Source organism: Streptomyces sp. NPDC056296, assembly GCF_042268605.1.
Lineage (GTDB): Bacteria > Actinomycetota > Actinomycetes > Streptomycetales > Streptomycetaceae > Streptomyces.
The window spans coordinates 54760-110893 of sequence record NZ_JBHJRX010000006.1; the positions used below are offsets into that span (position 1 = coordinate 54760).

53 protein-coding genes (2 of these 53 running past the window's edge) are annotated in these 56134 nt (G+C 72.8%); 28 read left to right on the forward strand and 25 right to left on the reverse strand.

The window, feature by feature from the left end:
• From ACFCZF_RS06110 to ACFCZF_RS06130, 5 genes are all read left to right on the forward strand, one after another.
• On the forward strand, positions 1-465 hold the 3' portion of the coding sequence (locus ACFCZF_RS06110; RefSeq protein ID WP_376670642.1) for a DNA alkylation response protein. The gene continues 1218 nt to the left of window position 1, outside the view; the window shows 465 of its 1683 coding nt (coding positions 1219-1683); the start codon falls outside the window, past its left edge; the stop codon is at positions 463-465.
• Between the two features lie 82 nt (positions 466-547).
• Entirely contained in the window at positions 548-1702 is a 1155-nt protein-coding gene (locus ACFCZF_RS06115) for a WD40/YVTN/BNR-like repeat-containing protein (RefSeq protein ID WP_376670643.1), read from the forward strand.
• Positions 1703-1771: 69 nt separating this feature from the next.
• The gene (locus ACFCZF_RS06120) at positions 1772-2449 is read left to right on the forward strand and encodes a uracil-DNA glycosylase (RefSeq protein WP_376670644.1); all 678 of its coding nucleotides are present in this window, start codon (positions 1772-1774) and stop codon (positions 2447-2449) included.
• The gene (locus tag ACFCZF_RS06125; protein ID WP_376670645.1) at positions 2446-3447 is read left to right on the forward strand and encodes an N-acetylglucosamine kinase; all 1002 of its coding nucleotides are present in this window, start codon (positions 2446-2448) and stop codon (positions 3445-3447) included. The genes ACFCZF_RS06120 and ACFCZF_RS06125 overlap by 4 nt, the downstream gene beginning before the upstream one ends.
• A gap of 135 nt (positions 3448-3582) precedes the next feature.
• Positions 3583-4506, forward strand: coding sequence for a sirohydrochlorin chelatase (locus tag ACFCZF_RS06130; protein ID WP_376670646.1), 924 nt, complete (start codon positions 3583-3585; stop codon positions 4504-4506).
• 544 nt (positions 4507-5050) lie between these two features.
• Here the strand turns inward: ACFCZF_RS06130 and ACFCZF_RS06135 are convergent.
• Together ACFCZF_RS06135 and ACFCZF_RS06140 are read right to left on the reverse strand one after the other, a co-directional pair.
• Positions 5051-6085: a lactonase family protein gene (locus ACFCZF_RS06135; protein WP_376670647.1), complete on the reverse strand. Its 1035-nt coding sequence runs from the start codon at positions 6083-6085 to the stop codon at positions 5051-5053.
• 138 nt (positions 6086-6223) lie between these two features.
• A complete protein-coding gene (locus ACFCZF_RS06140; protein WP_376670648.1) occupies positions 6224-7714 on the reverse strand; it encodes an FUSC family protein in 1491 nt (496 codons plus the stop codon).
• A gap of 238 nt (positions 7715-7952) precedes the next feature.
• Between ACFCZF_RS06140 and ACFCZF_RS06145 the strand changes: the two genes are divergently transcribed.
• The 4 genes from ACFCZF_RS06145 (at position 7953) to ACFCZF_RS06160 (ending at position 12955) form a co-directional block, all read left to right on the forward strand.
• Entirely contained in the window at positions 7953-8429 is a 477-nt protein-coding gene (locus ACFCZF_RS06145; protein WP_376670649.1) for an Lrp/AsnC family transcriptional regulator, read from the forward strand.
• A 46-nt stretch (positions 8430-8475) separates the two neighbouring features.
• Positions 8476-9201 (forward strand): HAD family hydrolase, encoded by a 726-nt coding sequence (locus ACFCZF_RS06150; RefSeq protein ID WP_376670650.1) that lies wholly within the window; start codon positions 8476-8478, stop codon positions 9199-9201.
• Between the two features lie 82 nt (positions 9202-9283).
• Positions 9284-12112: a beta-L-arabinofuranosidase domain-containing protein gene (locus ACFCZF_RS06155; protein ID WP_376670651.1), complete on the forward strand. Its 2829-nt coding sequence runs from the start codon at positions 9284-9286 to the stop codon at positions 12110-12112.
• Between the two features lie 102 nt (positions 12113-12214).
• Positions 12215-12955, forward strand: a complete 741-nt coding sequence (locus tag ACFCZF_RS06160) for a DUF4142 domain-containing protein (protein WP_375907691.1) — start codon at positions 12215-12217, stop codon at positions 12953-12955.
• Between the two features lie 21 nt (positions 12956-12976).
• On the opposite strand, the gene ACFCZF_RS06165 is transcribed toward ACFCZF_RS06160, so the two are convergent.
• Positions 12977-13801 (reverse strand): LysR substrate-binding domain-containing protein, encoded by an 825-nt coding sequence (locus tag ACFCZF_RS06165; protein WP_376670652.1) that lies wholly within the window; start codon positions 13799-13801, stop codon positions 12977-12979.
• 83 nt (positions 13802-13884) lie between these two features.
• Here ACFCZF_RS06165 and ACFCZF_RS06170 point away from each other — a divergent pair, with 83 nt between their 5' ends.
• Positions 13885-14292, forward strand: coding sequence for a DUF5997 family protein (locus ACFCZF_RS06170; RefSeq protein ID WP_375907696.1), 408 nt, complete (start codon positions 13885-13887; stop codon positions 14290-14292).
• Positions 14293-14338: 46 nt separating this feature from the next.
• Here the strand turns inward: ACFCZF_RS06170 and ACFCZF_RS06175 are convergent, their stop codons facing one another.
• The 3 genes from ACFCZF_RS06175 to ACFCZF_RS06185 all read right to left on the reverse strand — a co-directional run bounded on the left by ACFCZF_RS06175 (position 14339) and on the right by ACFCZF_RS06185 (position 16579).
• Complete coding sequence (locus tag ACFCZF_RS06175) at positions 14339-14878, reverse strand: DUF1360 domain-containing protein (protein ID WP_376670653.1); 540 nt, start codon at positions 14876-14878, stop codon at positions 14339-14341.
• 97 nt (positions 14879-14975) lie between these two features.
• On the reverse strand, positions 14976-15362 hold the full coding sequence (locus ACFCZF_RS06180) for a DUF2267 domain-containing protein (protein WP_375907702.1): 387 nt from the start codon (positions 15360-15362) through the stop codon (positions 14976-14978).
• Between the two features lie 110 nt (positions 15363-15472).
• Complete coding sequence (locus tag ACFCZF_RS06185; RefSeq protein ID WP_376670750.1) at positions 15473-16579, reverse strand: galactosyldiacylglycerol synthase; 1107 nt, start codon at positions 16577-16579, stop codon at positions 15473-15475.
• Between the two features lie 274 nt (positions 16580-16853).
• Here ACFCZF_RS06185 and ACFCZF_RS06190 point away from each other — a divergent pair, with 274 nt between their 5' ends.
• The 4 genes from ACFCZF_RS06190 (at position 16854) to ACFCZF_RS06205 (ending at position 21462) form a co-directional block, all read left to right on the forward strand.
• A complete protein-coding gene (locus ACFCZF_RS06190) occupies positions 16854-17708 on the forward strand; it encodes an SDR family NAD(P)-dependent oxidoreductase (protein ID WP_376670654.1) in 855 nt (284 codons plus the stop codon).
• A gap of 27 nt (positions 17709-17735) precedes the next feature.
• Complete coding sequence (locus tag ACFCZF_RS06195; RefSeq protein WP_376670655.1) at positions 17736-18662, forward strand: DMT family transporter; 927 nt, start codon at positions 17736-17738, stop codon at positions 18660-18662.
• A 51-nt stretch (positions 18663-18713) separates the two neighbouring features.
• The gene (locus ACFCZF_RS06200) at positions 18714-19532 is read left to right on the forward strand and encodes a polysaccharide deacetylase family protein (RefSeq protein ID WP_376670656.1); all 819 of its coding nucleotides are present in this window, start codon (positions 18714-18716) and stop codon (positions 19530-19532) included.
• Positions 19533-19686: 154 nt separating this feature from the next.
• Complete coding sequence (locus tag ACFCZF_RS06205) at positions 19687-21462, forward strand: glycoside hydrolase family 15 protein (protein WP_376670657.1); 1776 nt, start codon at positions 19687-19689, stop codon at positions 21460-21462.
• Positions 21463-21839: 377 nt separating this feature from the next.
• Here the strand turns inward: ACFCZF_RS06205 and ACFCZF_RS06210 are convergent, their stop codons facing one another.
• Genes ACFCZF_RS06210 through ACFCZF_RS06225 form a run of 4 tightly spaced genes read right to left on the reverse strand, consistent with a single transcriptional unit; the run spans position 21840 to position 26686 of the window.
• Positions 21840-22970 carry an XdhC family protein gene (locus ACFCZF_RS06210; RefSeq protein WP_376670658.1) on the reverse strand — a complete coding sequence of 377 codons (1131 nt, stop codon included), beginning with the start codon at positions 22968-22970 and terminating at the stop codon, positions 21840-21842.
• The gene (locus tag ACFCZF_RS06215) at positions 22963-25101 is read right to left on the reverse strand and encodes a xanthine dehydrogenase family protein molybdopterin-binding subunit (RefSeq protein ID WP_376670659.1); all 2139 of its coding nucleotides are present in this window, start codon (positions 25099-25101) and stop codon (positions 22963-22965) included. Before ACFCZF_RS06215 ends, ACFCZF_RS06210 begins: the two co-directional genes overlap by 8 nt.
• Positions 25098-26090 carry an FAD binding domain-containing protein gene (locus ACFCZF_RS06220; RefSeq protein ID WP_376670660.1) on the reverse strand — a complete coding sequence of 331 codons (993 nt, stop codon included), beginning with the start codon at positions 26088-26090 and terminating at the stop codon, positions 25098-25100. The genes ACFCZF_RS06215 and ACFCZF_RS06220 overlap by 4 nt, the downstream gene beginning before the upstream one ends.
• On the reverse strand, positions 26087-26686 hold the full coding sequence (locus tag ACFCZF_RS06225; RefSeq protein WP_376670661.1) for a 2Fe-2S iron-sulfur cluster-binding protein: 600 nt from the start codon (positions 26684-26686) through the stop codon (positions 26087-26089). Before ACFCZF_RS06225 ends, ACFCZF_RS06220 begins: the two co-directional genes overlap by 4 nt.
• A 245-nt stretch (positions 26687-26931) precedes the next feature.
• Between ACFCZF_RS06225 and ACFCZF_RS06230 the strand changes: the two genes are divergently transcribed.
• Positions 26932-27522, forward strand: coding sequence for a TetR/AcrR family transcriptional regulator (locus tag ACFCZF_RS06230; protein ID WP_376670662.1), 591 nt, complete (start codon positions 26932-26934; stop codon positions 27520-27522).
• Here ACFCZF_RS06230 and ACFCZF_RS06235 read toward each other — a convergent pair.
• Positions 27485-28312 carry a response regulator gene (locus ACFCZF_RS06235; protein WP_376670663.1) on the reverse strand — a complete coding sequence of 276 codons (828 nt, stop codon included), beginning with the start codon at positions 28310-28312 and terminating at the stop codon, positions 27485-27487. The two genes, ACFCZF_RS06230 and ACFCZF_RS06235, sit on opposite strands and share 38 nt — an antisense overlap.
• Entirely contained in the window at positions 28309-29955 is a 1647-nt protein-coding gene (locus tag ACFCZF_RS06240) for an ATP-binding protein (protein WP_376670664.1), read from the reverse strand. The genes ACFCZF_RS06235 and ACFCZF_RS06240 overlap by 4 nt, the downstream gene beginning before the upstream one ends.
• 320 nt (positions 29956-30275) lie before the next feature.
• Here ACFCZF_RS06240 and ACFCZF_RS06245 point away from each other — a divergent pair, with 320 nt between their 5' ends.
• Genes ACFCZF_RS06245 through ACFCZF_RS06255 form a run of 3 tightly spaced genes read left to right on the forward strand, consistent with a single transcriptional unit; the run spans position 30276 to position 33320 of the window.
• A complete protein-coding gene (locus ACFCZF_RS06245) occupies positions 30276-31262 on the forward strand; it encodes a Bug family tripartite tricarboxylate transporter substrate binding protein (protein ID WP_376670665.1) in 987 nt (328 codons plus the stop codon).
• The gene (locus tag ACFCZF_RS06250; protein ID WP_376670666.1) at positions 31259-31819 is read left to right on the forward strand and encodes a tripartite tricarboxylate transporter TctB family protein; all 561 of its coding nucleotides are present in this window, start codon (positions 31259-31261) and stop codon (positions 31817-31819) included. Before ACFCZF_RS06245 ends, ACFCZF_RS06250 begins: the two co-directional genes overlap by 4 nt.
• Before the next feature lies 1 nt (position 31820).
• Complete coding sequence (locus ACFCZF_RS06255; RefSeq protein WP_376670667.1) at positions 31821-33320, forward strand: tripartite tricarboxylate transporter permease; 1500 nt, start codon at positions 31821-31823, stop codon at positions 33318-33320.
• Positions 33321-33590: 270 nt separating this feature from the next.
• On the opposite strand, the gene ACFCZF_RS06260 is transcribed toward ACFCZF_RS06255, so the two are convergent.
• Together ACFCZF_RS06260 and ACFCZF_RS06265 are read right to left on the reverse strand one after the other, a co-directional pair.
• Entirely contained in the window at positions 33591-34388 is a 798-nt protein-coding gene (locus tag ACFCZF_RS06260; RefSeq protein WP_376670668.1) for an ABC transporter permease, read from the reverse strand.
• Positions 34381-35370: an ABC transporter ATP-binding protein gene (locus ACFCZF_RS06265; protein ID WP_376670669.1), complete on the reverse strand. Its 990-nt coding sequence runs from the start codon at positions 35368-35370 to the stop codon at positions 34381-34383. Before ACFCZF_RS06265 ends, ACFCZF_RS06260 begins: the two co-directional genes overlap by 8 nt.
• Positions 35371-35493: 123 nt before the next feature.
• Here ACFCZF_RS06265 and ACFCZF_RS06270 point away from each other — a divergent pair, with 123 nt between their 5' ends.
• Positions 35494-36219, forward strand: coding sequence for a TetR/AcrR family transcriptional regulator (locus tag ACFCZF_RS06270; RefSeq protein ID WP_376670670.1), 726 nt, complete (start codon positions 35494-35496; stop codon positions 36217-36219).
• 237 nt (positions 36220-36456) lie between these two features.
• Here ACFCZF_RS06270 and ACFCZF_RS06275 read toward each other — a convergent pair whose 3' ends face one another.
• Entirely contained in the window at positions 36457-36879 is a 423-nt protein-coding gene (locus ACFCZF_RS06275) for a YjbQ family protein (protein ID WP_376670671.1), read from the reverse strand.
• 109 nt (positions 36880-36988) lie between these two features.
• On the opposite strand from ACFCZF_RS06275, the gene ACFCZF_RS06280 reads away from it, so the two are divergent.
• Positions 36989-38068 (forward strand): NAD(P)-binding domain-containing protein, encoded by a 1080-nt coding sequence (locus ACFCZF_RS06280; protein WP_376670672.1) that lies wholly within the window; start codon positions 36989-36991, stop codon positions 38066-38068.
• A gap of 12 nt (positions 38069-38080) precedes the next feature.
• On the opposite strand, the gene mltG is transcribed toward ACFCZF_RS06280, so the two are convergent.
• Together mltG and ACFCZF_RS06290 are read right to left on the reverse strand one after the other, a co-directional pair.
• Positions 38081-38947 (reverse strand): endolytic transglycosylase MltG, encoded by an 867-nt coding sequence (gene mltG, locus ACFCZF_RS06285; protein ID WP_376670673.1) that lies wholly within the window; start codon positions 38945-38947, stop codon positions 38081-38083.
• Between the two features lie 43 nt (positions 38948-38990).
• Entirely contained in the window at positions 38991-40793 is a 1803-nt protein-coding gene (locus ACFCZF_RS06290) for an ABC transporter ATP-binding protein (RefSeq protein ID WP_376670674.1), read from the reverse strand.
• A 144-nt stretch (positions 40794-40937) separates the two neighbouring features.
• Between ACFCZF_RS06290 and ACFCZF_RS06295 the strand changes: the two genes are divergently transcribed.
• Positions 40938-41399 (forward strand): MarR family winged helix-turn-helix transcriptional regulator, encoded by a 462-nt coding sequence (locus tag ACFCZF_RS06295; protein ID WP_376670675.1) that lies wholly within the window; start codon positions 40938-40940, stop codon positions 41397-41399.
• A gap of 59 nt (positions 41400-41458) precedes the next feature.
• On the opposite strand, the gene ACFCZF_RS06300 is transcribed toward ACFCZF_RS06295, so the two are convergent.
• The gene (locus tag ACFCZF_RS06300) at positions 41459-42223 is read right to left on the reverse strand and encodes a hypothetical protein (RefSeq protein WP_376670676.1); all 765 of its coding nucleotides are present in this window, start codon (positions 42221-42223) and stop codon (positions 41459-41461) included.
• 183 nt (positions 42224-42406) lie between these two features.
• On the opposite strand from ACFCZF_RS06300, the gene ACFCZF_RS06305 reads away from it, so the two are divergent.
• From ACFCZF_RS06305 to ACFCZF_RS06320, 4 genes are all read left to right on the forward strand, one after another.
• Entirely contained in the window at positions 42407-44296 is a 1890-nt protein-coding gene (locus ACFCZF_RS06305; RefSeq protein ID WP_376670677.1) for an ABC transporter transmembrane domain-containing protein, read from the forward strand.
• Positions 44293-46074 (forward strand): ABC transporter ATP-binding protein, encoded by a 1782-nt coding sequence (locus tag ACFCZF_RS06310; RefSeq protein WP_376670678.1) that lies wholly within the window; start codon positions 44293-44295, stop codon positions 46072-46074. Before ACFCZF_RS06305 ends, ACFCZF_RS06310 begins: the two co-directional genes overlap by 4 nt.
• A gap of 913 nt (positions 46075-46987) precedes the next feature.
• Complete coding sequence (locus tag ACFCZF_RS06315) at positions 46988-47458, forward strand: DUF5709 domain-containing protein (protein ID WP_376670679.1); 471 nt, start codon at positions 46988-46990, stop codon at positions 47456-47458.
• A 63-nt stretch (positions 47459-47521) separates the two neighbouring features.
• Positions 47522-47794 carry a type B 50S ribosomal protein L31 gene (locus ACFCZF_RS06320; RefSeq protein WP_345627388.1) on the forward strand — a complete coding sequence of 91 codons (273 nt, stop codon included), beginning with the start codon at positions 47522-47524 and terminating at the stop codon, positions 47792-47794.
• Between the two features lie 35 nt (positions 47795-47829).
• Here the strand turns inward: ACFCZF_RS06320 and ACFCZF_RS06325 are convergent, their stop codons facing one another.
• Entirely contained in the window at positions 47830-48624 is a 795-nt protein-coding gene (locus ACFCZF_RS06325) for a metal-dependent hydrolase (protein WP_375916079.1), read from the reverse strand.
• Between the two features lie 145 nt (positions 48625-48769).
• Between ACFCZF_RS06325 and ACFCZF_RS06330 the strand changes: the two genes are divergently transcribed.
• Both ACFCZF_RS06330 and ACFCZF_RS06335 read left to right on the forward strand, forming a co-directional pair.
• Complete coding sequence (locus ACFCZF_RS06330) at positions 48770-51283, forward strand: DEAD/DEAH box helicase (RefSeq protein ID WP_376670680.1); 2514 nt, start codon at positions 48770-48772, stop codon at positions 51281-51283.
• A 19-nt stretch (positions 51284-51302) separates the two neighbouring features.
• Positions 51303-52169, forward strand: a complete 867-nt coding sequence (locus ACFCZF_RS06335; RefSeq protein ID WP_376670681.1) for an acyl-CoA thioesterase — start codon at positions 51303-51305, stop codon at positions 52167-52169.
• A gap of 1 nt (position 52170) precedes the next feature.
• Here the strand turns inward: ACFCZF_RS06335 and ACFCZF_RS06340 are convergent, their stop codons facing one another.
• Positions 52171-53121, reverse strand: a complete 951-nt coding sequence (locus tag ACFCZF_RS06340) for a DUF6397 family protein (protein ID WP_376670682.1) — start codon at positions 53119-53121, stop codon at positions 52171-52173.
• Between the two features lie 137 nt (positions 53122-53258).
• Positions 53259-53672 (reverse strand): roadblock/LC7 domain-containing protein, encoded by a 414-nt coding sequence (locus ACFCZF_RS06345; RefSeq protein WP_376670683.1) that lies wholly within the window; start codon positions 53670-53672, stop codon positions 53259-53261.
• Positions 53673-53778: 106 nt separating this feature from the next.
• Between ACFCZF_RS06345 and ACFCZF_RS06350 the strand changes: the two genes are divergently transcribed.
• Positions 53779-54207: a PPOX class F420-dependent oxidoreductase gene (locus ACFCZF_RS06350; RefSeq protein WP_121750410.1), complete on the forward strand. Its 429-nt coding sequence runs from the start codon at positions 53779-53781 to the stop codon at positions 54205-54207.
• Positions 54208-54261: 54 nt separating this feature from the next.
• Here ACFCZF_RS06350 and ACFCZF_RS06355 read toward each other — a convergent pair whose 3' ends face one another.
• The 4 genes from ACFCZF_RS06355 to ACFCZF_RS06370 all read right to left on the reverse strand — a co-directional run.
• Positions 54262-54867 carry an ATP/GTP-binding protein gene (locus tag ACFCZF_RS06355; protein ID WP_376670684.1) on the reverse strand — a complete coding sequence of 202 codons (606 nt, stop codon included), beginning with the start codon at positions 54865-54867 and terminating at the stop codon, positions 54262-54264.
• Positions 54868-54931: 64 nt separating this feature from the next.
• Positions 54932-55345 carry a DUF742 domain-containing protein gene (locus ACFCZF_RS06360; RefSeq protein WP_375916061.1) on the reverse strand — a complete coding sequence of 138 codons (414 nt, stop codon included), beginning with the start codon at positions 55343-55345 and terminating at the stop codon, positions 54932-54934.
• Positions 55346-55363: 18 nt separating this feature from the next.
• Positions 55364-55801 carry a roadblock/LC7 domain-containing protein gene (locus ACFCZF_RS06365; protein ID WP_375916058.1) on the reverse strand — a complete coding sequence of 146 codons (438 nt, stop codon included), beginning with the start codon at positions 55799-55801 and terminating at the stop codon, positions 55364-55366.
• Positions 55798-56134, reverse strand: partial view of a nitrate- and nitrite sensing domain-containing protein gene (locus tag ACFCZF_RS06370; protein WP_376670685.1) — the end only. It continues 2477 nt past the right edge of the window; 337 of the gene's 2814 nt are visible here — the last part of the coding sequence; the start codon falls outside the window, past its right edge; its stop codon occupies positions 55798-55800. The genes ACFCZF_RS06365 and ACFCZF_RS06370 overlap by 4 nt, the downstream gene beginning before the upstream one ends.

Sequence of the window (56134 nt, forward strand, 5' to 3'; positions counted from 1 at the left end):
GCGTTCACCGCGGAGGCCCTGGAGTGCCTAGGCGGCAACGGCTACGTGGAGGAGTCGGGCATGCCCCGGCACTACCGCGAGGCTCCCCTGCTGTCGATCTGGGAGGGCTCGGGGAACGTCAACGCCCTCGACGTGCTGCGGGCGCTCGGCCGCTCACCCGCCACCGCGCACGCCCTCTTCGACGAACTCGCCCTCGCGCGCGGGGCGGACGCCCGGCTGGACGCCGCCGTGGCCCGGCTGGAGTCGGGGCTGACGGAGGCGTCCGAGACCGGCGCCCGCCGCCTGGTGGAGCTGATGGCCCTCACCCTCCAGGCCTCGCTCCTGGTACGGCACGCCCCACCCGCCGTCGCCGACGCCTTCTGCGCGACCCGGCTCGGCGGCGACTGGGGGCACTCCTTCGGCACGCTGCCCGCCGGGGCCGACCTGGACGGCATCCTGGCCCGGGCGCTGCCCGGCGAGGGCTGAGCGGCTCGCGCGGGGGACCTCGCGCCGGACCCGACGCCACCGTCCTGACCTGCGGCGACACCCATTCCAGAGGTGACTGTCAGTGCCGGGGTGCAGACTGGCCCGTGTCCGAGACAAAGGCGTCGACGACGACGCCGCGGAGGTGATCGGCATGACCGAGGTACTGCTCGCCGTGGGCACCCGAAAAGGCCTGTTCATCGGGCGCCGACGGGGTGGCACCTGGGAGTTCGACGAGAGTCCCTACTTCAACGCACAGGCCGTCTACTCGGTGGCCCTCGACACCCGCGGCGACACCCCGCGGCTGCTGGCCGGCGGGGACAGCGCGCACTGGGGTCCGTCGGTGTTCCACTCCGACGACCTGGGCCGGACCTGGACGGAACCGGCGCGGCCGGCCGTCAAGTTCCCGAAGGAGACCGGCGCTTCGCTGGAGCGGGTGTGGCAGCTGCACCCGGCCGCCGCGGAACCGGACGTGGTCTACGCGGGCACGGAACCGGCCGCGCTGTACCGCTCGGAGGACCGCGGCGAGAGCTTCGAGCTGGTCCGGCCCCTGTGGGAGCACCCCACGCGGTCCCAGTGGGTGCCGGGCGGCGGCGGCGAGGGGCTGCACACCGTGCTCACCGACAAGCGGGACCCGAAGTCGGTGACGGTCGCCGTCTCGACCGCCGGTGTGTTCCGCACGGTGGACGGCGGCGCGAGCTGGGCACCGTCCAACTCCGGTGTCTCCGCGGTCTTCCTGCCGGACCCGGACCCGGAGTTCGGCCAGTGCGTGCACAAGGTCGCGCGGGACGCGGCGACCCCGGACCGGCTGTATCTGCAGAACCACTGGGGTGTGTACCGCAGCGACGACGCCGGCGCGCACTGGACGGACATCGGCGAGGGGCTGCCGTCCACGTTCGGTTTCGCCGTGGCGGCCCATCCGCACCGCGGTGACACGGCGTACGTCTTCCCGATCAACGCCGACGCGGACCGGGTCCCGGCGGACCGCCGCTGCCGGGTCTACCGCACGGCGGACGCGGGCAAGAGCTGGGAGCCGCTCACGGCGGGGCTTCCTCAGGAGGACCATTACGGCACCGTGCTGCGCGACGCGCTGTGCACCGACGACGCGGAACAGGCGGGCGTGTACTTCGGCAACCGCAACGGCGAGGTGTTCGCGTCGGCCGACGACGGCGACAGCTGGCGGCAGTTGGCCTCGCACCTGCCGGACGTGCTGTGCGTACGGGCCGCGACCGTCGGATGAACGGGACCGGGGGGACGGGTCTTGGCCACCGGTTGATCGGCGTCACCCGTACGGCAGTAGGGTGACGCCGTGGCACCACGACCCTTGCATGAAATCGTCGAAGCGGGCTGGGCGCAGGCCCTGGAACCCGTCGCCGGGCGGATCACCTCGATGGGTGAGTTCCTGCGCGCGGAGATCGCCGCCGGACGCACCTATCTCCCGGCCGGATCGAATGTCCTACGGGCCTTCCAGCAGCCCTTCGACGACGTGCGGGTCCTGATCGTCGGACAGGACCCGTATCCGACCCCGGGGCACGCGGTGGGGTTGTCGTTCTCGGTCGCGCCCGAGGTGCGTCCGCTGCCCGGCAGCCTCGTCAACATCTTCCGGGAGCTGAACACCGACCTCGGTCTGCCGCAGCCTTCCGGCGGGGACCTGACCCCGTGGACCCGGCAGGGGGTGCTGCTGCTCAACAGGGCGCTCACCACGGCCCCGCGCAAGCCCGCCGCCCACCGCGGCAAGGGCTGGGAAGAGGTCACCGAGCAGGCGATCCGCGCGCTGGCGGCGCGCGGCAAGCCGATGGTGTCCATCCTGTGGGGCCGCGACGCCCGCAATCTGCGGCCGCTGCTCGGCGACCTGCCGTCCGTGGAGTCCGCGCACCCGTCCCCGATGTCGGCCGACCGGGGTTTCTTCGGCTCCCGTCCGTTCAGCCGGGCCAACGACCTGCTGGTCCGACTCGGAGGTCAGCCGGTCGACTGGCGCCTGCCGTGAGCGGCGGCTTCCTGGCCGTGGACTCCGGTGGCTCGGGTCTGCGTGTCGTGGTGGGTACGACCGGGGACGGCGCGGGGGGTGACGGAGGCGGTCCGAACGGGCTCGGGCGGCGTGCGTCGCGGGAGCCCGTCCGCACCGGTGCGCGCGGCATCGACCCCGGGCACCTGATGACGCAACTGGTACCCATGGCCAGGGCGTTGACCGCCGAGACCGGTGTGACCGGGCTCGGCACCGTGGTCGTCGGGGCCGCCGGCCTGGCCACCTTGGGCGACGCCCTGCGCGCCGAACTGCCGGGCGCGCTGGCCCGGGAGCTGGGTGCGGGGACGGTCGCGCTGGTCGCCGACGCCGTCACCGCGTACGTCGGCGCGATCGGCCCCCGGGCCGGAGCGGTGGTCGCGGCCGGCACCGGCCTGATCGCCACCGGCACGGACCTGACCCGCTGGCACCGGGCGGACGGCTGGGGTCATCTGCTGGGCGACTGCGGCGGCGGCGCCTGGATCGGACGGGCCGGGCTGGAGGCGGCGCTGCGCGCCCACGACGGGCGCCATGGCGGCTCCGCGCCGCTGCTCGCCCGGGCCGAGGAACGGTTCGGGCCGGCGGCGGGGCTGCCCGGTCAGCTGTACCCGCGTACGGACCGTCCCGCCGTCCTCGCCTCCTTCGCGCCCGAGGTGGCCGCCTGCGCCGCCGACGACCCCGTCGCCGCGGACATCCTGCGGGCCGCCGCCCGGCACATGGCCGACTCGGCCGCCGCGGTCTGCCCGACCGTCGGCGCGCCCCGTGTCGCGGTCACCGGTGGCCTGCTGAAGATGGGCGACCCCCTCGTCGTACCGCTGGAGGAGGAGCTGGCGAAGCGGCTGCCGCATGCGCGGCGGACGGCCGCGGAGGGTGATCCACTGCACGGTTCGGTCCGGATCGCGACCGACCTGGCGACCGGCTCGCTCACTCTGCCGAGTGACGACAGCATGCTGTGGGTGACGACCGTGCCGGGCGGCCGATAATCGATCCGCCGGTGAGGTGAATCGTGCCGATGTCGGCCGATCCGTACATCACTCATCAGACAAAACCGGACGGATACCGCTCACCTGCACCCTCCCCGAACAGGGAAACCCAGGAAACCAGTAACATGCGGCGCCATGAGCTCCCCCACTGGGCCCGCGTCCGGCCTGCCAGTACGAATGCCGCGCCCCCGCCAGCCCGGACGGCACCGCCGTCCCGAACCCCTGGTGGCTCCCGAGGGCGCGCCGGCGCTCGTCCTCGCGGTGCCGGGGACGCCCAGTAGCGCCACCCGTGGCCTCGCCGACGAGGTCATCAGCATCGCCCGCTCCGAGCTGCCCGGTCTCGACGCCCGGATCGGCCACCTCGACGGGGACGACGAGGAGTTCCCCTCTCTGTCGACCGTCCTCGTGCGTGCCGCCGAGGAGCGCACCGCCCGCTACGAGCAGGCGCGCGCCGCCGGTATGGAGGTGAGGGAGCCCGACGGCCCCGTCGCCGTCGTCGTGCCGCTGCTCGCCGGGCCGGACAACGCGCTGCTGCGCCGGATCCGGCAGGCCGTCATGGACAGCCGGATCGCGGCCGAGCTGACCGACGTGCTCGGCCCGCACCCGCTGCTGGCCGAGGCGCTGCACGTGCGGCTCTCCGAGGCAGGTCTGGCCCGCGCCGACCGTGCCCGCCTGTTCACCGTGGCCACCGCCGCGGACGGCATCATCCTGGCCTCCGTGGGCGGTGACGAGGCCGTTCAGGCGGCCGGGATCACCGGCATGCTGCTCGCCGCGCGCCTCGCCGTGCCGGTGATGGCGGCGGCCCTGGACGAGGACGGTTCGATCGCGTCCGTGGCCGAGCAGCTGCGTTCCTCGGGCTCGCAGCAGCTGGCGCTCGCGCCGTACCTGATCGGCCCGGAGATCGAGGCCTCCCTGCTGGAGGAGGCGGCCAAGGAGGTCGGCTGCTCCACCGCCGAGCCGCTCGGCCCGTACCCGGCGATCGGCAAGCTGGCGCTGGCCAAGTACACGACGGCGCTCGGCATCTCGCCGCAGCAGCCGCAGGGCACGCCGGTCCGCTGACACACGGGCGCCCGCGCCCCGGACGCATGGCCGAAAGGGCCCGCTCACGAGCTGAAGCGGGCCCTTCGTCATGCCGCGCGGGCCGCCGCCCGGCAGGCTGCCGCAAAAAGCGAGCAAGGGGCTCGCTCACCTGCCCGCGCCGGCGCGGAGCCACCCGACCCGCGCCACACGCCGGCCCGGGCCCGCCCCGCACGGTTGCGCAGGCCCACGCCGGCTCGCTCCTGTGCCGGCGCGGGTTTTCGGCCGCAGGCGTGCTGCGCCGACGCGGGCGGGCGTGGAGTGCTGGCCTGGGTCACCGTGCGCGGTGGGCCGGGCAGGTGTGTGGCGCGGGCGGGTGTGTGGCGCGGGCCGGGCAGCTGTGCGGGTGGGCCGCCTTAGTCGCGCCGTACCGGCGGACGCGGGCGAGTCGTGCGGCACGTACGCGAGCCGCGGGTGCGAGTCGGGCGAGGCGAGGCGGCCCGCGGGCGAGTCGTGCGGCACGTCCGCGAGCCCCGGGTGCGGGTGCGAGTCGGCCGTCGCGAGGCGGCGCCGGACCGTCGCCCGGTCAGCCGAAGACCACGCAGGACGCCGCCGGTACCGCGAGTGAGCCCGCGAGCCTCGGCGCGCCGGTCTCCTGGTCGAGCGCGAACCAGGTCACGTCACCGGAACGCTCGTTGGCCGCGTACAGGAAACCGTCCGACTCGGCGATCTCCCGCGGCCAGTGCCCGCCGCACGGCACGGTGCCGAACAGCCGGAGCCCGTCCGGCTCGACGACAAACACGGACAGGACGTCCTCACCGCGGGTCGCCGTCCACACGAAGCGGCCGTCGGGCGAGACCACGATGCCGGACGGGAAGGCGTCGCCGGACGGCGCACCGGGCAGCACCGGCACCTCGGTGAGGGGCCGCAGTACGCCGTCGGCGGCGTCCCAGCGGCAGACGGTGACGGTGGGCGCCAGTTCGTTGACCACGTAGGCGCGGGTGCCGTCCGGGTGGAAGGCCAGGTGCCGCGGGCCCGAGCCGGGGCGCAGCGCGATCTCCCGGTGCACGGCGAGGGCGCCGTCCGTCAGGGTGCAGACCCGCACCGAGTCGGTGCCGAGGTCCACGCTGACGGCCCACCGCCCGCTCGGGTCGGGCCGCACCTGGTGGGCGTGCGGTCCCTGCTGGCGCTGGGCGTGCGGGCCCGAGCCGGTGTGCTGGAGGACGCCCGACACGGCCCGGGCGAGGGCGCCGTCGGGGCGGACCGGCACGGCGGTGACGCTGCCGGAGCCGTAGTTGGCGGTCAGGACGTGCCCGTCGTACAGGCTGAGGTGGGTGGGCCCGTCGCCTCCCACGGGTACCGGACGCCCGGCGGGCTCGGGCTTGTCCCCGGCCACGCGGTAGGCGGCCACCGCGCCCTCGGCCGTCTCACTGACGGCGTAGAGCATGTCCCCGTCGGGCGCCAGGGCCAGGTAGGAGGGGTCGGGCACGCGGTCCGTGCCGCTCAGGACCGTGAGCGCGCCGCTGTCGGGCGCGACGGCCGCCGTCAGGATGCCGGGGCCGCCGGCCGCCGTGAACGACCCGATGAATGCCCGCCGCTGCCGCCTGCCAACGTCCGCCACCGTTGCTCCCTCTCGTCCCGCGTCGTCCCGCGTCGTCCCGCGCCTCGGCGTGTGCCGACTGATCGTCTGCCCCCGGGGCGACGGTAGCAGTCGATCACTTGCGGTCTAGACCAAACGGGTGGCGCGGTGCCGGGCGGCTCAGGCGCCGACGAGCGGCGAGCCGGAGGGGGTCCGCAGGGGTGCGGCGAGTTCGGCCAGGGCGCGTTCCAGGCCGTGGAGGTGGGCCAACGCGGGCTCGGTGGCGCGCGGACCGTCCGCGTGGGCGGGGACGGCCCGCCCGCCGGTGAGTGCCTCGACCGCGGTCTCGACACGCCAGCACGCGGCGGCCAGCCGGGCGTCGTGCGAGGCCTCCGGGTCGGCTGCGACGGCGACCAGGCCGCGGATCTCCCGGGCGCAGTCGTCGAGCAGGGCGAGTACGCGGCGGGCGCGCCGCTTGCGGCCGTACATCGGGTTCAGCGGGTGCACGAGCGGGGCGACCGACATCCGTACCCGGCCGAGCAGCTGCTCCAGTTCGGCCACGCGCGGCGCCGGGTCGGCGCCCTCGGTGCCGGCGAGGCGGGCGGCGGCCTCGGCGGTGCAGGCGTGGACGCAGCGCAGGGCGCGCTGGATCCAGACGTCGGTGACGGCGTGCGTGGTGACGGGCAGGACGACGAGCACCGCGAGTACGGCGCCGAGCGCGCCCACACCGGTCTCGACGAGCCGCAGGGCGAGCAGGCCGGGGCTGAGGAAGTCCAGGAGGCCGTAGAGCAGCTCGGCGAGCAGGGTCACGCAGAGCATCATCCAGGTGTAGGAGACCGCGGCGGTGTAGAAGATGCCGAAGACACAGGCCGCGACCAGCACGGCCGTGGGCACCGCCGATCCGGCCAGCGGAACGGCGATCAGGAAGCCCAGACCGATACCGACGACGGTGCCGAGGACCCGGCGGAAGCCGCGGACCAGGGTCTCGCCGCGCGAGGTGGTGTTGACGAACACCCACCAGGTGGCGCCGACGGCCCAGTACCAGCGTTCGTCGGACACCAGCTGGCCCACGACCAGGGCGAAGCCGGCACCGACGGTGGCCTGGACGGCCTGGCGGGTGGTGATCCGGGCGAGTCCGGTGCCGGCCGGCGGTGCGGGGACGGCGGATGGCGGCAGGCGGCGCTCATAGCACCACAGGCCGAAGCGCACCGCCGCGGCGGCGGCCACGGACAGCAGGACGGCGGCGAACATCTCGGGCAGCCGGTCCGTGGTCGCGTGCAGGAACTGGGCGATGAAGAAGGTCATGAAGGCGAACACGCCGAGGCTGTGCCCGCGCGGGCCCCAGCGCCTGGCGTACACACCCGCGCCGACGACGGCGAGGAAGGTGAGGTCCCTGGCCACGGGGAGGTCGTGCAGGGCGGCCGCGGCGGTGAGCACGGGCAGTCCGACGACCGGCAGCAGCACGGTGGTGACCGCCTGCCCGCGCACGGTGGCGTCGGTGACGGTGAACAGCGCGAGCAGTGCGGCGAGCCCGCCGATGACGGCGCCCACCAGTGAGGTACCGGCCAGGCCGCAGACGACGACGGCCAGCCCGATGCCGAGGACGGCCCGAGCGGCGAACCGCAGCCGGGACCGTCCCGGATCCGGACTCACGAACACCCTCTTCAGCACTGCTTACCGCCCCCTCACGCATTGGCGCACACCGACCCGAAGGCACTGGCATGTCACTGGTCACGTCACTGGCATGAAAAAGGCGCCGCGGGATCCGCAGCGCCATCGACCCTCCTATAGGAGCATCTCTGCCACCAGTGGCTCAACAGGCTCGTGCTGGAGTGGTCCATTGGTACAGTGATCACGGCATTCCTACGGCCACCGCAGAGCCAATGGCCGACGAGGGGACCCGGGCGCCATGGCCGTCGACGAACTCGACACCCGCATCCTGCGGCTGCTGCTGGAGCAGCCGCGCACCAGCGTGCGCGAGTACGCCCGTCTTCTCGGCGTCGCCCGCGGCACGCTCCAGGCCCGGCTCGACCGTCTGGAGCGGGACGGCGTGATCACCGGCACCGCGCCGTCCCTCTCCCCCGCCGCACTGGGCCACCCGGTGCTCGCCTTCGTGCACATCGAGGTCACCCAGGGCCACCTGGACGAGGTGGGCGAGGCGCTGGCGGCCGTCCCGGAGATCGTCGAGGCCTTCTCCATCACGGGCGGCGGGGACCTGCTGACCCGGGTCGTGGCCCGCGACAACGCGCACCTGGAGGACGTGGTGCAGAAGCTGATCAGCCTGCCAGGCGTGGTCCGCACCCGCAGCGAGGTGGCGCTGCGCGAGCGCGTCCCGCACCGGCTGCTGCCCCTGGTGGAGTCGATCGGGCGCTCAGCGCGAAAGTGATCGCCGGGTCCTCGGGGCCATGTGGGCCCTTGGCATGCTGGACCCCATGAGCACTCTCGGCGGCATCTCGGTCATCTTCGATCTCGACGGAACGCTCGTGGACAGCGAGCCGAACTACTACGAGGCGGGCCGGCAGACCCTCGCCGAGTACGGCGTACCGGACTTCACCTGGACGGACCACGAGGGATACGTGGGCATCAGCACCCAGGAGACGGTCGCCGACTGGAAGCGGCGGTACGGGCTGCGCGCCCCCGTGGAGGAACTGCTCGCCGTCAAGAACCGCCACTATCTGGAGCTGGCCCGCACCTCCGCCCGCGCGTACCCGGAGATGCGGAAGTTCGTCGAGCTGCTGGCGGGCGAGGGCGTGCCACTGGCGGTGGCGTCGGGTTCCTCGCCGGAGGCCATCGAAGCGATCCTGTCCCGCACCGGCCTGGACGCACATCTGCGCACGGTCGTCTCGGCCGACGAGGTCGCACAGGGCAAGCCCGCACCCGACGTCTTCCTGGAGGCGGCACGCCGGCTCGGGGCTGCCCCGGCCGACTGCGTGGTCCTGGAGGACGCCGCCCCCGGGGCCGCCGCGGCGTACGCGGCCGGGATGCGCTGCATCGCGATCCCGTACGTCGCGGCGCAGGCCGACGCCCCGGAGTTCGCCACCGCCGGGCTGCTGCTGCGCGGCGGGCAGGGCGAGTTCACCGCGCGGGCGGCGTACACCTGGCTCGTGCGCGCGGCGCGGCCGGCCCAGCCGGACTCCCGTGACCGTACTCGCCGGTAACGTTGACGCTCCCCCACCTGCTGCCTATCTTCTGGACGATCTTCCGAACGCTGTTCGATATATCGAAAGAATCGAGGAGCACATGGCAGCGCCCCTCTCCCGGCGGACCCTGCTGCTGGCCACGGCGATCGCCGCGGGCACGCCCGCGCTCTCGTACGCGGCGAGCGGCCGGCCCGGCGCCACGCCACAGGCACCGGCCGCGCTCGCGGGCCCCGGGGCGCCGGCGGCCTGGTCCGTACGACCCTTCGGGCTGGAGGAGGTGACGCTCGGCCGGGGCGTCTTCGCCGACAAGCGGAGCTTGATGCTGGACCACGCCCGCGGCTACGACGTGAACCGGCTGCTCCAGGTCTTCCGCGCCAACGCCGGCCTGTCCACCCTCGGTGCCGTCGCCCCCGGCGGCTGGGAGGGCCTGGACGGCGAGGCCAACGGCAACCTGCGCGGTCACTACACCGGCCACTTCCTGACCATGCTGTCCCAGGCGTACCGCGGCACCGGGGAACGGGTCTTCGCCGAGCGGATCGACACCATGGTCGGCGCGCTGACCGAGGTGCGCGAGGCCCTGCGCCACGATCCCGCCGTACTGAGCACGGAGGGCCGCTTCGGCAGCGCCGTCGAGAACGTGCGCGGCTCCCACCAGTACGTCGACCTGCCCGCCGGTGTCCTCGGCGACACCCCGGCGATCACGCTGGCCGCCTGGGTGAAGCCCACCCACGGCGGCGACTGGGCCCGCGTCCTCGACTTCGGCGACGACACCGACCGCTACCTCTACCTCGCCGTCCGCAACACCGACGGCGTACCGCGCTTCGCCCTCACCGACAGCGGTGCCGCGGGCGAGCAGGGCCTCGACGGCACGGCCGCGCTGCCCCTGGACGAGTGGAGTCACCTGGCCGTGACCCTCGCGGACGGCACCGGCACCCTCTACGTCGACGGCACCGCCGTGGCCCGGAACACGGCCATGACCCTGACCCCGGCGGCCCTCGGCCCGCTCGCCCACCACTGGCTGGGCCGCTCGCAGTACCCCGCCGACCCCGTCTTCGCGGGCGCCTTCGACGAGTTCGACGTCTGGTCGCGGGCCCTGAGCGCCGCCGAGATCGCAGCGCTGCGGGACGGTCGCGCCGCCGAGACACCGGCGGGCCGGGGCGACCTGGCGTCGTACGCCTTCGAGGAGACCCCCGGAGGAACCTTCGCGGACGCCTCCGGCCGGGGGCTGACGGCCACACTGCGCCGCACCTGGGGCGGGCCCGGCCACCCGGGGTTCCTCGCGGCCTACCCGGAGACGCAGTTCATCGAGCTGGAGTCGATGACCGGCAGCGACTACACCAAGGTCTGGGCGCCGTACTACACCGCGCACAAGATCCTCCGCGGTCTGCTGGACGCCCACCTCGCCACCGGCGACGAACGGGCGCTGGACCTCGCGTCCGGCATGTGCGACTGGATGTACTCCCGGCTGTCGAAGCTGCCCGCGGCCACGCTGCAGCGGATGTGGGGCATCTTCTCCAGCGGGGAGTTCGGCGGCGTCGTCGAGGCGATCTGCGACCTGCACGCGGTCACCGGCGAGACGGAGCACCTCGCGCTGGCCCGCCTGTTCGACCTCGACCGGCTGATCGACGCCTGCGCCGCGAACACCGACGTCCTCGACGGTCTCCACGCCAACCAGCACATACCGATCTTCACCGGTCTGGTGCGGCTGTACGACACGACGGGCGAGGAGCGCTACCTCACCGCGGCGAAGAACTTCTGGGGCATGGTCGTACCGCACCGCATGTACGCCATCGGCGGCACCAGCACCGGCGAGTTCTGGAAGGCGCGGGGCGTGGTCGCGGGCACGATCGGGGACACCACGGCCGAGACCTGCTGTGCGTACAACATGCTCAAGCTGAGCCGGACGCTGTTCTTCCACGACCAGGACCCGGCGTACATGGACTACTACGAGCGGGCCCTGTACAACCAGGTGCTCGGCTCCAAGCAGGACCAGCCGGACGCGGAGAAGCCGCTCGTCACCTACTTCGTCGGACTGACGCCCGGCCACGTGCGCGACTACACCCCCAAGCAGGGCACGACCTGCTGCGAGGGCACCGGGATGGAGAGCGCCACCAAGTACCAGGACTCGGTGTACTTCGCCGCGGCCGACGGCAGCGCCCTGTACGTCAACCTCTACACCCGCTCCACCCTGACCTGGGCCGAGCGGGGCGTCACCGTCACCCAGAGCACGGACTATCCCCGGGAGCAGGGCAGCACCCTCGTCATCGGCGGCGGCAGCGCCTCCTTCGCGCTGCGGCTGCGGGTGCCGTCGTGGGCCACGGCGGGCTTCCGCGTCACCGTCAACGGGCGCGCCGTGCCGGGGACTCCGACGCCGGGGAGCTACTTCACCGTGTCCCGGGCCTGGCGCCGGGGCGACACCGTGCGCATCCGGGTGCCCTTCCGGCTGCGGGTGGAGAAGGCCCTCGACGACCCGTCACTGCAGGCCCTGTTCTACGGCCCGGTCAACCTGGTCGGCCGCGACCCGGCCACCGATCACCTGGAGTGCGGGCTGTACGGCAACGCGGGTCTCTCCGGCGACCTGCTGCCCACGCTGGCCCCCGTGCCCGGCGAGCCGCTCCACTACACGCTGGACGGCACCGAGTGGGCGCCGTTCGCCGAGGGGACCGAGGAGCCGACGCACGCCTACTTCCGCCGCTCGGAACCCCGGGTGGTCCTCGGCGGCACCGACTCGGGCGTCGCCAACCCGGCGAAGGGCGACGGCACCACGCTGCTCGACGAGATCTGGGCCGCGGCCCCGTTCCGCGGCAAGGGCGCGCTGGTGACGCACGTGCGGTCCACGGTGGACGCGTGGGTGGAGGCCGGGCTGCTCGGGGGCGACGAGGGCGAGCGGGTGGTGCGGACCGCGCGGGAGGCGTCGTACGCGGACTGACGGGAGCAAGTCGGGAGCAAGTTTTTACCCGCGGAAGTGATCGGACGGCCGCCCTCGTCCGTACCTCCTGGTGTCCGAGCCTGTCTTGCCCCAGGAGGCACGATGCGCATCACGCGCACCACGGCAGGGACCGCCTTCGTGGCCGGTGCCCTGGTCCTCACCCTCACCGCGCTCGCCTACCCGACCATGCTCGGGGTGCGGAACACGGCCAGTACTCAGGACCGTGTCATCACCAACACGGTGTTCGGGCCGCTCACCGAGGCGGACCGGGACTTCGTGGTGAAGGTCCGTGCCGCCGGGCTGTGGGAACATCCGCTGGGGCTGATGGCGATGGAGCGGGGCTCGACACCGGAGATGGTGGAGGCCGGCGAGCACCTGGTCGTCGGGCATGCCCGGCTCGACGCGACCTGCCGCAAGATCGCGCCCGAGCTGGGCATCACCCTGCCCAACCTGGCCTCCCCGCAGCAGCAGCAGTTCGTTTCGACCGTGGACGGGTCCACGGGCAAGCAGTTCGACACCACCGCGGTCAACATCATGCGCATCACGCACGGCCAGATCTTCCCGGCCATCGCCAAGATCCGCGCGAACACGAAGAACAGCCTGGTGAGGCAGCTGGCCGATCAGGCCAACGACACCGTGCTGGACCACATCACCGTGCTGGAGAAGACCGGCCTGGTCAACTTCGACCAGGTCAACTTCCAGCAGTCGGCCCCACCGAGCCTGCCCAAGGTGCAGCTCACGCCGCCGGCGCCGCAGCCGGGCGAGCCGGTGCTCTCCCTCACCGCGCCGCCGGGGCTGGAGGTCAACACCTCGGCGCCGACGCCCAGTCCGACGGTCCGCTGACACGCGGCACCGCCAACCGCGTCAACCGCGGCGGGGTTTGCCGCGCCTGCCGCTCTTGGCGCCGCCGCTCTTGGTACCGCCGCTCTTGCCGCCGGTCCTGCTACCGCCCTTGCCGCCGGTCCTGGTGCTGCCGCCGGCGTCGCGCCGGGCGCCGCCGGTCTGTTTCCCGGCCGGCGGTTTACGCCGCGCGGAGGCCGTTTCGGTGCGCTCGCCCTTCGCCGGCGCCTGGGCCGGCTGTCGGCCCCGGGTGCTGTTGACGGTCCGGCCCCGGACGATCCCGATGAAGTCCTCCACCCGGTCCGTGTGCGCGTCCTCGGGCCAGGACAGCGCCACGCTCGACTCGGGGGCGTCCGTGACCGTCCGGTACGTGAGGTCCTTGCGGTGGTGCAGCCGGGCCAGCGACAGGGGCACGAGCAGCACGCCGATCCCGGCCGCCACCAGCTCGACGGCGTCCGCCGTGGTGGCCGGACGCTCCAGGGCGGGCCGGCCCGGCGGCCGCTCCCAGCCGAGGACGTCGTCCAGGGGATGCAGCACGATCTCGTCGGCCAGATCCTCCACGGCCACCTCGTCGGCCGCCGTGACGAGGTGGTCCTTGGGGATCACCACGACCGTGGTCTCGGTGTAGAGGGGGATCGCGCTGAGGACGGAGCGGTCGACGGGCAGCCGCACCAGCCCGGCATCGGCGTCACCGGCCAGCAGCACGCCGTCCGACTCGGCGGCGGGTACCTGGGTCAGGGACAGCGGGACGCCGGGCAGTCGCTCGTTCCAGATGCGCACCCATTTGTCGGGCGTCACCCCCGGGACGTACGCGAGCCGGAACGAGGGGGGTTCTTCCGAGCCTGTCACCCGGCCAGGTTACCGGGCGTGGCCGGGCCCGCCGTCCCCCGGCCTGGTCGGCGGTCGCGCAGACGCTCGATACCCTTGACACCATGACGTCGCACCAGAACACCCAGACCATGAAGCCCGCGACCGCGGCGAAGAAGCTGGGTGTGTACCTCGAGGCCACACCCACCGAGTTCCGGGAGGGCGTCGTCACGCGCGCCGAGCTCAACGCGCTCCAGGCCGACCCGCCGGAGTGGCTGCGGGATCTGCGGCGCGACGGTCCGCACCCGCGGCCGGTGGTCGCGGCCAAGCTGGGTGTCTCCATCGCGGGTCTGCACCGGGGCGGGGTCGCGGAACCGCTCACCACGGAGCAGATCGAGGCGCTGAAGCAGGAGCGCCCTCAGTGGCTGGAGCGGGAGCAGGCCGTCCAGGCCGACGTCCGCAAGGAGACGGCCCGCGTGAAGAAGCTGCACGCCGAGCGGGCGGAGCGGGCCGAACAGGCGGAGCGCGACTGACCGTACCGGCGGGCGCGCCCGACCGCCCGCTCGCCCGCCCTCCAGGTCATTCCTCGGCCTTCTGCTCCGTCACGCTCCACGCGTACTGCAGCCAGTCCGACACGGCGACGGCGCTCAGCCCCGCGCACAGCAGCCGGGCGGCCCGGGGCGCGACGGCGTAGGTGCCGACGAGCCCGCCGGCCACCCAGGCGGAGGTGCAGAACGGGCAGGACACCAGGTCGCCGACGGCGCGGCGCAGGCCCGAGCCGCGCGGCGCGTCCATCACCTCGTTGGCGTTGCTCTCGCGCTCACGGTGGGTGAACGGAGCCCGCAGAAAGCTGGTGACCTTGTCCTTGGTCAGCAGCCGGGACGCCTTGAACGTCGCCGTGCCCAGCAGCGCCACGTCCCAGGCCGGGACGGTCTCGGGCAGTCGCAGCCCGCGGCGCCACGCGGTCACGGCGAACACTCCGGCACCCGCCGCGAACGTCGTCGCGAGCGCCGCGTATCCGCCGAGCGGTGTGTTCCCCTCTTCGTCGTAACGTACGTCGGCGCGGTCGTCGTGGCGATCGTCGGGGCGCTCGTCGCGGCGCTGCTCACCGTCCGTCATGCATGTCTCCTTGCCTCCTGTGCGGGTGCCGCCTCTTCGGCCGGGACCGGGTGCCCGCTTCCGGCCGTCTGCCACGCGTGCGCGTGGGCCGCCGCTCTCAGTGCGGCGCAGGTCCGCCGAAGAGGTCCGCGCAGTCCGCGGGCAGGTGGGCCAGGAGACGGTCGACGCGTTCACCGGGCACCGCTTCGGTGAGGGTGGAGAGCACCGCGCCCGCGTCCCATTCCGCGGTGCGCGGGCGGGCGCCGGTCTGCTGTGCCACGCGTCGCAGGAACTCCTCCCGACCGAAGGACTCGGGACGCCCGCGCTCCAGGCGCAGCGCGTCGTCCAAGGGCGCGGGCAGGTCGGCGGCCAGGCCTGCGGCCTCCTCCGGGTCGACACAGGACGCGATCACCCACAGGACGGCCGTACTGACCTGCTCGGCCTCCTCCTTGCTGTGGTACTCGCCACGATCGCGGACCAGGGTCAGGAATTCGTCGAGCCCCACGGCGCCGCCTCCTTCCGCCGGTTCACGCTTCGGGCCGGGTGCCCACCGCCGGGGACGGGGAAACGGGCGAGGTCTCACCGGCGTGCGTGGTCTCACTGGCTTGCGGGGTCTCACCGGCGTGCGCGCTCGGCTTCGGCGAGAGCGTACGCCCGGGCCACCGCGTCGTCCGTGAACAGCGCGCGTCCGGCGGCGATCCGCTCTCGCCGGGCCGGACCCGGGGCGGTGAGCCGCCGCAGTGCGCCGAGCAGGCCGGCCCCGTCCTCGGCGACCTCCGACACGCCCAGCGCGGCCATCCCCCGGACACCGGCCGCACCGTGTCCGGGTATCGGGCGGTATCCCACGACCGGCAGTCCGGCGGCGAGCGCCTGTACGGCGGTCTGGCCGGCGGCGTTGTCGACCAGGGCGCGGGCGGCGTGCAGCAGGCCGGGCATGTCCGTCACCCAGCCCAGCGCGGCCACGCCCGGTGTGCCGGACAGTTCCCGGCGCAGCCGTTCGTTGTCCCCGCAGAGCACGACCGGCAGGAAGCCGTGGTCCGTCAGGAGCCGGACGGTGGCGTCCAGGTGCGAGCCCACGCCCCAGGCACCGGCGCACAGCACCACGGCGGGCCGCCCGGGACCGAGACGGTCGAACAGCCCCCGCCACCCGACCGTTCCAGGAGCGTCGGGCACGTCAGGCGCGTCAGGCGCGTCGAGCGCCTCGGCGAAGAATTCCGGAGCCACGACCGGGCCGCACGTCCACGCGGGCGTGCCGATGCTCTCCCGCACCTCGCGCGCCGCGTGCTCCGTGAGACACAGGTGGTGGTCGTTGCCGGGGTGCAGCCACTGCCGGTGGACGGCGAAGTCGATCACGAGGACGACGCTGGGCACCTGCAGCAGCCCCCGTGCGCGAAGATGGCCGGTCAGCTGGGCGCCGAGATGGAAGACGGGGACGACCACGTCCGCGCCCGTGCTCTCGGCCAGCTCGCGCAGCCGGCCCCCGGCGAGCCGGGCCAGGGGCGTGCCGCCGGGGCGGCGACCGGCGCCGGGACGCAGGAACAGGCGGTACAGGGCGGCGTACGCCCAGGGGAAGTGGCGTACCGACCCGCGGTAGAAGTGCCGCAGCGCACTGCCCAGCCCGTACGGCAGCAGCGCGAGGACGTCGACGACCAGGGCGTCGTCACCGCGCTCCCGGGCTCGGCGGACGAGTTCGGCGGCGACCGTGTCGTGCCCGGCGCCCATGCTCGCGCTGATCACCAGCAGACATCTGCCGTCCCCGGGGGTGCGCCTGGCCGCGGGACGGCGGGGCGTTGATGAGCTGCGAAGATGCACGGCGGTGCAAGTTGCCCTTCCGGCATGTTCCAAACCACTTCCAAACCACTTCCAAACCACCGCACAAGCGGGCGTTTCGGGTGTTCCGCCAGGGATACTCCGTGACCGCCCGTCCGGTCGAACCCCGGAGCCCGACCGTCCGGTCGGTCTGTCCCCGGTGTCCGCCCCGAGCCAAGGTGGTCTCATGGTCCATGCGTTCTCCCGCCCCCGGTCCGCCCCCGGACCGCAGGTCGTCGCGCCCGACGCGGACCACGCCAGGCCCCGGCGTGAGCCCGTCGGCGCCCGGGGCACGCGGACGCGCACGGCACTCGTGACCGGCGCGTCCTCCGGCATCGGCGCGGCCGTGGCCCGACGGCTGAGTGACGAGGGCGGCTGGCGGCTGGTGCTCAGCGGACGCGATCCGTCCCGGCTGCGCGAGGTCGCCGAGCACACCGCGGCCACCGCCTTCGCCGCGGACCTCACCATGCCCGGCGCCGACCGGCAGCTCGCCGACTTCACGCTGGCCACGGTGGGCCCGGTGGACCTCCTGGTGGCCGGGGCCGGGGTCGGCTGGGCCGGGGAGTTCCTGGACATGCCCCCGCACGCCATCGACGAGGTGCTCGACATCAACGTGCTGGCCACGCTGCGGCTGGTGCGACTGGTACTACCGGGCATGGTGGCGGCGGGATCGGGGCGGGTGGTCCTGGTCGGTTCGCTGGCGGGGAGCGTGGCGGTGCGCGACGAGGCCGTGTACTCGGCCGCCAAGGCCGCGGTCGGCGCCTTCGCGGACGCCCTGCGCTACGAGTTGCGGGGAACCGGCGTGGGGGTCACGCATGTGGTGCCCGGTGTCGTCGACACACCGTTCTTCGAGCGCCGTGGCACTCCCTACCTCCGGTCCAGGCCGCGCCCGGTGCCCGCCGAGCGCGTCGCCGACGCGGTGCGGACCGCGGTGGTGCGGGGCCGGGACGAGGTCTACGTGCCCGGCTGGCTGCGGCTGCCGTGCCGGGTGCGGGGCGCGGCTCCGGGGCTGTACCGGCGGCTGGCCGCGCGGTTCGGATGAGATCCGGATGAGCGGGAGCGCGCGGCGGTGAGTGTCCTCACCGTCGTCCTGGCCCTGTTCGCGGCGCTGTCCAACGCGGCGGCGTCGGTACTGCAGCGCCGGGCCGCCGCGCAGGACGAGGAGCGGACGGGCGCCGTCCACACGGTGGTGCGCTCGCTGCTGCGGCTGGTGCGCGACCCGTACTGGGTGGGCGGCGCGGCGCTGCTCGCCCTGACGACGGTGCTGCAGGGGGCCGCGCTGGCGGTGGGGAGCCTGGCCGTGGTCCAGCCGCTGATGGCCAGTGAGCTGCTGTTCACCCTGATGGTCGGGAGCTTGGTCTTCCACCGGCGTCCCGACCTGCGGACCTGGCTGGCCTTCGTGGCCCTGGCCGTGGGGCTCGCGCTGTTCCTGGGCGCCGCCGCGCCGTCGCCCGGCCATGACACCGCGGATCCGAGCCGGTGGGGCTGGGCCGGTCTGGCGCTGTTCGTCGTGGTGACGGTCCTCGCCTCGATCGGCAGTCTGGTCCGGGGCGCGCCCCGCGCCGCGCTGTTCGGGTCGGCGTCCGCGGTGGCGTTCGGCGGTACGGCGGGGCTGCTGAAGGAGGTCACCGGGCGGCTCCCCCAGGGGGTGGGCGCCGTCCTGACCCAGTGGCCGCCGTACGCCATGGCGGTGGTCGGGGTGATCAGCTTCCTGCTGCTGCAGAGCGCGTTGCGGGCGGGGACCCTCGCGGCGTCGCAGCCGGCTCTGACCCTCGGCGACGCGCTGACCAGCGTCGCCCTGGGCTGGGCACTGTTCGGCGAACAGATCGCCCTCGGGGTGCGGGTGCTGCCGGAGCTGATCGGCGTGGCGCTGATCGGGCTCGGCAGTGTCGGACTGGCCCGCGCGCCGTCGGTCCACGGCGCGTGGGACACGGCGCCGGCGGCACGGGACGGGCCGGACTCGGGCAGGCGGGAACAGCAACAGCGGGGGTCATGACCGAGCTGCGCGGAGCCGCGGAGCGGGGCGGGAGACACGGGAGACACACGGATGCGCGAAGGGTTCCATGCCGGACCGGGGGCGTGCGCGGTCGCGCCGGTCGTCGTCGCCGCCGCGCTGGCCCACATCGGTCCGGCCGCGACCTGGCTGCCGGGGCTGCGCCGACGCCGGTTCCCGGGCCTGGCCGGACAGGGACGCCCCTGCCACATCGCCCTCACCTTCGACGACGGCCCCGATCCGGCGTCCACACCGCACTTCCTCGACGTACTGGACGCGCTCGGCGTACGCGCCACGTTCTTCGTCCTGGGCGAGAACGTCGTACGCCACCCGGAGACGGCCCTCGAACTGGCCCGGCGGGGGCACGAACTCGCCGTCCACGGCTGGTCGCACGACCGTCCGTGGCTGCCGTCGCCGGCGCGGGACGCGCGCGAGCTGCTGCGTGCCGTCCACGCGGTGGGCGAGGTCGCCGGGCGCGTCCCGCGCTGGTACCGCCCGCCCTACGGCATCCTCACCTCCGGACGCTGGACCGCCGCCCGCCGGGCCCGGGTGCGGCCGGTGCTGTGGACGACGTGGGGCAAGGACTGGCGGCAGGACGCCACGCCCGCCTCGGTACGGGCGGCCGTCGCGGCGGACCTGCGAGGGGGCGGCACGATCCTGCTCCACGACACCGACCACGTCTCCGCCCCGGGCAGCTGGCGGGCCGCCCTCGGCGCCCTGCCCGGCATCGTGCGCGACTGCCGCGAGGCGGGGTGGACGGTGGGGCCGCTGAGCGAGCACGGAGTGATCGGGGCGGAGGAGCGGGGCGGTGGGGGGAGCGAGCGCGGGCTCGGGCAGGAACGCGGTGAACGGGCGGGGCAGGGGGTCAGGTGAGGTGCGGTGCGGTGAACGGGCCGGGGGGACGGGCGGGGCGGGAGTGTTCTCGCGGGGGAGGGACGCGCTCCACGGGGCGTCCGGTCGGCGTACGTTCCGGTGGCGTCGGGAGCGTCACCGTTTCGGTCACCGGCGCCGGGATAGCCGTAGCGCCATGAAGGACGGCGACGATCAGCGCGCGGCGGCCCCGGACCCGTCGTGTCCTCCCTGGGCCCTGCGCGAGTACGCGGTGCTCGCCGACGGCGAGCGGGGGGCGGTCCTGGACCCCCGGGGCCGGATCGTGTGGCTGTGCGCCCCGCGGTGGCACGACGACGCGGTGTTCTCGGCGCTCATCGGCGGGGCCGGACACTTCAACGTGGAGCCGGCCGACCCCTGGCACGTCTGGGGCGGCTCCTACGAGGAGGGCACGCTGATCCGGGTGAGCCGGTGGGTGACCTCCGAGTGCGTCATCGAATGCCGTGAGGCGCTCGCCCTGCCGGCCCGCACCGACCGGCTCGTGCTGTTGCGCCGGATGCGCGTGGAGCGGGGCGAGGCACGGCTGTGCCTGGATCTGGACCCGAGGCCCGGCTTCGGGAACGGCCGGATGCGCGACCCCCGGCAGGAACACGGAGTGTGGACGGCCGAGGCGGAAGGGCTGCGGATGCGGCTGGCCGGGGCGCCGGAGGCGGTCTGGCGGGCCGGCGGTGGGCTGTGCGGCGAGTTCCGGCTGCGCGAGGGCGAGACCCACGACCTGGTGCTGGAACTGGCCGAGGGACAGGAGACCGGACCGCTCGACGCCGACGCGCTGTGGCGGTCCACGGAACGCGAATGGCGGCGGGCCGTCCCGGACTGCTCGCGGCTGGCCGCGCCACGCGACGCCCGGCACGCGTACGCCGTACTGCGCGGGCTGACCAGCGTCTCCGGCGGCATGGTGGCCGCCGCGACCACGTCGCTGCCGGAGCGGGCCAACAGCGGGCGCAACTACGACTACCGCTACGCGTGGCTCCGCGACCAGTGCTACGCCGGTCTCGCGGTCGCCGCGCACGGCCCGCACCCGCTGGTCGACGACGCCGTACGCTTCGTCGCCGAGCGCATCCTCGAGGACGGCGACAAGGTCCGCCCCGCCTACACGGTCGACGGGCAACCGGTCGGCGGGGAACGCTCGCTGCGGCTTCCCGGCTATCCCGGCGGCACCGACCACGTCGGCAACGACGCGGGCGCCCAGTTCCAGCTGGACACCTTCGGCGAGGCGCTGCAGCTCTTCGCCGCGGCCGCCGCGCACGACCGGCTGACCGAGGACGCGGAACGTGCCGCCGCCGTCGCGGTGGACGTCGTGGAGCGGCAGTGGCTGAAGCCGGAAGCCGGGCTGTGGGAGCTGGAGAACCGGTGGTGGACCCACTCGCGGCTGAGCGTGGTCTGCGGTCTGCGGCGGATGGCGGAGGTGCTGCCCGGCGCGGCGGGACAGCGCTGCGCCGCGCTCGCCGACACCGTGCTGCGGGAGACCCGGCGCCGGTGCCTGGACGCCGACGGCCGCTGGCGGCGGGCCGCCGACGACGACGGGCCCGAGGCCGCGCTGCTGGTGCCGATGGCCCGCGGCTGCGCGTTCGGGGACGACGACGGTGCGGCCACCCGCGCGTACATCGAGTCCCGGCTGGCCGAGGACGGGTACCTGTACCGCTTCGAACACCCCGGAGAGCCGCTCGGTGACGCCGAGGGGGCCTTCCTGCTCTGCGGCTTCACGATGGCGCTCGCCACGCACCGGGTCGGCGACCGGACCGGCGCGTTCCGCTGGTTCGAGCGCACCCGGGCGGCCTGCGGACCGCCCGGGCTGTTCGCCGAGGAGTACGACGTGCGCCAGCGGCAGCTGCGCGGCAATCTCCCGCAGGCCTTCGTGCACGCGATGATGCTGGAGTGCGCGGTCCGCCTGGCCGGCGAGTCGGCACTGCCCTGACCCCTCGGGCACCCGCCCCGGCCGATCCGTGCGGGGCGACCGTCCCGAGGACCCCGCGTCGGGCCGCCGCCGCCCGGGCTCCGGCCGGGCCCCGGCAGCAGCCGGGAGGCAGCCGGCCGAGCCGAACCCGTCGCCTCCGCCTTTGTCACGCGCGCGGGGGTCCCGGCAGCCGACCGCCGCCCCACATCCACAGCCACCCCCAGCCACGCCCCTGCCCAGGCGGTCGCCTCGGCCGGGTCCGTCAGGCAGCCAGCCGTCCCGGCCGGGCCCGTCACGCGGCCGCCCCCAGCCAGGCCCGTCAGGTCGCCGCCCCTAGCCAGGCCCGTCACGCAGCCGCCCCAGCCAGCCCGCCAGGTCGCCGCCCCCTGCCAGGCCCGTCACGCAGCCGCCCCAGCCAAACCCCGGTGGATCGGCGCCGCCCCGCCCGTCAGTGGCACGCCCGTGCCGCCGCGTCGGGAGGCGACGATCTCCGCCGCGATGGAGAGGGCGGTCTCCTCGGGTGTCCGGGCGCCGAGGTCCAGGCCGATCGGTGAGCGGAGCCGGGACAGCTCGCGCTCGGTCAGGCCCGCCTCGCGCAGCCGTCGGTCGCGGTCCTCGTGGGTGCGGCGCGAGCCCATCGCGCCGACGAACGCGACCGGCATCCGCAGGGCCTCCGTCAGCAGCGGTACGTCGAACCTGGCGTCGTGCGTGAGTACGCACAGCACCGTGCGCCCGTCGGTCGGCGTGCTCCGCAGGTAGCGGTGCGGCCAGTCGACCACGACCTCGTCGGCCTCGGGGAAGCGGGCCGGCGTGGCGAAGACGGGCCGGGCGTCGCACACGGTCACGTGGTGGCCGAGGAACTTGCCGGCCCGCACCAGTGCCGCCGCGAAGTCCACCGCGCCGAAGACGATCATGCGGGGCGGCGGCACGCTCGACTCGACGAGCAGCGTGAGCCCGCCGGGGCAGTGCGAACCGTCCTCCGAGACGCCGACCGTGCCGGTGCGGCCGGCGTCCAAGAGGGCCCCGGCCTCGGCCACCGCCGTGCGGTCCAGGTCCGGGTGACCGCCGAGACCGCCCTCGTGCGAGCCGTCGGGGTGGACGAGCAGGGCCCGACCGAGGAGTTCGGGCGGGCCCTCGACGACCCGGGCGAGGGCCGCGGTACCGCCCCCGGCGGCGGCCGACAGCGCCGCCCGGAACACCTCTCGCGAGGGCGAGTCCACGCCGACCGGCGTGACCATCACGTCGATCACCCCGCCGCAGGTCAGCCCGACCGCGAAGGCGTCCTCGTCGCTGTAGCCGAACCGTTCGCGCACCGTCTCGCCGCTCCGGAGGGCGTCGGAGCACAGCTCGTACACCGCGCCCTCCACGCAGCCGCCGGAGACCGAGCCGATCACCGTGCCCTCGCTGTCGACGGCGAGGGCGGCGCCGGGCCCGCGCGGTGCGCTGCCGCCGACGGAGACGACGGTGGCGACGGCGAACTCCCGGCCCTCGGCGAGCCAGCGGTTCAGCTGGTCGGCGATGTCAAGCATCCACCGCTCCCCCAGCCGGGGTCAGTACGCGGTCGGGCCGGATCGGCAGGTTCCGCTGGCGTACGCCGGTCGCGTGCCAGACGGCGTTGGCGACGGCGGCCGCGGCGCCCACGATGCCGATCTCGCCGACGCCCTTGATGCCGACCGGGTCGTCCGGGTCGGGGTCGTCCACCCAGTCCGCCTCGATGTCCGTGATGTCGGCGTGCGTGGCGACGTGGTAGCCGGCGAGGTCGGGGCCGTAGAGGCCGCCGCTCGCCCGGTCCCGGACCGCCTCCTCGTGCAGGGCCATGGAGATGCCCCAGACCATGCCGCCGACGAGCTGGTTGCGGGCGGTGAGCGGGTTGACGATGCGGCCCGCCGCGAAGATGCCGAGCATGCGGCGCACCCGCACCTCGCCGGTGGCGGTGTCCACGGCGACCTCGGCGAACTGCGCCCCGAAGGAGTGCCGTTCCTTCTGCGCGAGGGCGCCGAGGGCCTCGGTGCTGTCGGACCGTACGGTGATGCCCTCGGGCGGGATGTTCGTGCCCAGCGCGAGCCGCTCCCGCAGTTCGCCGGCCGCGATGGTGATCGCCCAGGCCCAGGAGCGGGTGCCCATCGAGCCGCCCGCGATCATCGCCGGTCCGAAGTCGCTGTCCCCGATGCGGACCCTGACCCGCTCGGGCGTGACCTCCAGCGCGTCGGCGGCGACCAGCGTCAGCGCGGTGCGGGCGCCGGTGCCGATGTCGGCGGCGGAGATCCGCACGGTGAAGGTGCCGTCCGCCTCCGCGGTCACGAGGGCCGTGGAGGGGGCGGCGCCCGCTCCGAAGGAGGCGGCTGCCGTTCCGGTGCCCAGCAGCCAGCGCCCCTCGCGGCGCACGCCGGGGCGCGGGTCGCGCTCGGCCCAGCCGAAGCGGCGGGCTCCCTCGTCGAAGCAGGCGGCCAGGTTGCGGCTGCTGAACGGCAGCCCGGAGACCGGGCCGGCCTCCGGTTCGTTGCGCAGGCGCAGGTCGATCGGGTCGACGCCGCAGCGTTCGGCGAGTTCGTCGAGCGCCGACTCGATCGCGAAGGACCCCGGCGCCTCACCCGGCGCGCGCATGAACGTCGGGGACGGCACGTCGAGCCGTACGACGTGGTTGGCCGTGCGGTGGGCGTCGGCGTCGTACATCACCCTGGCCACACCGGCGCCGGGTTCGACGAACTCGTAGACGGTCGACGTCTGGTTGAGTGAACGGTGCTCCAGGGCGCGCAGCCGCCCGCCGGCGTCGGCGCCGAGCCGGACGCGCTGGGCGGTGGGGCTGCGGTAACCGGCCAGCGAGAACATCTGGCGCCTCGTCATGACCACCCGGACCGGCCGCTGCAGGACGGTCGCGGCCATCACGGCGGACACCTGGTGGGCGCGCAGGCCCTTGCTGCCGAAGCCGCCGCCGATGTGTTCGGAGCGCACCCGCACCGAGGACTCGTCGAGCGAGAACATCTTCGCCAGTTCGCCCTGGACCCAGGTGGTGCCCTGGTTGGAGTCGACGACCTCCAGCCGGCCGCCGTCCCAGAGGGCGGTGGCCGCGTGCGGCTCCATCATGCTGTGGTGCTCTTCGGGGGTGGTGTACTCCTCGTCCACCACGAAGGCGGACGCGGCGAGGCCGGCCGCCAGATCGCCCTTCTCCGTCTCGGCGGGCATGTGTCCGTCGCCCGGATAGGCGTCGGGGTGGTCGGCGGTGAACGTGATGTCGTGCGGTTCCGCGTCGTACGTGACGACGAGGGCCTCGGCCGCCTCCCTCGCCTGCTCGGGCGTACCGGCGACGACGAGGGCGACCGGCCAGCCCGCGTGCGGCACCCGGTCGTTCTGGAAGACGGCGGCGGTCGGGTCCGGCGGGATGCCCAGCATGCCCACGTAGTCGGTGTCGACGCGTGGGGCGTTGCCGTGGTGGAGGACGGCGAGCACGCCGGGCATGCCGAGGACGGCGTCGGTGTCGATCTCGCGGATGCGGCCGCGGGCGACGGTGGACAGCACCAGCCAGCCGTGCGCGAGGTCGGCGAAGGGGATCTCGCCGGCGTAGCGGGCCGCTCCGGTGACCTTGTCGCGGCCCTCCACGCGCGTGTGCGCGGTGCCGACGACGCCCTTCGCCGTCGTACGACCGGTGGTGGCGGTGGTCATCGGGCGGCCTCCTCGACGAGTTCGGTCAGGACGGCCACCACGAGGTTGCGCATGAGGGTCACCTTGTATCCGTTGTCGGGCAGCGGCCTGGCGGCCGCGAGTTCGGCGTCCGCGGCGGCGGCGAAGGTCTCCCCGTCGGCCGGTCGGCCGATCAGCACGTCCTCGGCCGCGCGGGCCCGCCAGGGCCGGGAGGCGACCGCGCCGAAGGCCAGCCGCGCGTCGCGTACGACGCCGTCCTCGACGTCGAGCGCGGCGGCGACCGAGCCGATCGCGAAGGCGTACGAGGCACGCTCGCGCACCTTGCGGTAGCGGGAGCGGGCGGCGACCGGGGCGGGCGGCAGGGTGATGCCGGTGATCAGCGCGCCGGGCGGGAGGGCGGTCTCGCGGTGCGGCGTGTCGCCCACGGGGAGATAGAAGTCGGCGAGCGGCAACTCGCCCGGTCCGTCGGCGGTTTCGTAGGTGACGGCGGCGTCGAAGGCCGTCAGGGCGACGCCCATGTCCGAGGGGTGCACGGCCACGCAGTGGTCGGAGGCGCCCAGGATGGCGTGGTTGTGGTGCTCGCCCGTGATCGCGGGGCAACCGCTGCCGGGGACGCGCTTGTTGCACGGCTTGCTCACGTCGGTGAAGTAGCCGCAGCGGTTGCGCTGGAGCAGGTTGCCGCCGACGGTGGCCATGTTGCGCAGCTGCCCGGAGGCGCCGGCCAGTACCGCCTGGGTCAATGCCGGGTAGGAGCGTCGCACCTCGGAGTGGGCGGCGAGATCGCTGTTGGTGACGGTCGCGCCGATGCGCAGGCCCCCGTCGGCGGTCGACTCGATGCCGTCCAGGGGGAGTTCGCGGACGTCGACGAGCCGGGCGGGGCGTTCGACGCCGGTCTTCATCAGGTCGACGAGGTTGGTGCCGCCGCCGAGGAACCGGGCGTCCGGGTCGGCGGCGAGCAGCGCCACCGCACCGGAGACGTCGTCGGCGCGCTCGTAACCGAACTCCCTCATGCCGCCGCCTCCTTCGCGGTCCCGCCCTGGTTCGCGTCGCCCTCGGAAGCCGCCGCTCCGTCGGCCTCGGCCGCGCGGGCGACCGCCTGGACGATGGAGACGTAGGCGCCGCAGCGACACAGGTTCCCGCTCATCCGTTCGCGGATCTCCTCCGGTGTCAGGGGTGGCGGTCCGGCCTCGGGCCGTACGTCCTCGGTGGCGGCGCTGGGCCAGCCGGCCGCGTGTTCCTCGATGACGGCGACGGCCGAGCAGATCTGGCCGGGCGTGCAGTACCCGCACTGGTAGCCGTCGAGGTCGAGGAAGGCCTGCTGCACCGGATGCAGCCGGTCGCCCTCGGCCATGCCCTCGATGGTGGTGATCTCGCGCCCCTCGGCGGCGACGGCGAGGTTGAGGCAGGAGACGGCGCGGCGCCCGTCGACCAGGACGGTGCAGGCACCGCACTGCCCCTGGTCGCAGCCCTTCTTGGTACCGGTGAGGTCGAGGCGCTCGCGCAGGGCGTCGAGGAGGGTGGTGCGGTGGTCGACGGTCAGCTGGTGCTTCTCGCCGTTGATGTTCAGGACGACGGCGCTGGACGTCGACGAGGGCGCTGGGGCCATGGGCAGCCTTCTTTGGTGTCTGGTGACAGTGGTGTCTGGTGACAACTGGTGTCTGGTGACAGTTGATGTCGGGTGACAGTGAAAATGGGCTGTAGGCAGTGGGGTCGAGCGCGGTCGGGGCCGCCGACCGTGTCCGCCGCTAGAGTGGGCACCAACCGGACAACTGTCCGCTCACTGAAAAACGTAACGGACAGTTGTCCGCTTAGCAAGAACGGGATTCGGCCACGAACCCGGAAGGAGCACGAGTGCCCCAGCCGAAGAGAGACAGGCCGGACACTCCCCTGCGTTCGGACGCCCAGCGCAACCGCGAGCGGATCCTGAAAGTGGCCACGGAGGAACTGACGCGCCGCGCGGACGCCCCGTTGAGCGGCATCGCCAAGAAGGCGGGCGTCGGACAGGGCACCTTCTACCGCAACTTCCCGCACCGCGAAGCGCTCGTCCTGGAGGTCTACCGCTACGAGATGCAGCAGGTGGCGGATGCCGCGCCCGAGTTGCTGGCCACGCGGGAACCCGAGCGGGCCCTGCGTGAGTGGATGGACCGCCTCGCCCGGTTCGCCATGACCAAGGCCGGTCTGGCGGACGCGATCCGGCTGGTCACCAGCGCGCCCGGCGGACCGGAGAAGCCGCGCCCCACCCCCGTCATGGACGCGGCCCAGCTCCTGCTCCGCGCCAACGAGGAGGCCGGCACCATCCGGCCCGGGATCTCCGCGGACGACTTCTTCCTCGTCATCGGCGGTCTCTGGCTGATCGATCCCGGCGAGGACTGGCAGCCGCGGGCCACCCGGTTCCTGGACTTCGTCATGGACGCGCTGCGGGCGGGAGCGCCAGGCCGGTGACCGCGCCTCGGAAGCGGTAGCGGCGTTCGGGGCGGCCCGCCACCCCGTAGCGCAGGGAGACCTCCGCGCTGCCGACGGTGTGGAAGTACTCCAGGTAGCGGCGGGCGCTGACCCGGGAGACGCCGGTCAGGGCCGCGCACTCGCTGGCGGACAGGGTGCCGTCGGCCTCACGCAGAGTGCGTTCGACCAGCTCGGCGGTCTCCACGCTCATGCCCTTGGGCAGTGCCGGGACCGGCGCGGCCGGCGCCGCTCCCGCCAGTACGCGGTCGACGTCGGCCTGGCTGCGCACCACTGTGCCGAGGAGCCGGCCCCGCTGGACGGCGTAGCGCTCCAGCCGGACCCGCAGGTCCTCGAAGTCGAACGGTTTGAGCAGGTAGTCGACCACGCCGTGCCGGACGGCGCCACGCACCGCGTCGGCCTCCCGGGCCGCGCTGATGACCATGACGTCGCAGTCGTGCCCGGCGGCGCGCAGCCGTGGGATGACGTCGAGGCCGAAGACGTCCGGCAGGTACAGGTCGAGCAGGACGAGGTCGGGGCGCAGTTCCCCGACGGCGGCGAGCGCCTGCTCCCCGGTACCGGCGACCCCGACGACCCGGAACGGCTCGACGCGTTCCACGAAGGCGCGGTGGACCCGGGCCACCATGAAGTCGTCGTCGACCACGAGCACGCCGATCGCGGCGCCGACGGCACGGGCCGTCGCCCCGGCCGCCCCCGTCGTGGAGGTCGCCCCGGCCACCCCCGTCGTGGCGGTCGTCGCGGTCGTGTCGGCCGGGCCGCTCGTACCCGTCATGGTGCTGCTCCTTCCGCCACCGCGTCGGTGAGGTGGCTGACGGTCATGCGTGCGGTGAACATGGCCCCCTCGGGGGTGTTGGTCACCGAGATCTCACCGCCGTGACGCTCGCAGACCAGCCTGGTCAGCGCCAGGCCGATGCCGCGCTCGCCCTGCCGGGCGGCCTTGGTGGTGAAGCCGTGGGAGAAGACCTCGCGGGCCAGTTCCGGCGCCACGCCGGGTCCGGAGTCGCGGACCACGATCTCGACGCTGGAGGCATCCTGCCTCAGCTCGACCTCCACCCAGGCGTCGTGGTCGCCGTCGGGCGCCGCGGCGGCGTCCATGGCGTTGTCGACGAGGTTGCCGACCACGGTCGCCACGTCCGCGGCGTCCTCCGGGGCGAGCCGGTCCAGCGCCGTCAGGTCGGATACCCGTAGGGCGACCCTGCGCTCGGCCGCCAGGGAGGACTTCGCCGTCAGCAGCGCGGCGACGGCGGTGTCGCGGACCCGGCGGCTGAGGGTGACGTCCAGGGACTGGCGGCGCTGGTTGAGCGCGCGGATGTAGCGGACGACCTCGTCCTGCTCGCCGATCTGGATGAGTCCGGAGATGGTGTGCAGTTGGTTGGCGAACTCGTGGGCCTGGGCGCGCAGCAGCTCGGAGGTGCTGCGGAAGGCGCCGATCTCCCGTTCCAGGCGGGCCAGTTCGGTGCGGTCGCGCAGGGTGGTGACCGAGCCGAACGGGCGGCCGTCCTTGGTGACGGTCATGCGGTTCATCACCAGGACCCGGCCGTGGCGGACCACGACCTCGTCACGCGGCTCGGCCTCGTCCGGCGCGGCCCCGGCCAGGACGTCGCGCAGCCGTCCGTCGATGCCGAGGCCGTCCAGGCTCTGGCCCACGCAGTCGGCGGGCAGGTCGAGCAGGCGCCGGCCCATCTCGTTGACCAGGGTGAGCCGGTGCTGCGGATCGAGGGCGACCACGCCTTCGGCGATGCCGTACAGCATGGCCTCCCGGTGCTCGGCGAGCCCGGCGATCTCGCGCGGCTCCAGGCCGAGGGTCTGCCGTTTGACGCGCCGGGCGAGGAGCCAGGAGCCGGCCACGCCGAGGCCGCTGGCGATGCCGAGGTAGGCGAGGAGGTAGGACGAGGCGCCGCTGAGGCGCTGCCACACCGTCGGGTCGGCCTCGCCGACCATCACCGTGCCGAGGTGCCGGCCGAGGGTCTCGCGGGTGGCGCCGAGCACCGGGACCTGGGCGACGAGCTCACGGCTGCCCTGCACCGTCAGCGGGCCCGACCAGCCGCGTCCCCCGGCGGCGCCCTCGCCGCGCGGCAGTCGGCCGCCGATCAGCGTGGGGTCGGTGGAGCTGACGACGCGGCCGTCGGCGTCGGCCACCGTGACCGAGGTGACCCCGGACTGGGTCTGGGTGGAGTTCACCAGCGGGGCGAGGGCCTCCTGCGGCACGGGGCGCAGGAGCTGGCTGCGAACCAGGGGCGTGGCGGCCAGCTGCTCGGCCAGGGCGGTGACCCGGCGGCCCTCGACGCGGTTGAAGGTGGCCTTGGACTGGGCGAGCGAGACGGCCGCGACCGCGAGCAGCACCACCACGACGATGGCGAGCTGGAGGACCAGCATCTCGCCCGCGAGGGTCTGACGGCGGAAGGTGGGGGCCACGGCTGAACTCGATCTCGGCTGACGGGGGCGGGCGGGTGTGCCGGGTCGCCATCATGGCGCCCACCTGTGGCGAAGGAAAGAGATGTGCTGTCTTCGCAATGAACCGGGGATGCGTCGGCGACATACCGGTGATCCACCGGGCGGACGGGCGGCGACCGCAAAGACCACAACCTCCCTTGGTTCCGCAAGGAAGACAGGCCGCCGGTGCGCAGGCACCATGTGGCCCACGTCACCCTCCCCCACAGGGGATCACCCCTTACCACTTTGGGGATCACCCCTTACCACTTACCGCTCTACCCAATCGACAGGTGGTGTCATACGTGCGCCTGCGCACCCCCCTTGCCCTGCTCGGGGCCGCCGTGCTCGTGCTCGCGGGACCGCCGTTGCTCTCCACGGGCAGCGACGCCGAGACCGGCACACAGATCCCCGGCCTGCGCTTCATGGTTCCCAACACGCCGGGCGGCGGCTACGACATCACCGCCCGCACGGCCGCGAAGAACGCCGAGGACGCCGGGCTCACGCACAACATCGAGGTGTTCAACCTGCCCGGCGCGGGCGGCACCGTAGGCCTGAGCCGGCTGGTGAGCGAACACGGCAACGGCAAGCTCGCCATGTCCATGGGCCTCGGTGTGGTGGGCGCCGCCCGTTCCAACCACGCGCCCAAGACCCTCGCCGACACCACGCCGATCGCGCGCCTCACCGAGGAGCAGGACGTCGTCGTGGTCGGCAAGGACTCGCCGTACAAGACGATCGACGAACTGATCACCGCCTGGAAGAAGGACCCGGGCAAGATCCCCGTCGGCGGCGGTTCGTCGCCGGGCGGGCCCGACCATCTCGCGCCGATGCTGATGGCGCAGGCCGCCGGGATCTCCCCCAAGTCGGTCAACTACATCCCCTTCGACGGCGGCGGCGAGCTGCTCGCCTCGATCCTCGGCAACAAGGTCGGGTTCGGGGTCTCCGGTGTCGGCGAGTACCTGGACCAGATCAAGGCGGGCGAGCTGCGGGTGCTGGCGGTGACCGGCCCCGAGCGGGTCGACGACCTGAAGGACGCGCCGACGCTGAAGGAGTCCGGCTACGACGTGGACTTCACCAACTGGCGCGGCATCGTCGCCCCGCCCGGCCTGTCGGAGGCGGAGCGGAACAAGCTGACCCGCCTGTTCGAGAAGCTGCACGACTCTCCGGAATGGAAGAAGTCCCTGGACCAGAACGGCTGGGACGACGCCTTCCTCACCGGTGACAAGTTCGGCGCGTTCCTGGAGGCCCAGGACAAGCGCGTGGTGTCGGTACTGAAGGAGCTAGGACTGTGACGACGCGGACCGACTCCTCCCCGGCGCCCGACCCGACCCCGGCCCCGTCCCCGGCGGCCCAGCGGCGCTCGTGGCTGCGCGACCACTCCGAACTGGGCGTGTGCGTCCTCCTGCTGGCGCTCGGTGTGCTCGTCCTGACCGACGCGCTCACCATGGACGTCGACATCACCCAGCGCGGGCCGGTGGGCCCCAAGACCGTCCCGATCGTGGTCGGCATCGGGCTGCTGGTGATCGCCGCGCTGCTCGCCGTCGACGTCCTGCGCGGCGGCCGGGGCGAGGCGGAGGGCGGCGAGGACATCGACCTGTCCGAACCGGCCGACTGGCGCACGGTGCTGCTGCTCTCCGGGATCTTCCTCGGCGCGGCCGTACTCATCGAGCCGGTCGGCTTCCCGGTCGCCGGGGCGCTGCTCTTCTGGGGTGCCGCCTTCGCCCTCGGCAGCCGCCGCCTGGACCGCGATCCGCTGATCGCCGCGGTGCTGTCCCTGATCACCTACATCGTCTTCGACAAGCTGCTCGGAGTGCCACTGCCCGGCGGTCCGCTGATGGGAGTGCTCTGACATGAACGCCCTGAACTCCCTGATGGACGGCTTCGGTACGGCCCTGACGCCGCTGAACCTCCTGTGGGCCGCCCTCGGTGTGCTGCTGGGCACGGCCATCGGCGTCCTGCCCGGCATCGGCCCCGCGATGGCGGTGGCACTGCTGTTGCCGGTGACGTACGGACTCGACCCCGTCGCCGCGTTCATCATGTTCGCCGGCATCTACTACGGCGCGATGTTCGGCGGTTCGACCACCTCGATCCTGCTCAACACCCCCGGCGAGAGCGCCGCCGTGGTCGCGGCCATGGAGGGCAACCCCATGGCCAAGTCGGGGCGCGGCGCCCAGGCGCTGGCGGCCGCCGCCATCGGTCACTTCGCGGGCGGCATGATCGGCACGATCCTGCTGGTGGCGCTGGCGCCGACGGTCGCGGACCTGGCGGTGGACATCGGCGCGCCGGACTACTTCGCCATCATGGTGCTGGCGTTCATCGCCGTGACCTCGGTACTCGGTTCGTCGCGCATCAGAGGTCTGGCCTCCCTGCTGATCGGCCTGACGATCGGTCTGGTGGGCCTCGACCAGATGACGGGGCAGCAGCGGCTGACCTTCGGTTCGCTGCAACTCGCGGACGGCGTCGACGTGGTGATCGTCGCGGTCGGCCTGTTCGCGATCGGCGAGGCGCTGTGGGTGGCGGCCCACCTGCGGCGCGCGGCGACCGAGCCGATCCCGGTGGGCCTTCCCTGGCTCGGCCGTGGCGATGTGAAGCGGACCTGGAAGTCCTGGCTGCGCGGCCCGTTCATCGGCTTCCCGTTCGGCGCCATCCCGGCGGGCGGCGCGGAGATCCCCACGTTCCTGTCGTACGTCACGGAGAAGCGCCTGTCCAAGAACAAGGACGAGTGGGGCAAGGGCGCCATCGAGGGCGTGGCCGGCCCGGAGTCGGCGGCGTCGGCCTCGGCGGCGGGCACGCTGGTGTCCATGCTGACCCTGGGCCTGCCGACGACGGCGGTCGCGGCGGTCATGCTGGCCGCCTTCCAGCAGTATGGCATCCAGCCCGGCCCGCTGCTCTTCGAACGCGAACCCGAGCTGGTGTGGGGCCTGATCGCCTCCCTCTTCGTCGGCATGGTGCTGCTGCTCGCGCTCAACCTGCCGCTGGCCCCGGTGTGGGCCAAGCTGCTGCGCATCCCGCGGCCCTACCTCTACGCGGGGATCATGTTCTTCGCGGCGGTCGGCGCGTACGCGGTGGGCGGCGAGGTCGTCGACCTGGTGATCCTGCTGATCATCGGCCTGGTCGGCTTCGGCATGCGGCGCTACGGCCTGCCGATCCTGCCGGCCGTCATCGGCGTCATCCTCGGCCCGAACGCCGAACAGCAGTTGCGCCGCGCCCTGCAGATCAGCGACGGCAGCGTGACGGGCCTGGTCAACACGCCGTTCGCGGTGACGGTCTACTTGGTGATCGCGCTGCTGCTGGCGTGGCCACTGCTGAAGCGGCTGGTGGTCCGGGGACGGACACGGTCCGACGCCTGATCCTCAGCCCAGGAAGCTCAGCCGGACCTGGCGGTCGGGGTTGCCCTTGTCGGGGTTGTCCTTGTCGGGGTTGTCCTTGTCGGGGTTGTCCTTGATGGTGTCCGCGAACCACCGTCAGGGCAACCCCAGGCCAACCACATACTGCGCGCACACCGGGCCGGTGTCGCGCATGACGCGGCAGGTCAGGGCGGGAAACGGAGAACGTGCCCCTGGCCGCTCCTGCGAACCGGCGAAAAGGATCACCCTTAGCCGGCCGCCCGATGCGCCGTCTCAGGCTCGACGGACCAGCGCACGCACGCTGATCACGAGCCCGAGCAGGCACCAGGCCGACAGCACGGCCAGATCGGTCCAGTCCACACCGCCGCCGCCCGACACCAGCCCGGAACGGAGCAGGTCACCCGCGGGCCGGAACGGGAGCACGTCGTGGACCGCCCTGAGCCAGCCGGGCAGCTGGCTCTCCGGGAAGGTGATCGGCGAGAACAGCATGACGAAGAAGACCAGTACCTGGCTGGCGAGTTGGGCCAGCAGTGGCGGCAGGAGCACAGCGAGCGCGTAGCCGACCGACGTGGCCATCACCGCGGTCAGGACGGACGCCGCGATCAGGACAGGCCAGTCGAAGCCGTAGGTCAGGTCGTAGCGCAGCCACGCCACGAAGACGGAGACGGGGATGCCGGGCAGCGCGACCACCAGCCAGACCGTCAGGTCGGCCAGCAGGTGGAGCGGACGGGGCACCGGCAGCGCCCGCAGATAGGTGAAGGTGCCGCTGGTGCGTGCTTGCGCCACACCCTGGGGGACCATCACGAGGCCGATGACCATGAGCAGCACGGTGGGCGTGCCCGTGGACAGGAAAACGGCCGCAGGAGTGTTGATGTCGCTGATGAGGAACCCGAAGCCGACGATGATGCCGGCGGCGAGCACTGCCTGGACGATGATGATCAGCGGCAGCATCGCGCCGATCTGGGCCATGTTCCAGCGCAGCAGGTTCTCGTAGGTCGTCCACAGGCCGGTGCGCGGCGGAACGGCGCGAGGAACCCGCGTGCGGGGCGTCAACGCGGTTGCCTCAGACATGGGTTGCTTCCTCCGTGGTGACGGCCGCGCCCGGGATGGCTCCGGTGGTGGCGGCGAGGTAGACGTCTTCGAGGGTGGCGGGGGCCAGCGAGTACTCCTCGATGAGCCGGCTCGAACGAAGCCTTGTGGCCCAGGAGACGGCTGCCTCGGCATCACCTGGGCCAATGGTCAGCAGCACCCGGCGGCCGAGGCGGACACGGCGGGTGACCGCCATCGGCACGGCGGCCGGGGCGTCGGACGGGTCCCCGCCGCCGGGGTTCAGCGAGAGCTCGAGTCGCAGGTCGTTGTCGCCGGCCCCCCGCAGGCCGCTGGGCGAACCGGCGGCCACGACCTTGCCGTGGTCGAGCACGACCAACTCGTCCACCACCCGTTCGGCCTCCACCACGTTGTGGGTGACGAGCAGGACCCCCGCGCCGTCGTCACCGATGCGGCGGACGGTGTCCCACAGGCGCCGCCTGCGGCCCGCGTCCACGTCGTTGGTGGGCTCGTCGAGGATGACCAGGGGCACGGGCGCGACGGCGGCCATGGCGAACGCGGTCAGACGGCGCACGCCGCCGGACAGACCGCGGCCGTCCGGCAGGGCACGCCGGTCGAGCCACTCGTGGATGTCCAGTTCGTCGGCGAGCGTGCGCGCGGCGGCCGCGGCGGCCGCACGGGACATGCCGCGCAGCCGCCCGGCGATCTCGATGGCGCCCCAGGGCGTCAGACCGTCTATCGGGGCCTGGGTCTGGGCCTGGAGTGCGACGCAGCGGCGGGCCGTGGCCGGGTCCGCGACCGCGTCCGTACCGGCCACCCGGATCGATCCGCTGTCGGGCTTGAGCAGGCCCACGATCTGTGAGACCAGCGTGGTCTTGCCGGCGCCGTTGTGCCCCAGCAGTCCGACCACCTCGCCTGCCCTGACCCGCAGGTCGATCCCGTCGTTCGCGACGACCGGGCCGAACCTCCTCGTCAGGCCCCGGATCTCCAACACCGCGTCAGTCATGCCTGATCCTCCGTCATCGGGGGCCCGCCCCGCTCACCGTGATACCGTCGGTATTCAGATTCGCTCGGTATCTGAATCCCATTGGTATCGCGATGCTGCTGGTACGTCAACTACGATGTGGGCATGAACCAGCGCGCCTTGACGACCACGCCCCGGGTACGGCGGAGCCGTACCGAGCAGAAGAGGGAGACCCGTGACGCGCTGACGATGGCGGCGCTGGACACCTTCGCGCGCGACGGCTACCACGGAGCGAGTCTGGAGGGGATCGCCAACGAGGCGGGGTTCTCCAAGGGCGCGGTCTACTCGAACTTCGGAGGCAAGGCCGAACTGTTCCTGGCGGTGATGGACCACAACCTGGAAGCGCTTCGCGGCGAGGACTGGGACCCGTTCGCGACGCCCGAGGGGTCGGGCCCCACGGCGTCCCCGCCGGACGAGGACGCCGGCCGGGCCGAGGAGGCGGCGGAGATGGTCCGCGGCTTCGGACTCGCCATGCTGGAGTTCATCGCGACCGCCGCCCGCGACGACAAGCTCATCGACCTCCTCCGCGCACGCGTCCAGGTTCTCCTCCAGGCCTACGGACGGGTCGCCACCGCGGGCCGGCCGGACGGCGAGCACCTCCCGTCCGACGATGTCGCACAGCTCATGACCGCCCTCGACCAGGGAGTGTCGGTGCTCGCGCTCAGCGGTATCGCCTCGGTCGACGGCGCGCTGCTGCGCACCGGCCTGCGCCGGCTCGTGGACCCGGCGAACGCCGCCAACGATCCGTCGCCGGCCCGGGACGGCCACGCCTCGCATCAGCCGGACGTCGAGTGGGTGCGCCGACTCACCCAGGACACGCCCGACGCCTGAGCACGCGGCCCTGACCCGCGTCCGGTGAGCGGCTGAGCCGCATCACCGCCGGTTTCCGTCGGCCGGGTCATCCAGCCACGGACGCGGCGGCGGTGAGCACGCTCTCCCGCCGGCGTTCAGGGGACGACGTCGCCGACTTCACGCGCCATGGCCGCCGCACTCCGAACAGGCATGTGCCGCATCCGTCACAGGGACGCTCGATCGCACAGCGATCCTGGTCAGCCGAGGAAGCCCTGGTCAGCCGAGGAAGCTCAGACGAATTTGACGGTCGGCATTGTCCCTGTTGGTGTCCACCAGGCACACCGACTGCCAGGTTCCGAGTTCCAGGCGTCCGCCGATCACCGGCAGGGTCGCGTGCGGGGGCACGAAGGCCGGCAGGACGTGGTCGCGGCCGTGGCCGGGGCTGCCGTGGCGGTGCTGCCAGCGGTCGTCGGCGGGGAGCAGGGTGTGCAGCGCGGCCAGCAGGTCGTCGTCGCTGCCCGCACCCGTCTCGATGACCGCGATCCCGGCCGTGGCGTGCGGGACGAAGACGTTGAGGAGGCCGTCGCGGCCGGCCGCCGCCTCGCGCAGGAAGGACTCGCAGTCACCGGTGATGTCGGCGACCCGCTCCGCCGAGCCGGTCGCGAGGTTCAGGATTCGGGTGCTGAAGGCATCTGGCATGCCTCCCATCCTGACGTACGCGGCGGGCCGGGCGCGGGAACGTCGGGCTCGTGATCACCCTGGCGCGGACTGGGGGAAGATCGAGGCCCTCCGCTCCGTTGGTAGAAACGTGAACAACACACGCGAGGGCGAGGTCGTCGTCATCGGTGCCGGTCAGGCGGGGCTCGCCGCCGCCCATCACCTGCGGCGCACCGGGTTCGAGCCGGAACGCGACTTCGTGGTGGTCGACCACTCCCCCGCGCCGGGCGGCGCCTGGCAGTTCCGCTGGCCGTCGCTGACGTACGGCAAGGTGCACGGCATGCACGCGCTGCCGGGTATGGAGCTGATCGGCGCGGACCCGGCGCGGCCGTCCGCCGAGGTGGTCGGTGAATACTTCGCGGCGTACGAGCGCGCCTTCGACCTGCGGGTACGGCGGCCCGTCGACGTCCGCGCGGTGCGCGAGGGGACGGGTGGGCGGCTGCTCGTCGAGACGTCGGCCGGAACCTGGTCGACGCGGGCGCTGATCAACGCGACCGGCACCTGGGACCGGCCCTTCTGGCCGCGTTACCCGGGCCAGGAGACCTTCCGGGGACGGCAACTGCACACGGCGCGGTACGCCGGTCCCGAGGAGTTCGCCGGGCAGCGCGTGGTCGTGGTGGGCGGGGGCGCCTCGGGGACGCAGCACCTGCTGGAGATCGTCCCGCTCGCCGCGGCCACCACGTGGGTGACCAGGCGGCCTCCCGTCTTTCGCGAGGGGCCCTTCGACGAGGAGGCGGGCCGGGCCGCGGTGGCGCTGGTGGAGGAGCGGGTGCGGCAGGGGCTGCCGCCGAAGAGCGTGGTGTCGGTGACCGGGCTGCCGCTGAACGACGCGATCCGGGCGGGGCTGGAGTCGGGAGTGCTGGACCGGCAGCCCATGTTCGACCGGATCACGCCCGAGAGGGTCGAGTGGAGCGACGGGCGGCGGGTGGCCGCGGACGTCATTCTGTGGGCGACCGGTTTCCGGCCCGCCATCGAGCATCTGAGGCCGCTGCGGCTGCGGGAGGCCGGCGGCGGTATCCGGGTCGAGGGGACGCGCGCGGTCGCCGACCCGCGGATCCACCTCGTCGGCTACGGTCCCTCGGCCAGCACCATCGGCGCCAACCGGGCCGGACGCGCGGCCGTACGGGACATCAGGCGGCTGCTGGCCGAACAGGCGCCGGTCGCCGCGTGACGCCCCGCCCGGTCAGGTGGCCTCGGCCTCCTTCGACGCGCTCTCCTGGATGCGGTTGAACTCGGCGACGTTGCGCTGGTGTTCGGCGTAGTCGGCGGTGAAGCGGGTGTCGCCCGGCTTGACCGTGACGAAGTACAGCCAGTCGCCGGGGGTCGGATTGATCGCGGCACTCATCGCCTCGTCGCCGGGGTTGTCGATGGGGGTGGGCGGCAGCCCCATGCGCTGGTACGAGTTGTAGGGACTGTCGATCTTGGTGTCCTTGGTGCTGGTCTCCAGGGTGGAACGGCCCAGGGCGTAGTTGATGGTGGAGTCCATCTGCAGCGGCATACCGCGTTCCAGCCGGTTGAAGACCACCCGGGCCACCTTGCCCATGTCCTCCTCGTCGGAGGCCTCCGCCTGCACGATGCTGGCGATGGTGACCGCCTGGTAGACGTTCAGCGCGTTGCGCTGGGCGCCGGCGGCGATCGGCGCGCCGGTGAACTTCTTGTTCGCCGTGTCGACCATGGCCGTCAGCAGTTTTTCCGGCGTCGGGTTCTCGCCGAGCGGGTAGGTCGCCGGGAAGAGATAGCCCTCGGGGTTGCCCTCGGCGTCGTTCGGCAGCTTGAGATTGGCCTTGGCCAGAGACTTCTTGGTGGTGCCGGGGGGCAGGGCGAGGGTCTTGTCGACGGCCTCGTAGACCTGGGTCGCGCGCCAGCCCTCGGGGATCACCAGGGACGTGGGGCGGGACTCGCCCTCTTCGTCCGTCGTCAGCAGCGGCACCGCCACGGCGGTACCGGCCACGACGGCGCCGGTCACGATCAGGGCGATGCGGCCCCGGCGCGTCAGTCGGATCGTTCTCCTGGTGCCTCTCGTGCTCCGTCGCGGAGTGTTCGTCTGCATGCGGGCACGGTAACCCCCATTCGCACGCAAACCCGGCATATCGTCATCTTGTCGGCTCCAGTCGGGCGTCCCGGCGGACCAGCGCCGCATAGCGCCCGTCCCGCTCCAGCAGCTCCTCGTGCCTGCCCTGTTCGGCCAGGCGCCCGGAGTCGAGGACCACGATCCGGTCGGCGTCCCGGACGGTGGACAGGCGGTGCGCGATGGTGATCGTGGTGCGGTTGGCGGACAGGGCGTCGATGGCGTCCTGCACGGCGGCCTCGGTACGGGTGTCCAGTGCGCTGGTCGCCTCGTCCAGGACGAGGACGGGCGGGTCGCGCAGGATGGTGCGGGCGATGGCCAGGCGCTGCTTCTCTCCGCCGGAGAAACGGTGTCCGCGCTCGCCGACCACCGTGTCGTAGCCGTCGGGCAGGGCGGCGATGTGCTCGTGGATCTGGGACGCCCGCGCCGCCGCCTCCAGTTCCGCGTCGGTGGCGTCCGGCTTGGCGAAGCGCAGGTTCTCGGCGACCGAGGCGTGGAAGAGGTACGTCTCCTGGGAGACGACTCCGACGGCGCGGGCGAGGGTGTCGAAGTCGAGGTCGCGCACGTCGACCCCGTCGAGGGTGACCCGGCCGTCGGTCACGTCGTACAGCCGCGGCACCAGGTGGCCCAGCGTGGACTTGCCGGCGCCGGTCGGTCCGACGACGGCGAGGCTGCTGCCGGCGGGGACGGTGATGTCGATGCCGTCGAGGATCGGGCCGCTCTTTCCGTCGTAGCGGAACTCGACGTCCTCGAAACGGACCTCGCCCTTGATGCGGTCGAGGTGGACGGCGCCGTCCCGCTCGGTGATGTCGATCGGCAGGTCGAGGTACTCGAAGATGCGCTGGAAGAGCGCGAGCGACGCCTGGATCTGGACACCGGTCGACAGCAGGCTCACGGCCGGGCGGAACAGTCCCTGCTGGAGCGAGACGAAGGCGACGATCGTGCCGAGGGAGACGTCCGGGCCACCGAGTTGCAGGGCGATGCCCGCGGTCCAGTAGATGACGGCCGGCATGGCCGCCATGACGATCGTGATGACGGCCATCCGCCAGCGGCCCGCCATGTTCGACTTCACTTCGAGGTCGACCAGGCCCTCGGACTCGTCGGAGAAGGCGCGGGTGAGCGAGTCGGAGCGGCCCATCGTGCGGCCGAGCAGGATGCCGCTGACGGAGAGCGACTCGGTGACCGTGGCGGCCATCGCCGCCATCTGCTTCTGCCGTTGGGTGGTGATCTTCCTGCGTTCCCTGCCGACGCGGCGGCTGATCCACACGAAGACCGGGAGCAGGAGCAGCGAGACGACGGTCAGGCGCCAGTCGAGGACGACCATCGCGGCGATCGTGGCGACCACGCTGGTGAGGTTGGAGACCAGGGAGGTCGCCGTGGAGGTGACGGTGGCCTGCATGCCGCCGATGTCGTTGGCGATGCGGGACTGGACCTCGCCGGTGCGGGTGCGGGTGAAGAAGGCGAGGGACATCCGCTGGAGGCGGCCGTAGACGGCGGTGCGCAGGTCGTGCATGACGCGCTGGCCGACGGTCGTGGAGATCAGCGTCTGCAGCACGCCGAAGACGCTGGTGAGGACGGCGCCGAGGATCATGCCGAGGGCGAGCAGGCTCAGCAGGCCGGTGCGCCCCTCGGGGATCGCGACGTCGAGGATCTCCTTCAGCAGGAAGGGGGTGGCGACGGAGACGAGCGACGCGGCACCGACGAGCAGTCCGACGATCGCGAGGCGGCCGCGGTAGGGCCGGAAGAGTCGCAGGATACGGCGCACCTGCCGCGGTTGTTCCTTCTCGTCGACGGGTGCGGTCCAGGCGGTTTCGTGGTCGGGATGCATGGGCTCCTACGGGGGGGTGGGCCGGGTGGAGGCCGGCGACGACTGCGGGTGGCGAACCACCCTCGCAGAGCGCCGGCGACCTTTCGGATCGTAGCTCATTGTTACCTATACTCACAATGAACGTCATCCTGATATTGTTCCCGTATGACCGCCCCCGATCCCGACGGCCTGCTCGCCGAGCAGTTGCTGCGGCTCACCCGCCGGGTGCACCGCATCCAGAAGCGCCACCTCGAGCACCGCGACCTCGGCATCACGCCGGCCCAGTCCCGGCTGCTGCGCACCCTGGCGCACTACGGCTCGCCGCCCCGCATGGCCGATCTGGCCGAGCGCCTGGAGGTCGTGCCCCGGGCGGTGACGACGCTGGTCGACGGACTGGAGGCGGCAGGGAAGGTACGCCGGGCCCCGGACCCGGCCAATCGCCGGGTGATCCGGATCGAGCTCACCGCAGACGGGCGAACGGCCCTGCGCGAACTGCACAGCGCGCGCCGGTCCGCGGCGGAGGAGATCCTCGCCCCGCTGACGGACGAGCAGCGCGCGGTGCTCGGCGGGCTGTTGGACACGCTGATCGACGGGCCCTGTCCCGGGCCGGGCCGTCGGGCGGAGTAGCCGGGAGTCGCGCCCTCAGGCCTTGAGGTGCGGGCCCTCAGGCCTTGAGGTGCGGGCCCTCAGGCCTTGAGGTGCGCCCTGTCCCCCATGACCGCCACCGGGTGCCGGTCCGGGTCCAGTGTGCGCAGCAGGTACTCCATCGCCGGCTTGGACAGGCTGACGCAGGCCGAAGTTCCGCTGCCGTGGTCCATATGCAGCCATATCCCACCGCCCTTGGACGCACCCTCGGGGCGCGTCGGATCGTTCGGCGGGGTGCCCTCGACCCGGTTGTAGTCGATGGCGATGACGTAGTCGAAGTCGTGCCAGTACGACTTGTCCCACCACCTCGGTGCCGCGAAGGCGGCGGACCGGGTGTACGGCAGGCCGGTGCCGGGGGCCGGATCCGGATCCGGATCCGGAAGGACGCCGCCCGCGTCGCTGAGTGTGAACACGCCGACGGGGCTGCGCTTGTCGTTCTCGTGGTGGTCGGTCGTCCACCCCTTCGTGCCGTTGTGCGCCGCCCAACTGCGGGCGCGGTGCCAGCCGGAACCCTGTTTCGTGTACAGCACCACCGTCGAATCGGCGGAGTCTTCGCCGTCGCCGTACACCGTGACGACCTGACGGGAGTCCGCGGGGATGCGGCGCTGGAGCCGGTCGCCGACGCCGGGGATCCGTGTCGGATCGGCCGTGGTGGCACTGCTTCTGCCCGCTCCGTCGTCGGCGGGATCGCTCGCCGCGGCGTCCGCGCCGCGCCCGGACGGGCCGCCGCATGCGGACAGCGCCGTCATCAGGGATCCAAGGGCCACCATCGCGACCGCCGTACGCCGTGCACCACCGCTCCGCATCGGTCCATGGTCGCACTCGCACCGCTCCGGCACCGGAGCGGTGCGACGGGCGGCAGCCGGATTCATACCCCACCGCGGAAAACCGCTTGATTTTGGGCACTGTGCGACGCGAACCTTTCACGGTTTGCAGCCTCTCGATGCCGTGTTGCAACGGCACTCCCTGACACGAGCCACTGGGACGTCATGCAGATCCAAGACCTTCCGTTTCCCGACCCGGGCGTGCCGGACGCGCGCTCGGGGCCCCGATTCCTGTGGTGGCTGTTCCGCAACCAGTTGGGTGGACAACTCAAGTCACTGGCCTGGGGCCTGCTGCACTTCGCCTCCGTCTCCGCCCTGCCGTTCTGCGTCGGTCTCGCCATCCAGGCCGTCGTCGACCGTTCCGGCACCCGGCTCGCCCTGGCGGGCGGCGTGTTGGTGCTGTGCTGCGCCGGCAACGCGATCGGCGACACCTTCCTGCACCGCGCCGCCGTCACCAACTGGATCACCGCCGCGGCCCGCGTCCAGCAGTTGCTGGCCCGCAAGACCGCGCTGCTGGGCTCGGTGCTGACCCGGCGCGTCGCGGCCGGCGAGGTCGTGGCCGTCTCCACCGGCGACGTCGAGAAGATCGGCTGGTTCGTGGAGGCCGTCTCCCGCTTCACCGCGGCGGCACTGACCATCGTGCTGGTCTGTGTGGCCCTGGTCGTCTACGAGCCGGCGCTCGGCGTCGTCGTTGTCCTGGGCCTGCCGGTGCTCGCCCTCGCTGTACTGCCCCTGCTGCCCCGGGCCACCCGGCGGGCCGACGTCCAGCGCGAGAAGGCCGGCCGCGCCACCGAACTGGCCTCCGACACCGTCGCGGGGCTGCGCGTGCTCCGCGGTATCGGCGGTGAGGAACTCTTCCTCGACCGCTACCGCAGCGCCTCCCAGGAGGTGCGCCACGCTGCCGTGCGCAGCGCCCGCATGTGGTCCCTGATCTCCGCGATCCAGGTAATGCTGCCGGGACTGCTGCTGATCGCGGTGGTGTGGCACGGCGTCCACCTGGCCCGCGAGGGCCGCATCGGCGTCGGTGAACTCGTCACGGTCTACAGCTCCGTCATGATCCTCACCTACCCGCTTCGGCACTTCGAGGAGATCGCCATGGCGTACTCCTTCTCTCGGCCCTCGGCCAAGCGGGCCGCACGGGTGCTGGCCCTGGAACGGGCCACCGACACCGCGGGGTCGCGCGCTGCCGAGGTCCCGACCGGGGACCTGTACGACCCCACCACCGGTCTGCTCGCTCCGGCGGGCCGATTCACCGCCGTGGTGTGCGGCGACCCCGACCAGGCCGGGCGCCTGGCGGAACGGCTCGGTGGGCACCCCTCGGAGGAGGGCACGTCGGCCCTGCTGGGCGGGGTACCGCTCGACGAGCTGCCGCTGAAATCCGCGCGCACCGCGGTCCTGGTCCAGGACAAGGACCCGGTGCTGCTCTCCGGCACACTGCGTGAGCTGCTCGACGTGCCCGCCTCCGGTGCGGTCGGCGCCGAGGACGCGCTCGCCGCCGCCCAGTGCGACGACGTACTGGCGGCACTCGCCCAGGGTTCACTCGGCGCCGACGACCCGATGGACGCCCGCATCACCGAGCGGGCCCGCTCGCTGTCGGGCGGCCAGCGCCAACGGCTTGCGCTGGCCCGGTCCCTGATCACGGATCCGGAGGCACTCGTCCTCGACGAACCGACCTCCGCCGTGGACTCGCACACCGAGGCACGGATCGCGCAGGGGGTGCGTACCCTGCGCGCCGGACGCACCACGGTGGTGTTCACCTCGTCGCCACTGCTGCTGGACCGCGCGGACCGGATCGTGTTCCTGCACGACGGCGAGGTGGCGGCGGTCGGCACGCACCGGGAACTGCTGGACACCGAGCCCCGGTACCGGGCGGTGGTGACCCGCGAGACCGACGAGGAGAACGCGACCCACGGGGACGGGACGCCGGCCGGGGGCCGGCCGGCCAAGACCCTGGACAAGGACCTGGGCAAGGGTCTGGACAAGGCCCTGGACGACGACGTCCTCGGCGACGACGACGTACTGCACCGACTGGAAGAGATCGAGGAGACGGCATGATCGGCGTCGCGCCACCGTCGTACGACCCGGCGGCCCCGACGACGGCGAGCACCCTGCCCGTCGGCGCGCCCGCGACCGTACGCGCGTACACGGGAGAACTGCTGCGCCGGCACCGCCGTGCGTTCCTCTTCCTCCTCGGCGTCAACACCGTCGCCGTGATCGCCTCGATGGCGGGTCCCTACCTGCTGGGCGGGCTCGTGGAACGGGTGTCGGACGACGCACGCGAGTTGCACCTCGGCCTCACGGCCACGGTGTTCGTGCTCGCGCTCGCCGTCCAGGCCGTGTTCGTGCGGGAGGTGCGGCTGCGCGGGGCCATGCTCGGCGAGCGGATGCTGGCCGATCTGCGCGAGGACTTCCTCGTGCGGTCGGTCGGGCTGCCGCCCGGCGTGCTGGAACGGGCCGGCACGGGCGACCTGCTCTCCCGGATCACGACCGACATCGACCGGCTCGCCAACGCCATGCGCGAGGCCGTGCCCCAGCTGGCGATCGGCGTGGTGTGGGTGGTGCTGCTCCTGGGCGGACTCGTGATCACGGCTCCGCCGCTGGCGCCCGCGGTGCTCGTCGCGGTGCCGCTGCTGGTGATCGGCTGCCGCTGGTACTTCCGGCGGGCGCCCTCCGCCTACCGCTCGGAGGCCGCCGGGTACGCCGCCGTGGCCGCGGCGCTTGCCGAGACCGTGGACGCCGGGCGCACCGTCGAGTCGCACCGCCTGGACACCCGTCGCATCGAACTGTCGGAGCGCCGGATCAAGGAGTGGACGGCCTGGGAGCGATACACGCTCTGGCTGCGGTCGGTGCTCTTCCCGGTCATCAACGTCACCCATGTGACCGTGCTCGCCTCCGTTCTGCTGATCGGCGGTGTGTTCGTCCTGCAGGGCTGGATCGGGGTCGGCCAGCTGACCACCGCGGCACTGATCGCGCAGATGCTCGTCGACCCGGTCGGCATCATCCTGCGCTGGTACGACGAGCTCCAGGTGGCGCAGGTGTCCCTGGCCCGGCTGGTGGGCGTGCGGGACATCGAGCCGGACGCCGGTGACCCTTCGCTGGCTCCCGACGGACGGCACGTGCACGCCGACCGCGTGCACTTCGGCTACCTCGAGGGCGTGGACGTCCTGCGCAAGGTGTCGCTGGAGGTCGCCCCGGGCACGAGACTCGCCCTGGTCGGCCCCTCGGGCGCCGGCAAGTCCACGCTCGGCAGGCTGCTGGCCGGCATCTACGGCCCCCGCGACGGCCGGATCACCCTGGGCGGCGCGGAGCTGTCCCGGATGTCCGCCGAACGGGTCCGCTCGCACGTCGCCCTCGTCAACCAGGAGCACCACGTCTTCGTGGGCTCCCTGCGCGACAACCTCCGCCTCGCCCGGACCGGCGCCACCGACGCCGAGCTGTGGGCGGCGCTGGGCGCGGTCGACGCGGACGACTGGTCCCGCGCTCTCGACGAGGGCCTGGACACCGCGGTCGGCTCGGGCGGCTACGCGCTCACCCCCGCCCAGGCCCAGCAGATCGCGCTGGCCCGTCTGGTGCTGGCCGACCCGCACACCCTGGTGCTGGACGAGGCGACGTCCCTGCTCGACCCGCGGGCCGCACGCCACCTCGAACGGTCGCTGGCCACGGTCCTGGACGGCCGCACGGTGGTCGCGATCGCCCACCGTCTGCACACCGCCCACGACGCGGACGTCATCGCCGTCGTCGAGAAGGGCCGGATCAGCGAGCTGGGAAGCCACGACGAGCTCGTCGCGGCGGACGGCGCCTACGCGGCGCTGTGGCGGTCTTGGCACGGGTGATCACACTCCACTCGTCAACGGCCCGGGCAAGGCGACACGCGCCACCCGGGCGGTGGCCGACGGCGTCGCCGGTTGCGGTTGATGGCGGTTGGCCGCGGTTGGGGTTGGACCCCGGTCGGGGGTGACGGGGCGGTGGCCTCCTCGTCTGGGGCGCTGAGCCGTACTCGGCCGGGGCGCTGGGCCGCGCTCGGCCGGGACGCTGGGCCGCGCTCGGCCGGGACGCTGGGCCGCGCTCGGCCGGGACGCTGGGCCGCGCTCGGCCGGGACGCTGGGCCGCGCTCGGCCGGAGCGCTGCGGCGCTCGGCCGGAGCGCTGGGCCGTACTCAGCCGGGGCCCACGGATGCTCGGCCGGGGCCCGCTGGTGCTCCGAGGGGGCGGCCGGTGCTTGGCCGGAAACGGGCAAGCCTGGTCGAATCCGCAGCCCCCGGGCGAACGCCACCGGCACCCGGCCAGGGCCGACCCGTGCTTGATGGGAAACAGCGAAAGCCCGGACGAACCCAACCCGTACCCGGACCACCCCCACCGGCACCCGGCCGGAACCGAGGGGACTCGGCCGGGCCCGGCAGGTCCCCGGTGGCACCCGACCGGTACCCGGACGGAGCAGACCGGGGGTCGGTCGGGCCCGGCCGGGGCTCGGCACGGTCCCGCCCGCTGGTCGGCCGGAGCGGGCCTCTGGCCGACCGGTGAGTCGGGGGAGCCGGGGCGCCGGGAGTCGGGGGTGCCGGGGCGCCCGTCGACGGCCGTGCCGTTGCGCGGTCCCGAACGGGAGTGGAAGTCTGGGAGGAGGCACCGGCTCGGGGTAGGCCCGGGAACCGTGCGGTTCCGAGACGGGTGACGCCTGTGCCCCGTGCAGCGGCGGCCCGCCGCGGTCCACGGCGAGAAGGGGCCCGTTCCCCACCCCCTGGAGGTACCCGTGAACAGCGCCGACGGATGGGGAGATGACGTCTACCAGCCCGACGGATCCGAGCAGCGGGAGGACACCGGTCTGCTCGACGGCGAGGACACCCTCGAGTACGACGGTGTCACCGATCCTCTCGACCGGGGCTGGTCCCCGCCCGAGCGCCCCTGGGCAGTGGAGCACACCGGTGTGACGGCCGCCGAACGGCACCAAGGCGAGACCCTGGAGCAGCGGCTCGCCGAGGAACGGCCGGATGTACTCGCACCCGATGGCGACGGACTGGGCGACTCCGAGGGCACCGACGGGGAACTGCTGGACAACGAGGTCGGCGCGGACCGTTCCGGCCGGCTCGTGGCACCCGATGAGGGGGCGCACGAGGACGAGGAGCCGGCGCTGGTCGCCATGGACGTGGGCATCGACGGCGCGGCCGCCTCCGCCGAGGAGGCCGCGATGCACGTCGTCGACGAGGACTCCCTGCCCGGCTGATGCCACCCGCGACCGCGTTCGCGTGCCGTCGCCCCGATGATCCGCGCCGTATGAGGAGCAGCCATGCAGCAGGACAAGCATCCCGACTACCGGCCCGTCGTCTTTCGTGACCGCAGCGCCGGGTACGCCTTCCTCACCCGGTCCACCGCGACCAGCGACCAGACCATCGCGTGGGACGACGGCGAGACCTACCCGGTGGTGGACGTGGAGATCTCCTCGGAGAGCCACCCCTTCTACACGGGCAAGGCGCGAACGGTGGACTCGGAGGGGCGTGTCGCCCGCTTCGAGCGGCGCTACGGCCAGGGCGAGGGGCAGGGTGCCGACGGGACCGGCTGAGCGGGCCGGATCCGCCTCGTGCCTCAGATCGTCCCTCAGATGAAGTTGAGTGCCGCCGCGCCGCCCACTCCTCCGAGCAGCATGAACGCCGGCATCAGCACTTTCAGCTCCACCCAGCTGCCCGCCCGGAACCGCATGGCCTTCGGCGGGCCGATGGGGTACCAGCGCTTGCGGCCCACGGGTATCGGCCAGAGTATGGGGCAGCCCGAGACGGTCAGTGCGTCCCCGATGTCGTGCACCAGCGCGCCGAGCACGATGGGCAGCCCCAGCCACAGGTACTCCTGGCCCGGTGCGGTGAACAGCCAGTCCGCGCCCCCGTCCGGCTTGTCCAGTATCCCGGCCAGGATCCACGCGCTGGTCCCGGCCAGCAGCCACACCAGTACGTCGCTGCTGGAGCCGCGGGTCGCCCGCCAGAGCAGGCCCTCGATGGCCAGCACCATGTGTACGAAGAGGATCGCCAGGACCGCCCAGCGACCACCCGTGATGGCCAGGACCGAAGTGCCCCCGCCGATCAGGACCGCCCACAGCCACGTGTGCGTCAGCGTGCGGTGCCCTCCGGAGCGGCGCGGGTCGCCCTGTTTCTTCGTGGCCTTGTAGACGGCGTACGACAACTTGTCGACAATTTCGCACAGCCCCCGCGAGACCGGTCCGAAGGCCCGGGAGATGGTGGCCGCCTTGTGGTCGAGATCCGGGGCGAGCGCTGCGCCGGCACAGATCAGGGCCCCGGCGAGCAGCACCGGCCAGGGCATCGAGTGCCCCGCGGCGGCGGTCGCCGCCCCGACGCCGAGCCACGCCGCGGCGCCCGACAGTGAGTGTGCTGGTCCCATCATCGCCGTTGCCCGCCCCATTCCTCGTGTGCCGCTGTGCAGTTGTCCGGGTCCGCTGATGCCTCGTCGGCGACCCAGCGTAGCGTTCGTGATCTTCACGCGGACAGCCGATTCCCCCATCACGGCCGAGGCCAGGCAAGATGGGTGCGTGACCCTCATCGATCAGCTGCCGCGGACCGCCGACCCCGATGCCCTGTACGAAGCCTTCGAGGCGTGGGCCCAGGATCGCGGTCTCACGCTCTACCCCCATCAGGAGGAGGCGCTGATCGAGGTGGTCTCCGGGGCGAACGTGATCGTGTCGACGCCCACCGGCTCCGGCAAGAGCATGATCGCGGCGGGCGCCCACTTCGCCGCTCTGGCCCGCGACGAGGTCACCTTCTACACGGCCCCGATCAAGGCGCTGGTGTCGGAGAAGTTCTTCGAACTCTGCAAGATCTTCGGCACCGAGAACGTCGGCATGCTGACCGGTGACGCCTCCGTGAACTCCGACGCCCCCGTCATCTGCTGCACCGCCGAGGTCCTGGCGTCGATCGCGCTGCGTGACGGCAAGCACGCGGACATCGGCCAGGTCGTCATGGACGAGTTCCACTTCTACGCGGAACCGGACCGCGGCTGGGCCTGGCAGATTCCCCTGCTGGAACTGCCGCAGGCCCAGTTCGTCCTGATGTCGGCCACGCTCGGTGACGTCTCCTTCTTCGAGAAGGACCTCGCGCGGCGCACCGGGCGCCCCACGGCTGTGGTCCGCTCGGCCACCCGGCCCGTGCCCCTCTCCTACGAGTTCCGCTACACGCCGCTGACCGAGACGCTCACCGACCTGCTGGCGGCCCGGCAGGCCCCCGTCTACATCGTGCACTTCACGCAGGCGCAGGCCGTGGAGCGGGCGCAGGCGCTGATGAGCATCAACATGTGCACGCGGGACGAGAAGGAGCGGATCGCCGAGCTGATCGGCAACTTCCGCTTCACCACGAAGTTCGGCCGTAATCTCTCCCGCTACGTCCGGCACGGCATCGGTGTCCACCACGCGGGCATGCTGCCCAAGTACCGGCGGCTGGTGGAGAAGCTCGCGCAGGCGGGCCTGCTGAAGGTGATCTGCGGTACGGACACGCTCGGCGTCGGTGTCAACGTCCCCATTCGGACCGTGCTGTTCACGGCCCTGTCCAAGTACGACGGCACTCGGGTGCGCACGCTGCGGGCCCGGGAGTTCCACCAGATCGCCGGCCGGGCCGGGCGCGCGGGCTTCGACACGGAGGGCTTCGTCGTCGCCCAGGCGCCCGAGCACGTCGTCGAGAACGAGAAGGCGCTCGCCAAGGCCGGTGACGACCCGAAGAAGCGACGCAAGGTCGTCCGCAAGAAGGCGCCCGAGGGCTTCGTGGCCTGGTCGGAGAGCACGTTCGACAAGCTCATCACCTCCGAACCGGAGCCGCTGACGTCCCGCTTCCGGGTCACGCACACCATGCTGCTGTCGGTGATCGCCCGGCCCGGCAACGCCTTCAAGGCGATGCGGCACCTGCTGGAGGACAACCACGAACCGCGCAAGCAGCAGCTCAGGCACATCCGTCGGGCGATCGCCATCTACCGCTCGCTGCTGGACGGCGGCATCGTCGAGAAGCTCGACCAGCCCGACGCCGAGGGGCGCATCGTCCGTCTCACGGTGGACCTGCAGCAGGACTTCGCGCTGAACCAGCCGCTGTCCACGTTCGCCCTGGCCGCCTTCGAGCTGCTGGACCCGGAGTCCCCGTCGTACGCGCTGGACATGGTGTCGGTGGTGGAGTCCACGCTGGACGACCCGCGACAGATCCTCGCCGCCCAGCAGAACAAGGCGCGCGGTGAGGCCGTGGCCGCGATGAAGGCGGACGGCGTCGAGTACGAGGAGCGCATGGAGCGCCTCCAGGACATCACGTACCCGAAGCCCCTGGAGGAGCTGCTCTTCCACGCCTACGACACGTACCGCAGGAGCCACCCCTGGGTCGGTGACCACCCGCTGTCCCCGAAGTCGGTCATCCGGGACATGTACGAGCGGGCGCTGACCTTCACGGAGCTGGTCTCCCACTACGAACTGGCCCGCACCGAGGGCATCGTGCTGCGCTACCTGGCGAGCGCCTACAAGGCCCTCGACCACACCGTCCCGGACGACCTGAAGTCCGACGACCTGCAGGACCTGATCGAGTGGCTCGGCGAGATGGTGCGCCAGGTCGACTCCAGCCTGCTGGACGAGTGGGAGCAGCTCGCCAACCCGGCGGAGATGACCGCCGAGGAGGCGCAGGAGAAGGCCGACCAGGTTCGGCCGGTCACCGCCAACGCGCGCGCCTTCCGTGTCCTGGTCCGCAACGCCATGTTCCGCCGTGTCGAACTCGCCGCCCTCGACCAGGTCGACGCGCTGGGCGAGATGGACGCCGACGCCGGCTGGGACGCCGACGCGTGGGGCGAGGCCATGGACAAGTACTGGGACGAGTACGACGACCTCGGCACCGGTCCCGACGCCCGCGGTCCCAAGCTGCTGGTGATCGAGGAGGAGCCGCAGAACAGCCTGTGGCGCGTGCGGCAGATCTTCGACGACCCGAACGACGACCACGACTGGGGCATCAGCGCGGAGGTCGACCTCACGGCCTCCGACGCGGAGGGCCGGGCGGTCGTCCGCGTCACCGATGTCGGCCAGCTGTGAGCACAGGAGAAACCCACCCATGACGAATCCGGCCGAGAGCCTCGTCGCCCTGCTCGACCTGGAGCAGATCGAGGTCAACATCTTCCGTGGCCGTAGCCCTGAGGAGTCGCTGCAGCGGGTCTTCGGCGGCCAGGTGGCCGGCCAGGCGCTGGTCGCCGCGGGCCGCACCACTGAGGGCGACCGCCCGGTGCACTCGCTGCACGCGTACTTCCTGCGCCCGGGACGCCCGGGCGTGCCGATCGTGTACCAGGTCGAACGGGACAGGGACGGGCGGTCGTTCACGACCCGCCGGGTCACCGCCGTGCAGCAGGGCCGCACGATCTTCACGCTCACCGCCTCCTTTCACAAGCCTGAGCAGGGGAGTTTCGAACACCAGCTGCCTCCGGCCCGCAAGGTCCCGGATCCCGAGTCCCTGCCGACGGTCACCGCCGAAGTGCGGGAGCACCTGGGCGCGCTGCCGGAGCAGTTCGAGCGGATGGCCCGCCGCCAGCCCTTCGACATCCGCTACGTGGACCGGCTGCGTTGGAGCGCCGATGAGGTCGAGAGCGCCGAGCCCCGCAGCGCGGTGTGGATGCGCGCGGTCGGGCCGCTCGGCGACGACCCGCTGGTACACACCTGCGCCCTGACCTACGCCAGCGACATGACCCTCCTGGACGCCGTGCGCATCCCGGTGGAGCCTCTGTGGGGGCCACGGGGCTTCGACATGGCGTCGCTGGACCACGCCATGTGGTTCCATCGGCCGTTCCGCGCGGACGAGTGGTTCCTGTACGACCAGGAGTCGCCGATCGCGACCGGTGGACGGGGCCTGGCGCGGGGACGGATCTATGACGCGGAGGGGCGCATGCTGGTGTCCGTCGTCCAGGAAGGGCTGTTCCGGGCCCTGTAGGTCAGGAGTCTCTGCGCCACAGCCGGCCCAGCAGGCCGCGGAACCGTCCGGGTTCCTCGGCCTCGTGCGGCGTCGGTTCCCGGCCTGGCGGGGTCGGCACGGGGCGAAGGGCCGGGCGTGGCGCCGGACGCTGCCGGCGTGCGGCTTTCACCGCGCCCGCCAGGTCCGTGCGGAGCCAGTCGATCTCGTCCGGGTCCGCCGCCGTCATGATCTCCTCGGCGAGCTGCGCGGCCGGGGAGCCGGGCGTACCGTGGGCGGGCTGAACCGGGCGGAACCGGTGCAGATGGGAGCGCTCGTAGGGGTCCCTGACGACCCCGGAGACCTCGACCGGGTCGAGCAAGGACGCGATGGCCGCAGCCTGGGCCCACGGATCGTCGGCCTGGCGGAGCAGGAACCCCAGGTGCCGTCCCCTCCAGTTGCGGGGACGCAGGTCCAGGCCCTCCGTCAGCTGGTCCCGCAGGCCCTCGGGCGTACGGCCCTTCAGTAGTGCGGCGTTCCTCTCGTCGGACGCGAACTGACGTAGTTCGTCGGCCAGATACAGCCAGACGACGGCTCGATAGCGGTTGACGTAGAACTTCACCGGCACCAAGAGCCCCAGCCGTGCGAGGCGGGTGAACCGGGCCCTGGGCACTTCCATGAGGGCAGCGCCTTCCATGGTCCCGACGGCCCGGACGCTCTCCCTCAACGCCTCGGGGAAGCCCTCCCCCGCCCGGATCCGTCCGATCTCCTCGCGCGTGACGCGTCGGCCGCCTCCTCCTCCCTCGTCGGGTACGGTGAGGATGCGCCCGAGGTGTACGGCGAGGTCGAACTCACTGCGCCTGAGGCCCAGTTCTCGTGCCGCTCGGTTCGGCGCGAGCGAGGCGTCGTGGTTGGTGCCGTGGATGTTGCCGCGGGTGGCGCCGATCTGCTCGGCGGTGGGTGTGATCTTGTGCGTGATGGTGTTCCCGGACATGGTCGTCTCCCCCGTGGAGTGTGCGGCCGGCGCTGTCCGCGCCCGCCTGACACAAGACCGTAGCCGCTGCCGCAACATCCGTGGCGGGCCTGTGGAAAACTCCGCAGCCGCCTCCACGAAAGTAGCGAAAGTCCAGGTCAGATGTCTGTGGGTGATACCCGGCCCGGCTGTCGCGCGTCGACGTCGAGGTGCTCACCGACCCGGTTCACGAGCAGGGTCATTTCGTAGGCGATCTGGCCGATGTCGGTCTCCGCGCCGCTGAGCACGCACAGGCAACTGCCCGAGCCCGCCGCGGTGACGAAGAGTACGGCGTCGTCGAACTCAACCATCGTCTGCCGTACCTGACCCGCGCCGAAGTGGCGACCCGAGCCCTTGGCCAGGCTGTGCAGTCCGGACGAGACGGCGGCGAGGTGCTCGGCGTCCTCGCGTCGCAGGCCCGTACTCGCCCCGGTCACGAGCCCGTCGTTGGACAGGACCAACGCATGCCGGACGTGTTCGACGCGCTCGGTCAGGTCGTCCAGCAGCCAGCCAAGTCCCTGGTTCTGCACCATGGTCCGGTCTCCCCGTGTTGTCCCCGTATGCGTGCTCTCCTCCTGGCCGGAGGATCTGCCCGCCAGCCTTCACCACGCTTGTGCTCCGGGCAAGGAGGATGGGGGCATGGCACAGAAGATGACCGATGAGGAATGGCGGGCGTTCGTCTCGGACGGCACCCGCACCGGGAAGCTCTCGACCGTTCGGGCGGACGGCAGCCCGCATGTGGCACCGATCTGGTTCCTGCTGGACGGGGACGACATGGTGTTCAACACCGGCAAGGACACTGTGAAGGGACGCAATCTGGCCCGTGACGGCCGGGTCGCCCTGTGCGTGGACGACGACCGGCCGCCCTTCGACTTCGTCGTGCTGCAGGGGCGCGCACGGATCTCGGAGGACCTCGACGAACTCCGGCACTGGGCCGCCAGGATCGGGGCCCGGTACATGGGCGAGGAGCGCGCCGAGGAGTTCGGGGCCCGCAACGGCGTTCCGGGCGAGCTCCTCGTCCGCGTCACCGTGGACAAGGTCCTGGCCCAGAAATCTGTGGCGGACTGAGGCCGGCCCGACCAGAGGGGCCCGCGGCATGACCGGCCGGAGGGGGCCGGCCGGTCAGCGCACGGAGTCGAGCAGCCGGGCGGTGTGCATCCGTCCGGCGTACTCGACGAGCCGGATCAACACCTCCTTCCCCGAGTCGCGGTCCCGGGCGTCGCACAGCACTACGGGCGTCCCCCGGTCGAGGTCGAGAGCCCGCAGAACGTCCTGGGCGTCGTAGCGGCGCGCTCCCTTGAAGCAGTTGACGGCCACCACGAACGGGATGCGCCGGTGCTCGAAGTAGTCGACCGCCGGAAAGCAGTCCGCCAGGCGCCGGGTGTCCGCGAGGACGACAGCACCTAGTGCGCCCTGTGACAGTTCGTCCCACAGGAACCAGAAGCGGTCCTGGCCCGGTGTGCCGAAGAGGTACAGGGAGAGGCCGGACCGGATGGTGATGCGTCCGAAGTCCATGGCGACGGTCGTGGTGACCTTGCGGTCGATGCCGTCGGTGTCGTCCACCAGCCGCCCGGCCTCGCTGAGCATTTCCTCCGTGCGCAGCGGTCTGATCTCGCTGACCGCGCCCACCAAGGTGGTCTTGCCCACGCCGAATCCTCCGGCGACCAGGATCTTCAACGCCAGCGCGGTCGTGTCACCGTCCGCGGCGTCGGAGTGCTCGGAGACCATCGATCACTTCTCTCGGTCCGGGTGGTCGTGAACGTAACTGCCGGTCATGGCCTTTCGGCCTCCTTTACAGTGCGCGGAGTCCGTCGATGACTTCGCGCAGAATCCGTTCGTCGGGCAGCTGCGCGGGCGGTACGGGACGGCTGACGGTCACGGAGCCGAGTTCCACCAGGTCGCCGAGGAGCACCCTCACCACGCCCACGGGCAGATCCGCGTCCGCGGCGAGTTCGGCGACCGACTGGGTCTCCGTGCGGCACAGATCGATCAGGGTCCGGTGCTCCGGTCCGAGCACGGTGTCGTCGGTGCCCGGCGCGTCAGGGGCCCGCGTGACCAGGGCGATCAGGTCGAACCGCACCCCCGTGGGGCCGGGCCGGGTGCGCCCGCCGGTCATCGCGTAGGGCCGGACGAGGGGTCCGGCCTCGTTGTCGTACCACTGGCTGCCCGGCCGCTCCCGGCCGCCGGCCGTGGTGTCGTCGGTCATCCTCGCGGCCCTCCCGGGTCATCCGCCGGCGGGCGGCCGCGCGGCGGTGCGTGGCGCTGTGTGGAGGTGCTCGCCGACGCGCCTGACCAGCCGTGCCATCTCGTAGGCCACCAGGCCGATGTCCGCGGTCACGGCGGTCAGGACGGCGAGGCAGGAGCCGTCGCCCGCAGCGGCCACGAAGAGGAAGCCGTCGTCCATCTCCACCATGGTCTGGCGCACGCCCCCGGCACCGAAGTGCCGGCCCGCGCCCTTGGCCAGGCTGTGGAAGCCGGAGGCGACCGCTGCCAGGTGTTCGGCGTCCTCGCGGCCGAGGCCGGTCGACGCGCCCACAGCGAGTCCGTCGTTCGACAGCACCACGGCGTGCCGTACTTCGCTCACGCACACGACGAGGTCGTCCAGCAGCCAGTCGAGTTCCCGGGTCCGCCGAGCGCTCCCGTTGCCGGGATTGTGGATCATGCTGGGTCTCCTTCATTGCTGTTGCGGCCGGCCGGCGCATCCGGCGGTGCTCCGCGGCCGGGTCGCCTGCCACCACCGCGCGACCAGCCGGCGCGGTATGCGGCCATGCGATCCCGTACGACTTCGGGGGTGCGCTCGTCGTCGCCGGTCGGCGGGGGCGTCCGCGCAGGGTCGGCGGGTCGCCCGTCGCGTAGTTGGGGAGCGAGACTGGCCTGCCGCACGCGGCGAGGGAGGTCGTCGGACTCCCCGGCCGCGTCCGGCAGATCGGGACCATCGGGCTCACCGGCCGCGTGCGGCAGGTCAGGACCGTCAGGCTCCCTGGGCGCGTGCGGC

Coding starts and splice junctions, on each gene's coding strand:
- ACFCZF_RS06130 (WP_376670646.1), top strand. CDS start 3,583: ATGAGCTCCCCCACTGGGCCCGCGTCCGGCCTGCCAGTACGAATGCCG.
- ACFCZF_RS06145 (WP_376670649.1), top strand. CDS start 7,953: ATGGCCGTCGACGAACTCGACACCCGCATCCTGCGGCTGCTGCTGGAG.
- ACFCZF_RS06150 (WP_376670650.1), top strand. CDS start 8,476: ATGAGCACTCTCGGCGGCATCTCGGTCATCTTCGATCTCGACGGAACG.
- ACFCZF_RS06155 (WP_376670651.1), top strand. CDS start 9,284: ATGGCAGCGCCCCTCTCCCGGCGGACCCTGCTGCTGGCCACGGCGATC.
- ACFCZF_RS06160 (WP_375907691.1), top strand. CDS start 12,215: ATGCGCATCACGCGCACCACGGCAGGGACCGCCTTCGTGGCCGGTGCC.
- ACFCZF_RS06170 (WP_375907696.1), top strand. CDS start 13,885: ATGACGTCGCACCAGAACACCCAGACCATGAAGCCCGCGACCGCGGCG.
- ACFCZF_RS06175 (WP_376670653.1), bottom strand. CDS start 14,878: ATGACGGACGGTGAGCAGCGCCGCGACGAGCGCCCCGACGATCGCCAC.
- ACFCZF_RS06185 (WP_376670750.1), bottom strand. CDS start 16,579: ATGGGCGCCGGGCACGACACGGTCGCCGCCGAACTCGTCCGCCGAGCC.
- ACFCZF_RS06190 (WP_376670654.1), top strand. CDS start 16,854: ATGGTCCATGCGTTCTCCCGCCCCCGGTCCGCCCCCGGACCGCAGGTC.
- ACFCZF_RS06200 (WP_376670656.1), top strand. CDS start 18,714: ATGCGCGAAGGGTTCCATGCCGGACCGGGGGCGTGCGCGGTCGCGCCG.
- ACFCZF_RS06205 (WP_376670657.1), top strand. CDS start 19,687: ATGAAGGACGGCGACGATCAGCGCGCGGCGGCCCCGGACCCGTCGTGT.
- ACFCZF_RS06210 (WP_376670658.1), bottom strand. CDS start 22,970: ATGCTTGACATCGCCGACCAGCTGAACCGCTGGCTCGCCGAGGGCCGG.
- ACFCZF_RS06215 (WP_376670659.1), bottom strand. CDS start 25,101: ATGACCACCGCCACCACCGGTCGTACGACGGCGAAGGGCGTCGTCGGC.
- ACFCZF_RS06220 (WP_376670660.1), bottom strand. CDS start 26,090: ATGAGGGAGTTCGGTTACGAGCGCGCCGACGACGTCTCCGGTGCGGTG.
- ACFCZF_RS06225 (WP_376670661.1), bottom strand. CDS start 26,686: ATGGCCCCAGCGCCCTCGTCGACGTCCAGCGCCGTCGTCCTGAACATC.
- ACFCZF_RS06235 (WP_376670663.1), bottom strand. CDS start 28,312: ATGACGGGTACGAGCGGCCCGGCCGACACGACCGCGACGACCGCCACG.
- ACFCZF_RS06255 (WP_376670667.1), top strand. CDS start 31,821: ATGAACGCCCTGAACTCCCTGATGGACGGCTTCGGTACGGCCCTGACG.
- ACFCZF_RS06260 (WP_376670668.1), bottom strand. CDS start 34,388: ATGTCTGAGGCAACCGCGTTGACGCCCCGCACGCGGGTTCCTCGCGCC.
- ACFCZF_RS06265 (WP_376670669.1), bottom strand. CDS start 35,370: ATGACTGACGCGGTGTTGGAGATCCGGGGCCTGACGAGGAGGTTCGGC.
- ACFCZF_RS06270 (WP_376670670.1), top strand. CDS start 35,494: ATGAACCAGCGCGCCTTGACGACCACGCCCCGGGTACGGCGGAGCCGT.
- ACFCZF_RS06275 (WP_376670671.1), bottom strand. CDS start 36,879: ATGCCAGATGCCTTCAGCACCCGAATCCTGAACCTCGCGACCGGCTCG.
- mltG (WP_376670673.1), bottom strand. CDS start 38,947: ATGCAGACGAACACTCCGCGACGGAGCACGAGAGGCACCAGGAGAACG.
- ACFCZF_RS06290 (WP_376670674.1), bottom strand. CDS start 40,793: ATGCATCCCGACCACGAAACCGCCTGGACCGCACCCGTCGACGAGAAG.
- ACFCZF_RS06295 (WP_376670675.1), top strand. CDS start 40,938: ATGACCGCCCCCGATCCCGACGGCCTGCTCGCCGAGCAGTTGCTGCGG.
- ACFCZF_RS06300 (WP_376670676.1), bottom strand. CDS start 42,223: ATGCGGAGCGGTGGTGCACGGCGTACGGCGGTCGCGATGGTGGCCCTT.
- ACFCZF_RS06305 (WP_376670677.1), top strand. CDS start 42,407: ATGCAGATCCAAGACCTTCCGTTTCCCGACCCGGGCGTGCCGGACGCG.
- ACFCZF_RS06310 (WP_376670678.1), top strand. CDS start 44,293: ATGATCGGCGTCGCGCCACCGTCGTACGACCCGGCGGCCCCGACGACG.
- ACFCZF_RS06320 (WP_345627388.1), top strand. CDS start 47,522: ATGCAGCAGGACAAGCATCCCGACTACCGGCCCGTCGTCTTTCGTGAC.
- ACFCZF_RS06325 (WP_375916079.1), bottom strand. CDS start 48,624: ATGATGGGACCAGCACACTCACTGTCGGGCGCCGCGGCGTGGCTCGGC.
- ACFCZF_RS06335 (WP_376670681.1), top strand. CDS start 51,303: ATGACGAATCCGGCCGAGAGCCTCGTCGCCCTGCTCGACCTGGAGCAG.
- ACFCZF_RS06340 (WP_376670682.1), bottom strand. CDS start 53,121: ATGTCCGGGAACACCATCACGCACAAGATCACACCCACCGCCGAGCAG.
- ACFCZF_RS06345 (WP_376670683.1), bottom strand. CDS start 53,672: ATGGTGCAGAACCAGGGACTTGGCTGGCTGCTGGACGACCTGACCGAG.
- ACFCZF_RS06350 (WP_121750410.1), top strand. CDS start 53,779: ATGGCACAGAAGATGACCGATGAGGAATGGCGGGCGTTCGTCTCGGAC.
- ACFCZF_RS06355 (WP_376670684.1), bottom strand. CDS start 54,867: ATGGTCTCCGAGCACTCCGACGCCGCGGACGGTGACACGACCGCGCTG.
- ACFCZF_RS06360 (WP_375916061.1), bottom strand. CDS start 55,345: ATGACCGACGACACCACGGCCGGCGGCCGGGAGCGGCCGGGCAGCCAG.
- ACFCZF_RS06365 (WP_375916058.1), bottom strand. CDS start 55,801: ATGATCCACAATCCCGGCAACGGGAGCGCTCGGCGGACCCGGGAACTC.